This window comes from Mesorhizobium sp. M0998, assembly GCF_040318885.1.
Taxonomy (GTDB): Bacteria; Pseudomonadota; Alphaproteobacteria; order Rhizobiales; family Rhizobiaceae; genus Mesorhizobium.
This window is the reverse complement of the sequence record NZ_JAMYND010000004.1, coordinates 225182-275073: the sequence shown is the minus strand read 5'-3', so window position 1 is coordinate 275073 and position 49892 is coordinate 225182. Positions and strand designations below refer to the sequence as shown.

The following is a 49892-nucleotide window of genomic DNA, read 5'->3' as shown; positions in this document are numbered from 1 at the left end:
AGTTCCCATCAGCCATCGCATCAAGAAATGCGCCTGGAACGACGACTATCTCATCAATGCCATCACTCATATGCGATAGCCCTGCCCACGAGGGGGGAGATCGGCCGTCATCTTGGCTTTCGCCAATCTCCAATGTTGCAGGAAGAGCGCAGCGCCGAGGCTGCCAATCTCCCCCTTCGTGGGGGAGATGGCCGGCAGGCCAGAGGGGGCGCTGTCCCACCGGCGTCCTGCAAGGTTCCGTACCGCCGCAGCACTTGAGGCGTAGCGGCCAGCTAAACTCCCAGCTCAGGCCAGATCGATGTCGAGGATCGCCATCGAGAAATTATAGTCCCCATCGTCCTCGTCCTTGAAGACGATGCCGAGGAACTCGTCGCCGACATAGACCTCGGCCGAATCTTCCTTGCGCGGCCGCGCCTTCACTTCGAGTTTAGGGTTCTGGAAGGTGCGCTTGAAATAGGCGTCCAGCTTTCTGATTTCGTCCGGCTTCAACAGTCTTCTCCGATCGTCGGCTTCTTCGTTTGAGCGCGCTTCTGGCACGTCGACAATGGCCATGTAAAGGCAAGCCGGCGAGAGAACACGGGCAATCGCCTCAGGTTTGCGCTGCGGCGCCGACATCGACAGTTGGTCCGACGCGACAAGCCCCTGCCCGAGCACTCAGATGTCGAAGCTGACGACGTGGTCCATCGTCTGCGATGGCAACAGCTGGTCCATCTGCCGCGAAGGCTGGTCGCAGCCGGTCTCGCCGACGACGCGGGCCGGCACGCCGGCAACCGTCTTGTTGTGCGGTACCGGCGACAGCACCACCGAGCCGGCCGCGATCTTCGAGCAATGGCCGATCTCGATGTTGCCGAGGATCTTGGCGCCGGCGCCGATCAGCACGCCGTAGCGGATCTTGGGATGGCGGTCGCCGCCGGCTTTGCCGGTGCCGCCCAGCGTCACGCCGTGCAGGATTGACACGTCGTCCTCGATCACCGCCGTCTGGCCGACGACGAGGCCGGTGGCGTGGTCGAGGAAGATGCCCTTGCCGATGCGGGCAGCCGGATTGATGTCGGTCTGGAACACCGAGGACGACCGGCTCTGCAAATACAGCGCGAAGTCCTGACGGCCCTGGTTCCACAGCCAATGCGCCAGCCGGTGCGTCTGGATGGCGTGAAAACCCTTGAAGTAGAGCACCGGCATGATGAAGCGGTCGCATGCCGGATCACGGTCGTAATAGGCCTGGATATCGACGCGCACCGTCGTCGACCAGTCCTTGTCGTCGGCCGCCATCGCCTTGAACGTCTGGCGGATGAGGTCGGAGCCGATGTCCTGGTGGGCGAGGCGCTCGGCCAGCCGGTGAATGACCGCTTCTTCCAGGTTTTCCTGATTGAGGATGGTCGAATAGAGGAACGCCGCCAGCAGCGGATCGCGGTTGACCGCTTCCATCGCTTCGTCGCGGATCGAACGCCAGATCGGATCTACCGGCTGCACCCTGGTGGGACGGGAAATCGTAACGCTGTTCATCTGATGTCTCCGGCCATCCAATGTCTCGGCCATCCAATGTCTCGGTTGGCGGCTTGCCTATTCTCCGGCCGCACCTATAAGCCAGATCATAGCACGGGTGAACTCAATTTTCCTTAGTGCTTGGTGAAATGGATTTGGTTGGCGGAATTTCAAGCAGCCATGGAAAACGCAACCTTGATGGACGAGACCCTGAAGCGCGAGCTTTCCGCGCTCTATGAGGCCGAAGATCGCCACTACCACGACCTTGGCCACATCGAGGCGATGCTGGCGCTGGCCAATGATTACAAGGCGTTGCTGCATGATCCTGAAGCAGTCGAGGCAGCGATCTGGTTTCACGACGCGATCTACGACAGCCGCGCCAACGACAATGAGGCGAGGAGTGCCGCACTTGCCGAGGAAAAGCTCGCCGGTCGCGCCGATGCACAACGCCTCGGCCACATCGCCGCGATGATCACTGCCACCGCCGGCCACGAATTGCCGCCCCTTGGCGACCAGCATTCGGTTCGCGACGCGGCGCTGTTCCTCGACATGGACCTGGCGATCCTGGGTGCTGCGCCCGAGGCGTTCGACGCTTATGAACAGGCGGTCCGCCGCGAATATAAGTGGGTCGATGAGCCGATGTGGCGGGCCGGCCGTGCCGCAGTGCTAGAGGGCTTCCTCGCGCGTCCGCATATCTTCCACAGCGAGGAATTCCGCCGGCGCTTCGAAACCCAGGCACGGCATAACATGGCGCGGTCGCTCAGGGCGCTGGGGCACAGCCCGCGCCGATCGTAGCCCGACGCGTCGGCCACTTGCGTCCGGAAGATCTGCCCGAAATCACGTAAACGCGCCTATGGTCGATGCCATGGCCCACAGCATAAACACCCCGGCGGCAAGCGACGCGCCGTTGACCACGATGCCAGCCAGGCCGAGCAAACGATTGTCGTTTGGACGACCCAGCGCCATCAGCCCGAAGACCGCGCCGGTAAGATGCGCCAATGGCCCGACCAGGAAAAATACCGCCATGAAGAAGCCTGTCACACTGTGCTGGATAAGCACGGACGCGTCGCTCGGCATTGCCATCAACGCGGTGATCGCCATCGCGCCTGCCACCAATGCAGCCAGCGCTAGAACAACGGACCATTCGCCGAACCTGCTTTTCGCAACGACGCCCAGCAAAGCGGCGTCGCTTCTTCCCCATTGTGCCATCGTACCCCCTGCCCCTCGTTCAGCGCGTGGCGGGTTTGAACCGATCCACGCGTCACGCTTAGTTACTCCCGTATCGTTGCAAAACCGCTAAGAACCCCAGCTTTAGGCCCAATGGCCGCTTTTGGGCAGCCATCCATCAAAACCGATGCTCGGCATAAAACTCCAGCACGCGCTGCTTGAAGGTCTTGTCGCCGACCGCCAGCATATGGTCGCGGCTTTCGATGTGAAAAGCCCTGGCGTTCGGCATCAGGGCGGCGAGTTCATCCGGCGAGCCGCCGATGTCGTCCTTGGTTCCCACCGCAATCAAGGTCGGCTGGGCAATGCGGGCAATGTCGGCCTCGCTCAGCAATTCGCGCGAGGTGGCGATGCAGGCGGCGAGCGCGCGGCGATCGCTGCGGGTCTGATCGGCGAAGGCGCGGAACGAGCGGCCGCGCGGATCGCTGGTGCCTGCCGGATCGTCGGCCAGAAGGGCGTCGGCTATCGGATCCCAATCGCCGACGCCGTCGATCATGCCGATGCCGAGACCGCCGAAGACCAGCGTCGCCACCTTGTCCGGATCGGACAGCGCCAGGAAGGCCGATATGCGCGCGCCCATCGAATAACCCATGACATGAGCGCGTTCGATGCCGAGATGGTTCAAAAGCGCTGCCGCGTCCGACGCCATTTTTGCCGGCGTGTAGTCAGCTTCGTCATAGCTCTTCGACGACGAGCCATGGCCGCGATTATCGAAGGCGATCGCACGATAGCCGGCGTCGTTCAGCGTCTTGAACCAGCCGGGTGACACCCAGTTGACGTAATGGCTCGAGGCAAAGCCGTGGATCATCAGCACCGGATCGCCCTGCCCCGATGCCGGCTGGCGGTCAAGGAAAGCAAGGTCGAAACCGTCATGTGAGAAGAACTGCATCGGCTGAAGATCCTGCCCGCTCAGTCGGAATCGACACTCGGCGCATCGCCCTTGTCGGGCGGCGGCATGGCCGGCCCCGGCGCCGTGCCGATGGCCGGATGGCGCAGCAGGTCGCCGTCCTTAATGCCCTTTTTGGCGGCCGTGCCCGCCTTGAGCTCGAGCACGAAGCGCACCGGTTCGTCCGGCGAGATGATCGCCTCCGACTGCGGCTCGCCTTGCTCGATCGCCCGGATCCGGCCGTCCTGTCCGACGAAGATCAGGTCGAGCGGCATCGGCGTGTTCTTCATCCAGAAACTCACATCCTGCGGCGCGCCGAACACGAACAGCATGCCGTGATTGTCGGCCATGTGCCGGCGGAACATCAGCCCGGCTTCGCGCTCGGCGGGCGTGTCGGCGATTTCCACGGAAAAAGAACGCTCGCCGGCCTTCGTCACCGCGACCAGCGGCGCCGGGTCGACGGGAAGGATCATCGCCTTGCCGTCGGCGGAACTCGGTTGCTGAAAATAGAAGAACGCACTTGCGGCGACGATGAGGAAAATCCCGGCGCAGAGCGCGCCCGCCGTCAGCCGGTTGCTGTGAGCCATATGAAATCCTCGGCCGGAACTAGTGCGAGACCGGCAAGGTACCCATATCGGGGTGAATTTCGGCAGCCATAAGGCCTTTGTCGCCGCGTCCGAAGCGGACCAGCACCACCTGGCCCGGCCGGAGTTCGGTGATGCCGTAGCGGCGCAGCGTCTCCATGTGGACGAAAATGTCCTCGGTGCCCTCGCCCCGGGTCAGAAAGCCGAACCCCTTGGTGCGGTTGAACCATTTGACCAGCGCCCGTTCGAGGCCGCTTTCCGGCGTCACCGCGACATGGGTGCGCTGCTCCTGCAGCTCCGCCGGATGCACCGCCGTGGTGACATCCATCGAGAGCACGCGGAAGGCCTGCAGCCCGCGCTCGCCCTGCTTGACCAGGCAGACGACACGGGCGCCTTCCAGGGCGGTCTGAAAACCGTCCTTTCGAAGGCATGTCACATGGAGGAGGATGTCGCCCGAAGTACCATCATCGGGAAGGATGAAACCGTAGCCCTTGGCCACGTCGAACCATTTGATGGCGCCGGCGATTTCGACGAGATCGGCCGTATCGGCGCTCTCATCCCGCTTCAACGCATCGTTACCGGCCCCGTCCCGCCCCATGAAAGAGGCCTTTTCCCCCATAAGAACGCCCCCTTTTTTCAACAAACACCGCAACTGATTCTTGGTATCAGATTAACACCGCGGCTTCCGGTGTGTGCAAGACCTGACGTGCCTTTTTTCACGGTTCCGTACAGGAATAGCGGATTTGCCGTTTGCCGGCGCCGGCAAGCGTGGCCAATTGCCCTTTGGCCGGGCCGCCCCTATGTTGCGCCGCAACGCAACATAAGGAGGAAATCATGCGCTATCTGCACACCATGGTCCGCGTCGCCGACATCGATGCTTCGCTCGATTTCTACTGCAACAAGCTTGGCCTCAAGGAGGTGCGCCGCCATGAAAACGAGCAAGGCCGCTACACGCTGATCTTCCTCGCCGCCCCCGAAGACGAGCAGAGCGGCATCAGCGAGAAAGCGCCGCTGGTCGAGCTGACCTACAATTGGGACCCGGAAGACTACAAGGGCGGCCGCAATTTCGGCCATCTCGCCTATGAGGTCGACGATATCTACGCCACCTGTCAGCGGCTGATGGACAATGGCGTTACCATCAACCGGCCGCCGCGCGACGGCAACATGGCGTTCGTCAAATCGCCGGACGGCATCTCGATCGAGCTGTTGCAGAAAGGTCCGGCCAAGCCGAAGGCCGAGCCGTGGGCGTCGATGCCGAACACCGGCAGCTGGTAACCGATCACGCCATCTTGAACGGACGCAGGCGGGCCCTGGTTCGGTTTTCGCGTCCGCATTCCCAAGGAGAATTCATTCATGCCGGCCAGCCATGTCGACGTCGCCACCGAACATGCCAGCCGCTATCTGCAGCAGCTGTGCAAACATTGGGCGCACAAGTTTCCCGTCGAATTCGACCCGAACCACGGCACCATCGATCTGACGCTCGGCCGCACGGTTCTCGATGCCGACCCGGCTGCGCTGCACATTGCAGTGACGACCGATGAAGCCGGCTCGCTCGAGCGCCTGGAAACGGTCGTCGCCGAGCACATCAAGCGCTTCGCCTTCCGTGAAGAGCTGGCATTCGACTGGAAACGCGCTCCGACCGCGTAGACGACCTGTCAACCGCCGGCCTTCGCCATGTCCAGCAGCATCAGCACGGTGCGCCAATTGCGCGCCGTGCCCGGCACCTTCAGAACGCGCGGAATTTGATTGGCAAACACGGATTTGCCGAGCCCGTCAGGCGCATGCAGGTAGAGCACGTCGCCCTTGATCTCGAAGCGTTCTGGCCCGGTGCATTTTTCCGCCAGCCGGGCGACCTCCTCGGCGGTCGGCCGGCGCTCCAGCGCATAGGCATGCAGCTTGGTCGGCTCGCCGGCCACTTCCGGATAGGGATTGTCGGCCGCCAGCCGCTCGAGCCAGCCGATATCGCGCACCATGATGCGTGAATGGAACCCCCATTTCTTCTCGAATTCCGCTTCCAACCGCTTGGTCAGCGTCGCCGTATCGCCATCTGGCGACCGGAACACGGCGTTGCCGCTCTGCACATAGGTGGCGACATCGGAGAAGCCGAGCTGCTCCAAAAATGACCTGAGTTCCGCCATCTTGACGATGCGGTTGCCGCCGACATTGATGCCGGAAAACAGCGCGATAAAAACCTTCGCCGGAGCGTTCGGAAGATCGTTGCTGCTCATATGATGAACCCGGCGAGCGTCTCGTTGTCTGTGATGTCCTGGTAATGGACGCTCTCGGCGTCGAAATTCGCCTTGAGCAGGTCGAAATTGCGGCGGTCCTTGGTTTCGATGCCGATCAGCACCGAACCGAAATTGCGCGCCGATTTCTTCAGATATTCGAAGCGGGCGATGTCGTCGTCGGGACCCAGCAATTCGAGGAAATCGCGCAGCGCGCCGGGCCGTTGCGGAAAGCGGATGATGAAGTATTTCTTCAAGCCCTCGAAGCGCAGCGCCCGTTCCTTCACATCCGGCAGCCGCTCGAAATCGAAATTGCCGCCCGACACCACGGCGACGATGGTCTTGCCCCTGATTTCCTTCCTGGAAAAATCCTTGAGCGCATCGATCGCCAGCGCGCCGGCCGGCTCGAGCACGACGCCTTCGACATTGAGCATTTCGATCATGGTTGCGCAGAGCCGGTTTTCCGGGATCAGCCGCACGGTGTCGGCGGCAAACTCCTTCAGGTGGCGCAACGGCTCGCGGCCGATCTCGGCCACTGCTGCGCCGTCGACGAAATTGTCGACCTTGGCGAGCTTGATCCGCTTTCCGGCGGCGAGGCTCTCGCTCAAACTCGGGGCGCCGGCCGGCTCGCAAAAGACGAAGCGCGTTTCGCGGTGCTGGTCGGCGAAATAATGGGTGACGCCGGCGGCCAGGCCGCCGCCGCCGACCGGCAGCATGACGATATCAGCCATGCGCGCGCCGGGCATCTGGCCTGATATCTCATAGGCGACGGTCGCCTGCCCTTCGATGATGTCCTTGTGGTCGAACGGCGGCACCATGTGGGCGCCGGCAGTTTCGGTGAATTCAAGTGCCGCGCGGTAGCAGTCGTCGAAGAAATCGCCGACCAGCCTGATCTCGACGAACGCGCCGCCGAACAGCCGCGTCTTGTCGATCTTCTGCTGCGGCGTCGTCACCGGCATGAAGACGACGCCCTTCTTGCCGAAATGGCGGCAGACGAAGGCAAAGCCCTGCGCATGATTGCCGGCCGAGGCGCAGACAAACAGCTCGGCAGCGTTGCCGGCGGCGAGCGTCTTGCGGAAGAAGTTGAAGGCGCCCCGGATCTTGTAGGAGCGCACCGGCGTCAGGTCCTCGCGCTTCAGCAGCACCCGCGCGCCGGTCTTCTTCGACAGATAGTCGTTTTCCTGCAGCGGCGTCTCCGGAAAGATCTCGCGGATCGCGGCAGCGGCGGCAGCGACGCGAGAAGAGAAACTGGTCATGGCTGGAGCACCCCACAGGCTAGGCGAATTCGGTCCCGCTATTGCATATCCGGCCTCGCGAAGCCATTGTCCGGCCACCCGAAAGGGTGTTCCCAAAACCTCGTTGGCCGTTAGGAGCGTGTGTTCATGCCTGTCGCATCGGTGGCCCGGAAAACCGTGTCGCTGCCGAAGTTCGGCGAGCCGACGGCGATGCCGCTGGTTACGCGCGCCACCTACGAGGCCCGTATAGCGGCACTGGTCGCGCGCGGCGGGTTCGATGCCTTCGTCGTCTATGGCGACCGCGAACATGCGGCCAATGTCGCCTACCTCTGCGGCTACGATCCTCGCTTCGAGGAGACGCTGCTGGTCATCGTTCCCGGTAAGCCGCCGAAACTGCTGGTCGGCAATGAGGGCTGGGGCTATGCCGAGATCTGCGACGGGCCTTACGAGCGCGTGCTCTACCAGACGTTCTCGCTGCCGGCGCAGCCGCGCGACCGTTCGCAAGCGCTGGCCGACATCCTCGTCGGTTGCGGCCTGAAAGCCGGCCAGCGCATCGGCGCCATCGGCTGGAAGCCGTTCGGCCCCGGCGATGCGGGTTTTGGCGAAACGACGCTCGACCTGCCGTCCTTCATCGCCGACATGTTGCGCAGCCTTGCCGGCGATAGGGGCGTGATCGTCAACGCGGCGAACCTTTTGATGAATCCTGCCGACGGCCTGCGCGCCATCAACGAGGCCGACCAGCTGGCCGCGTTCGAATTCGCCGCGACCTATTCCTCGCAAGGCCTGCGCAATGTCCTGCAAGGCATCGAACCCGGCATGACCGAATTGCAGGCGGCGCGGCTGATGGGCATCAACGGCCTCCCGCAATGCTGCCACCCGATGCTGTCGGCCGGCAGGCGGGCGGCCTATGGCCTGCCAAGCCCGCGTCTTGACGTCATCAAGCGCGGCGACCCGATCACCATGGCCTATGGCATCCAGGGCTCGCTCAATGCCCGCGCCGGTTTTCTGGTCGAGGACGCGGCCGAGCTTCCGAGAGGCATCCAGGACTATGTCGAGAAGCTGGTCGCGCCCTATTTCTGCGCCGTCGTCGACTGGTACGAGACGGTCGGCATCGGCGTTCTCGGCGGCGCGTTGTGGCAAGCTGTGCATGAGCGCATCGGCGATCGGTTCTTCGGCGTAGCGCTCAACCCCGGCCATCTCATCCATATCGACGAATGGATGCATTCGCCGGTATTTTCCGGCTCCGACATCAGATTGAAATCGGGCATGGCCTTGCAGGTCGACATCATCCCGGCGACCGGCACCGATTATTTCACCACAAACATCGAGGACGGCATCGCGCTGGCCGACGAGGCGCTGCGCGAAGAGATCGCGGCGCGCCATCCCGAAGCCTGGCGCCGCATCGAGGCGCGCCGCGCCTTCATGACCGACGTGCTCGGCATAAGGCTGAAGCCGGAAGTGCTGCCCTTTTCCAACATTCCGGCGTTCCTGCCGCCGTTCTGGCTTTCGCGCAACAGTGCGATGGCAGTCGCGGGGCGCTGAGCGCATTTCGGGCGCCTGCGACTTACTTCTGCCGCACTTCGCCTGTCCGGGAGGTGCGGCGGAGGTGGATGGGCCTTTGGTCAGGCCGGAGTGGAATTGCTTAAGTGCCCTTGAAGACGATTTGCATCATTGTCCTTGCCGCGCTGCTCGCCGGCTGCGGCGGCCGCCAAACCGAGGAACTGCTCGGCAGCGCCATGATGGCGGTGCCGGTGACGGAAATCGCCGGCAATCACTCGATCTTCATCGCCACGACGCGCAAGCGCTCCGACGATCCCAACAAGGTCTTCGACGGCGAGCGTTCGGCGACGCTGAACTATGCCCGCGTCAACGTCACCGTCCCCGGCATCCACAAGACAGGCCAGATCGAGCGGCGCTCACGCGGCAAGTCGGACGATCCGGCCAAATACTTCATGGCTTCCGAGGTCGTCGGCTACGACACCCAGCCGAAATTCTCCAGCGCCCTCAGCGCCGACATCGCGGCGCGCGGCGGCCGTGTCATGGTCTTCGTCCACGGCTACAACACCGGCTTCGACGACGCCGTCTACCGCGTCACACAGATCACCCATGATTCCGGCTATCCGGGCACGCCGGTGCTGTTTTCCTGGGCGTCGGGCGCCAAGACCACCGACTACGTCTACGACAAAGAAAGCGCCAGCGTTGCCCGCGACCAGCTGGAAGTGACGCTGAGAATGCTGGCGCAGACCGGCGCGCGGCGCATCGACATCGTCGCCCATTCGCTGGGGACCTGGGTTACCATGGAGGCGTTGCGCCAGCTCGCCATCACCGGCGACCGTGATCTGGGCGGCAAGCTCGGCGACGTCGTGCTGGCCTCGCCCGACATCGACGTCGACGTGTTCAAGAGCCAGATGCGCCGCTACGGCAAGCCGGACAAGCCGTTCATCCTGCTGCTCTCCGACGACGACCGGGCGCTGCGGCTCTCCGGCCTGATCGCCGGTGCGCGGCCGCGCGTCGGCGACTACAAGAACGCCGCCGACCTCGCCAGCTATGGCGTGTCGGTCGTCGATCTCTCCAGCGTCAAGGGAACCGACCGCTTCAACCACACCAAATTCGCCGATAATCCGGAATTGGTGCAGTTGATCGGCCAGAAGCTGCGCGAGGATGACGGGTTTGCCAGCGACCGCGAGGTGACAGACCGCATCGCCTCGGTCGGACAATAGCTGCATTGCGCGGCAGCGACCGTTGACCATTGCCGCACCATCGGAACAGTTTGAACTGGACCGCGCCGGCCTCTGCCTCTATCGAATAGGCCAAGACGTCTCCGGCTCGACGTCGCCTTTGCGGGAGCCCGCGTGATCGTGCCTTCGAAGATCTTTCTCGTCGTTGCGTTCGCGCTCGCGGTTACCGGCTGCGCCGGCCAGAACACGCACGATCTGCTCAACAAGACGACGATCATCGTGCCTGCTTCGGACATTGCGGCGACGCACAAGATCTTCGTCGCCACAACCCGGCAAAAGGCAATGAAAGAGCCCCGGCAGGTGTTCGACGGCGACCGTTCGCCGACCACCAGCTTTGCCAGCGTCGAGGTGACGGTGCCCAAAATCCACCAGCTCGGCGCCATCGAGCGGGTCAAGGGCTCGGCCAACAGCAATCCGGCGAAGGATTTCACGGCGACCGGCGTCACCTTCTACGAAGGCGCGCCGCAATTCGCCAAGGCGGTCGGCGCCGACATCGCCATGCGCGGCGACCGCGCGCTGGTTTTCGTGCACGGCTTCAACAACGGCTTCGATGACGGTATCTACCGGCTGACGCAGATCGCGCACGACACGAAATACCCAGGCACGCCGGTGCTGTTTTCGTGGGCGTCGAGCGGCAAGACGACCGGCTACATCTACGACAAGGAAAGCGCCAATGCGGCGCGCGACGATCTCGAAGCGACGCTGCGCATGCTCGCCAAGAGCCGCGCCAAGAGCATCGACATCATTGCCCATTCGATGGGGACCTGGGTGACCATGGAAGCGTTGCGCCAGCTTGCCATCACCGGCGACCGCGACCTCGGCGGCAAGCTCGGCTACGTCATCCTGGCCTCACCCGATATCGACGTCGACGTGTTCAAGAAGCAGATGATCCGCTACGGCAAGCCCGACAAGCCGTTCGCCGTGCTGCTTTCGGGCGACGACCGGGCGCTCAGGCTGTCGACCCTGATCTCCGGCGACAAGCCACGCGTCGGCGACTATGGCGACGCGGCCGACCTCGCCAGCTATGGCGTCTCGGTGGTCGACCTGACCAAGACCAAGGGCGGCGACCGGCTGAACCACGCCAAATTCGCCGACAACCCGTTCCTGGTGCAGCTGCTCGGCGACCGCCTGCGCGCCCCGGCCGGCCTCGCCTCCGAAGAGACCGCGCCGGCCCAGCTCGACAATCTCGGCCAGGGCCTCGGCAAGGCCGTCGGCTCGGTCGCCGAAATCGTCATCACCACGCCGTTCAAAGTGCTGACCATCGCCACCGGCGGGTGAGCCGACCTCTGCTGCCAAACGCGCCGGTGATTGGCAGCTGTCAACAAAAACGCTCTGCAGCGATCCTTCGCGCCCCCCTCTGTCCTGCCGGACAGAGGGGGCGCTGTCCGGGCGCTGTCCCTCCAGGGTTCAATGATTCTTCAAACGAACAAATCAACCTTCTGAAAAGTTGTCACGTCGATCAGGCCGACGTCGGAAATTCTGAGCTCGGGGATGACGACCAGCGCCAGCAGCGAGTGCTGCATGTAGGCGTTGTTGAGCGAGCAGCCCATCTGCCGCATGGCGTCGCTGAGTTTGTCGGCCTTGGCGGCGACGATTTCGGCGCGCTCGTCCGACATCAGCCCGGCGATCCGCATTTCGACCAGCGCCAGCTCCTTGCCGTTGGAAAACAGCACGACGCCGCCGCCGACCTCGCCCAGCCGGTTCACGGCCAGAGCCATATCCTGCTTGTTGGTGCCGACGACGATGATGTGGTGGGCATCGTGGGCCACGCTCGACGCCATGGCGCAGTCGCCGATATAGCCGAAGCCGGAGACGAAGGCGTTGGTGACGCCGCCGGTGCCCTTGTGGCGTTCGACCAGCGCGATCTGGCAGACATCGTTGCGGCGGTCCATGGCGACCAGCCCGTCCTCGACGGCAAGATCGGCCTCCAGCGCCCGCGTCGGCGCCTGGTTTTCGATGACGCCGATGACCCGCACCCGCACCTCGTTGGCGCCCAGGGGTGCGGCGATATCGAAATCGCCGGGCTTGAGCTTCCTGCCGAGCTTGACGGTGTTCTTCGCCGTCTTCGGATAGTCGTAGGCTGGAATGTCGATTTCGAGCTTGCCGCCCTTGGCCAGCCTGACGCCGCGGCCATAGACCTCGTCGATGGTCATTTCGGCGAGGTCGGAGACGATCAGCAGATCGGCGAGCCGTCCCGGCGCGATCGAGCCGATCTCGCGCTCCAGCCGGAAATGCTGGGCGGTGTTGAGCGTCGCCATCTGGATCGCCGTCACCGGCTTCAAGCCCTGGCTGATGGCGTGGCGCACGACCCGGTCCATATGGCCTTCGTGCACCAGCGTGCCGGAATGGCTGTCGTCGGTGCACAGGATGAAGTTGCGCGGGTCGAGCCCGCTCTCCGTCACCGCCTTGATCTGCGAGGCCACGTCATACCAGGCCGAGCCCAGCCGCAGCATCGCCTTCATGCCCTGGCGGACGCGGGCGATGGCGTCCTCGGCGCGCGTGCCTTCATGATCGTCCTCGGGGCCGCCGGCGACATAGCCGTGGAACGGCAGGCCGAGATCGCGCGAGGCATAATGCCCGCCGACGGTCTTGCCGGCCCTCACCGTCGCGGCGATCTCGCCCGACATCACCGGATCGTTGGCGGCGACGCCCGGAAAATTCATCACCTCGCCGAGCCCGATGATGTTCTCCCAGCTCATCGCTTCGGCAACGTCGGCGACGGTCAGCTCGGCGCCGGCATGCTCCAGCCCCGGTGCCGAAGGCACGCAGGACGGCATCTGCACGAGTACGTTGACCGGCATGGCGACGGCCTCGTCATGCATCAGCCGCACGCCCGGCAGGCCGAGCACGTTGGCGATCTCATGCGGATCGATGAACATCGAGGTGGTGCCGTGCGGGATCACCGCGCGGCAGAATTCCGTCACCGTCACCATGCCGCTCTCGACATGCATATGCGCGTCGCAAAGCCCCGGCACCAGATAGCGGCCGCCGGCATCGACCACCTTGGTGCCCTGGCCGATGGCATGGCCGGCGTTCGGCCCGCAATAGGCAAAGCGGCCGCCGGCAATGGCGATGTCGGTGCCGGCGATGATCTCGCCCGAATGGACGTTGACCCAGCGCCCGTTGCGGATGACGAGATCGGCGGGCTTGCGGCCCATGGCGACATCGACCAGATGCGTCGCCATCTCGGCCCAGGGTTTTGGTTTCGTCGCATTGGCGGTCTTCGGCATCAACAGGCTCCTCTTTGCCCGACTGTGCCAAGCCGCGAGGATTTTGACCAGCGGGGAAGTAAGCGCGGACGGCGAAGTTGCGGATCTCCCCCCTCGAGGCCCCTCGAGGGGGAGATGTCGCCGAAGGCGACAGAGGGGTCGCCTATCCACGCGCGACGACCCCCTCTGGCCTCCCGGCCATCTCCCCTCAAGGAGGGAGATCGATGCGCCATGGCCTTCGCCAATCGCCAAGGGCATTTTTTGCCGGCCGCAGCAACTTTGTTCTTGCTTTGTGCCGGCAGCTATGCTACTAAATTTGGGTATGGTGCCAATTGGCTCCAACGACCCGCCTCCCGAGGCGGGTTTTTGTTATTGCGCCATTCATGGCAAATGGCCCAGGCGGAATACGATTCCGTTGCGGCCAATCAGCTTTCGTCTCGTTAGAGGATCCTTCTGAATCGACGGTCGCGGAGTTTGACGCACTCCATCGTTCGAGCCTTCGGCCGGTTCACTCAATTCGATCCCGAACTGTCACTTCTTGCTTGGATCGTCTGCCGGGTTGACGTAGGTGATCTTGAATGGCCCCTCGCCATGAACCTGGATGATCGTATCGCTTGTCGTCCAGGCAAAGTGATTCATTCCGGCCGGCGCGACGCCGAAGCCGCCAGCAGTCAGTTCGACACCTTTCGCCTCGTCGAGCTTATCGCCCATTCCAATATGGAAGTTGCCGGAAAGCACCGTTACGTATTCCGTGGTGGGATGATTATGTGCGGCAATTTTGTAGCCGGCGGGTGTCTTCAACCGCAGCACATAGGCGCCCTCCTTTGAGGGGTCTCCAGCGACAACAGCCATTTCCGCGCCAGCGGGAATGACAGCTGGAGCAGGACCCCATTTGATGTCTTTGGCGTTCATCGGCATCTCATCGGCAAACAGAGACGCCGTCCCAACAACCAGCAGTGCCAGGGCAGAGGCAAGCTTGAGCATGACAATCTCCCAATGTCTGTAGAGGACGGCGTCGAGTATCGGCGCGCCGATCCACTTGCCAATTGGAGTCTATCAGGGCAGAGCGCCCGAACGCATCCTGCGAACGGGGGACGCGCATTCGCGGTAGCCGCGGAAGCTGCCGCTAAAAACATTTCCAGGTGAAACGATTTTGTTTGTATCACTGTAGGTGATCGGCCTCGCTAGCTTCCAGTGCCAGATTTGTCGACGGCAGAAGACGGCTTGACGGCCCCTGCCCGGCATCTGAACAGGACTGGCCTCCGGACGTGGCGGAATTGGTAGACGCAAGGGACTTAAAATCCCGTTCTAGTCCGTTGCACCCTCGCAACTAACCCCTCAACGCTTGTAATTCCCCGGTTTGCGCCGGGGTTTTTCATTTCATTTTAATCTCTCCACTCGTGCAACGGATTTTGTGGGAAACACGCCGTTGTGGGAATCGTGTGACAAAAGGAGAACAGACGTTCATGGCCAAACCAATCCACATCAATCTGCAGGCCGGCACCGACGACGAGTTAGACAACTACGCCAAGGGTGGCTCCAGAAGAGGAAATCGAATTAAATCAGCACAATCTTAGAGGTGCGTGAGGCGGTTTCTCAAACACCAGCACATGACTGCCAAGAGGCGATGTGTGAGTGCTCTTAACCTGGAACCCCTCGTCAGAAAGCGTTTCGATGAATTCGCCATCCGTTCCAGGCGGAACGCGGGCAACGACGTTCGAGGTGCGCCTCACAATATTGGAAAGCACCCTTCGCGCCTTGCCTGGGCCGATGTTGCGCTGCATGTGCTGATAGACGGCCAGCAGCAGGACGATATCGTATTTCGGTAGAAGGATATTGCCGAGGCGCCGGCTGCCGAGGTTTAGGCGATCGAACCTGGCATGTACCGGGGAGCCACTCAACAACATCTTTGCGGTCTCGATGTGCGGCTTGGCAATGTCGATCCCGTGGATCGAACTGGGTTTCAGCTTGGAGATCTCATAGGCGACAACACCCATATTGCAGCCAACATCGAGAATGGATTTCCCAGCATAGTCGATCTCCAATGAGAATATCCCGTCCAGTCTATCCTCCCATGTTCCTGCAAAACCTCTTTTGAACCTTGACCACCACAAATCATATACTCCTAAATTAGAGATCGCCGAAATATAGCGCTCGTTACCTTCTACTATTCATAAGTCGTGGCCAAGAAAAGCCTGCCCCCCACAAAAACACAGAAAAACATCATGGACACCACGTTCAAGGGCGCTGCGAGGCGCCTTGCTGATCTCAACTTGCGGGAAACTAGGCGCTCGCATTGGAGTAGGAGAGGACGGTGTTTAGGACATCGCCTTCAAAGCTAGTCCAGCCAACCCCATTAACGCATCACGACCACGATCTCTCGGCAGTCGCCTGATGGCTCAGAACCGCAAGGGCATCCATCGTCCGATGCAGCACAGCGACCTCTGCGACATCGGCAAGTGGGAGGTCATAGAGGTGTGGCGCAGCATCCGCGAACACATCCCAGGACTGTCCGACACCGTGGTCTACACAACGCGGCATACGTGCTACTCGTGGCAGATCATCCGTGGCATCGACATCCGGCGCGTCCAAATCTGGATGGGCCACAAGTCGATCCAGACCACCCTGAACTACGCCCACCTCGCACCCAATCACTTGCTCGACAACCTGACCGCCCTCGAAGGTGGCGCGGCTCCGAGGCTCGTGGTAGTGAACGGCAAATCCTAAGCCGACCGTGTGGGAAACCATGTGGGAGACCGGTGGGATTTCCCCACAATGTGGGAAGTGGGCGTGGCGGAACTGGTATACGCAGCAGACTTAAAATCTGCCGGTGTTTCAAGCACTTACGGGTTCAAATCCCGTCGCCCACACCAAGCCTCGCAAGGGACTTAAAATCCCTCGATCTCTGATCGTACGGGTTCGATTCCCGTCGTCCGCACCAGCAACATCGGCGCCATTGCGGCCTAAGCAAGAGCGTGAACTCGCCGGATACAGGCTGCCACATGCCATTTCTCGACCAGGAGCCGGCGAGCCGATGCGGGATCTGCGATATGCGTATTCCGGCGTCCGCATGTTCGTTTGCCAGCTTCCAAAGCGCACTCAGGCAAGGGCGGCGGTATCGGTCACACGCATCATCGCCAGCAATTTCGATATGATCTTGTCACATCGGCTGCTATATGGTGGAAAAGGAGTCCGCCCATGCGAACCACCCAGCCGATAAGTATCACCCTCCCGCGCGACATGGCCGAGGCCGTCGCGCGCAAGGTCGAATCCGGCGCCTACGCCTCCGCCAGCGAAGTGCTGCGCGAGGGCGTGCGCGCGCTGCTCGACCGCGACGCCGCCGTTGAACGCTGGCTGCGCGAGGAAGTCGCCCAGAGCTACGACGAGTACAAGGCGAATCCGTCCAGCGCCATCCCTGCCGAGCAGGTCATGCTGCGTATCCGCGACCGCGCCGCCGCGCGACGCGACGATGCCACTAAGGAATGACGCGCACGGTTGTATTTTCCGCGCAAGCGGAGCGCCAGTTGGATGCGCTGTATCGCTACATAGAGGAATATTCCTCCACAGCCCGTGCGGAATCGTTCGTTGGCGGGATCGTGGCCTATTGCATGGCTCACCTCCCGATCGGGTTCAGCTTCAGGTGCTGGATCAAAATAATCGTCTTGGCGTCGATGATCCGACCATCGTTGATGCCAGCCAGTGCCTCGTCTAGCGGCATCTCCAAAACCTCGATGTCCTCGCCTTCGTCATGCGCGCCGCCGCCGTCGGAAATGCGGTCGGCGGGCGAATAGCGGGCGACGAAGAACCAGAGCCGCTCGGTCACGCTGCCGGGGCTCATATAGGGCGAAAACAGCCGCTGCACGTCCTTCAGGCGGTAGCCGAGTTCCTCCTCGGCCTCCTTGCGGATGCAGGTTTCGGGATCGTCTTCGTCGAGCAGGCCGGCGCAGGCCTCGATCAGCGGCTCCTTGTGGCCGGTGACGTAGGCCGGGTAGCGGAACTGCCGCACCAGAAGCACCGTCGAACGCTCCGGATCGAAAGGCAGGATCACCGCGCCGTCGCCGCGATCGTAGGTCTGGCGGGTGTGCGTTTCCCATTTGCCGTCGCGCCGGCGATAGTCGAAGACGGTCTTTTTCAAAACCGCCCACTCGTCGGAAAGGACTTCCTCGGAGCGGATGCGAATGCGATCTTCCATGGTGGACTCCCTGCTGCCGCGGCAAGGCGTAGCCGCGAACGGCGGTTCGTGCAATCGGGCCACCAATTGGTCCAGAGCACCGGTTCACCGTCTCGTGTCTGGCGCTGGCACAATCGGCTGCATAAATAGCGGCAACCCTTTCCGGAGTTTTTTATGACCTCATCGCTTTTCCAGCCGATCACCCTCGACGGCCTCACCTTCCCCAACCGCATCGCGGTCGCGCCGATGTGCCAGTATTCGGCTGAGGACGGCTCGGCCAGCGATTGGCACCTCTATCACTGGATGAACCTGGCGATGTCGGGCGCCGGCATGGTCACAGTCGAGATGACCGATGTCGAACGGCGCGGCCGCATCTCGCATGGCTGTCTCGGCCTTTATTCCGAGGACAACGAGGCGGCGGCGCGACGCACGCTGGATGCAGCCAAGCGTGTCGCCGCACCGGGCACGAAATTCGGCACGCAGCTTGCCCATGCCGGCCGCAAGGCGTCCAACCGGAAACCCTGGGAGGGCGGCGGCCCGCTGCATGCCGATCAGGATCCGTGGCCGATCGTGTCGGCCTCGGCGATCGCCTACGACACCGGCTGGCAGGTGCCGCGGGCGCTGGAGGATGACGAGATACTGCAAATCATCGAACGCTTCGCCGAAGCAGCCCGGCGGGCCGAGCGCGCCGGCTTCGACTTCATCGAGCTGCATGCCGCGCATGGCTATCTGATCTTCCAGTTCCTGTCGCCGCTCTCCAACCGGCGCACCGACCGCTGGGGCGGCTCGCTGGAAAACCGCATGCGTTTCGCCGTCGAGATCGCCAAGGCGGTGAAGAAGGCGGTGCCCAGGCTGATGCTGGGCGCGCGTCTGTCGATCAAGGAATGGGTCGATGGCGGCTTCGAGGTCGAGGATGCGATCGAAGTGGCAAAAGCGCTGAAGGAAGCCGGCGTCGCCTATCTCTGCTGCTCGAGCGGCGGCAATTCACCGTTGCAGAAGCTGCCCTCCGGGCCCGGCTACCAGGTGCATCTGGCCGAAGCGGTGCGCAAGGCCGTCGGCATCCCGACGCGGGCCGTCGGCCTGATCGACGATCCGAAACAGGCCGAGGCGATCGTCGCCGACGGCCGCGCCGACATGGTGGCGCTGGCGCGCGCCTTTCTTGCCGATCCGCGCTGGGGCTGGCGCGCCGCGGCCACCTTCGGTGAAAAAATCCACCCGGCGCCGCAGCTTGCCCGCTCGGTGACGACGATGCAGCACTGGATGAGGGCGGCGAACTGACGGCGGGTTCGTCTCGCTGGACGGGCCAGCACAGCTTCGCATTGATCCTCTGCCGGTGTAGAGTGGCCGGGGGCCGCGGCTGGGCGCGGCGGGTTGGGGGAGCAGAGACATGTCGTTCAGGGGGATTTCCATTTCGGCCGCCGCCGCGGTTGTGGCCGGGCTGTCGTTCGCCGCACCGACGCCGGCCGGGGCGCAATATTGCGAAGGCACAGTGCACGGCCTTTCCAGGCACTACAATCTGGCGACGGGAAGCGGCTTTCTCGCCGTTCGGGCCCGGCCGAACTCGTCGTCGCGCATGATCGGGCAATTGTTCAACGGCGACCAAACCGAGATCTTCGACCGCCGCGGAAGCTGGTACAAGGTCGATTTCGGCGGCCGCACCGGCTGGGCGAATGCACGCTGGCTGCGCAACGACTGCGGCTATTGAGCTATTTTCGCCTGAGCTAAAATAGCAGTTGCAACCAAATCGGCCGCTCCGCGTTGGCGGCGATGATGGACAGCAAGCCATTTGAAAAACCGGTCGTGGTCGAACTCGGCCATGTCGGCAAATATCGGCAGATCCGCAGCGCCCAGGAGGCGGCGGAGTGCCTGATGACGGTCTGGCCACTCAATCGCGGGCCGCGTCATCGTGATGCCCTCGACACTTGCCTAAAAGTGCTGGAAGGTTATCGTTCGACGGCGGATGCGCGCCGGGCACTGATCGAAGCCGCCAGGGAATCGGACGTGCTGGTCACAGACGACAGGCTGCCGGACGACAGACTGGCCGACGACAGGCTGCATTGAGGCAACGGGCTTTCAACCGGAGGGTTTCATGGCGAAACTGACCTACAAGATCGTCGAGCATGACGGAGGCTGGGCCTACAAGGTCGGCTCGACATTCTCCGAAACGTTCCCCACCCATCAGGACGCGTTGCGCGCCGCCGAGATCGCTTCGGCCGAACAGCAGGTCGCCGGCAACACCGACGGCATCCAGTACGAGGACGCGGACGGCAAATGGCACGACGAGCTCGCCGACGGCCGCGACCGGCCGCAGACCGAGGTTTCGGATTAGGGTGTGCCGATATCCAGGTGATGCCGGGCTGCTTTACAGGTCCGGTTTGGTAGCGCTACCGTCTCACATCGCGCGTGACCGGGGAGGAGCCTGGGCGCTGTCGCGGGCCAGGCAGGAAAGCGGTTTCCTTCGAAGTCGTTGCGGGAATCAATCGGGAGGAGATCGATGGCGTCTGTCGCGATCGGGGATGTCTACAAATCATTTGGGACCGTCGAGGTCCTGCACGGGGTCAGCGTCGATATAGACGACGGCGAGTTCGTCACGCTGGTCGGGCCTTCGGGTTGCGGAAAGTCTACCCTGCTCAGGATGATCGCCGGCCTGGAAAAGATCTCGCGCGGCCAGATCGCGATCGGCAAACGTGTCGTCAACAACGTTGCGCCAAAGGAGCGCGACGTCGCCATGGTCTTCCAGAACTATGCGCTCTACCCGCATATGACGGTCGCCGAGAACATGGCGTTCTCGCTGATGCTCAAGGGCGTTCCCAAGGCGGAGAGCGATGCCGGCGTGCGGCGCGCGGCCGAAATCCTGGGACTGGTGCCGCTGCTCGACCGCTATCCGCGCCAGCTTTCCGGCGGCCAGCGCCAGCGCGTTGCCATGGGCCGGGCGATCGTGCGCGATCCGCAGGTTTTCCTGTTCGACGAGCCGCTGTCCAATCTCGATGCCAAGCTCCGGGTGCAGATGCGCGCCGAGATCAAGGAACTGCACCAGCGCCTGAAGACGACGACGGTCTACGTCACCCACGACCAGATCGAGGCGATGACCATGGCCGACAAGATCGTCGTCATGCATGACGGCATCGTCGAGCAGATCGGGCCGCCGCTCGAGCTGTACGACCGGCCGAACAATCTGTTTGTCGCCAGCTTCATCGGCTCGCCCGCCATGAACATGCTCAGGGGCGAGATCGTAAGCGACGGCTCGCCGTCATTTCGCGGCGCCGGCGGGATTTCGGTCCCGTTGGCCTCCGCACTTTCCATCGGCAACGGTGAGCCGGTCGTGCTGGGGATACGGCCCGAGCATTTACGGCTGTCCGACAATCAGGGCATTCCGGTCACCGTCGTGGTGGTCGAGCCGACAGGGTCCGAAGTGCAGCTCATCGGCCGCACCGCCGGCGGCGATGAGATCGTCGCAAATTTCCGCGAACGCCATTCCTTCACGCCGGGCGAAACCATCCGGCTTACGGCCGAGCCTGGCCTCATCCACCTCTTTCACGGCGAAACCGGACAGCGGTTCGAAACGCCCATCGGGCAGTAGGACGGCAAGGACAATAAGCAGGAGGAAGCGAGCATGGAATTCACCAGACGTGACGTGATCCGCACCACCGCCGGCGTTGCGGCGGGAGCCTTGGGAAGCCGGCTCGTCGGCTCTCCCGCCTTTGCCCAGGAGGGGTTGAAATACAAGCCCGAGGACGGCGCCAAGCTCAGGCTGCTGCGCTGGTCGCCTTTCGTGCAGGGCGACGAGGATCAATGGCTGGCCAACACCAAGCGCTTTACCGAAGCGACCGGTGTCGAGGTCCGCGTCGACAAGGAAAGCTGGGAGGACATCCGTCCCAAGGCGGCGGTCGCCGCCAATGTCGGCTCCGGCCCGGACCTGATGTTCGTCTGGTTCGACGACCCGCACCAATATCCCGACAAGCTGCACGATGTGACGGAGCTGGGGGAATATCTCGGCTCGAAATATGGCGGCTGGCACGATGGACCGCACCAATATGCGACACGGCAAGGCAAGTTCCTCGGCCTGCCGCTGGCGACCATCGGCAATGCCATCGTCTATCGTGAAAGCTGGGTGAAAGAGGCTGGCTTCTCCGAATTTCCGAAGGACACGGCAGGCCTGCTCGAGCTTTGCAAGGCATTGCAGGCGAAGGGGCACCCGGCCGGCTTCACGCATGGCCACGGCGTCGGCGATGGCAACAACTACGCCCACTGGCTGCTGTGGAGCCATGGCGGCCAGATGGTCGACGAGAGCAGCAAGGTGACGATCAACAGCCCCGAGACGCTGAAGGCGATCGAATACGCGCAGCAACTCTACAAGACCTTCATTCCCGGTACCGAAAGCTGGCTCGACGTCAACAACAACCGCGCCTTCCTGGCCGGCGAATTGAGCGTCATCGCCAACGGCATTTCGGCCTACAACACCGCCAAGATCAACAAGGACAAGGATCCGAAACTGGCCGAGATGGCCAAGGACATCCGCACCACCAACCTGCCGATTGGCCCGGTCGGAAAATCCGTCGAGCTGTTCCAGGTGACCACGGCCGTGATCTTCGACTACACGCCCTACCCCAACGCCGCCAAGGCCTACCTGCAGTTCATGTTCGAGGATCCGCAAATGTCGCAGTGGATCACGTCGTCAGCAGGCTATTGCTGCCAGACGCTCAAAGCCTTCGACAACAACCCGGTGTGGACGGCCGATCCGAACAATGCCGCCTACTCCAAGGCCTCGGCGACGCTGCGGCCCAACGGCTATGCCGGCCCGCTTGGCTATGCCTCGGCAGCGACCATGGCCGACTATGTGCTGGTCGACATGTTCGCCAAGGCGGTGACAGGCCAGGCGACGCCGCAAGAAGCGATGGAAGAAGCCGAGAAGCGCGCAAACCGCTACTATCGCGTTTGAGCCGGGTTCAGCCGGGCAGCCATGCTGCCCGGCTTCGAATCGCGCATGGCCGCCCGGCCGTTCAATGAGACCTTAGAGGAGCCGACCCATGGCCGTGACCTCCACTGCCGCTCAGCCACGCCGGTCGGCGCTGTCGCGCATTCTGACGTTCGTGTCCGAAAGTCATAACGCGCTTGGCTTCGGCTTCATGCTGCCGGCGGCGGCGCTGCTGCTGGTCTTCCTGACCTATCCGCTCGGGCTCGGCGTCTGGCTCGGCTTCACCGATGCCCGCATCGGCCGCCCCGGCATCTTCATCGGTATCGAGAACTACGAATATCTGTGGGATGACGCCGTCTTCTGGCTCTCCGTCTTCAACACCTTGCTCTACACGATCAGCGCCTCGATCCTGAAGTTTGCGCTCGGCCTGTGGCTGGCGCTTATCCTCAACCAGAACCTGCCGTTCAAATCGTTCTTCCGCGCGATCGTCCTGCTGCCCTGGGTGGTGCCGACGGTGCTGTCGGCGATCGCCTTCTGGTGGATCTACGATTCGCAATTCTCGATCCTGTCCTGGGCGCTTATGGAAATGGGCCTGATCGACCATCGCATCAACTTCCTCGGCGATCCCGAGAATGCGCGGGCTTCGGTCATCGCCGCCAATGTCTGGCGCGGCATTCCTTTCGTGGCGATCACGCTGCTTGCCGGCCTGCAGACGATTCCGCAGTCGCTCTACGAGGCCGCCACGCTCGACGGTGCCAGCCGCTGGCAATTGTTCCGCTATGTGACGCTGCCGCTGCTGACGCCGATCATCGCCATCACCATGACGTTTTCGGTGCTGTTCACCTTCACCGACTTCCAGCTGATCTATGTGCTGACACGCGGCGGGCCGGTGAATGCCACGCACCTGATGGCGACGCTGTCGTTCCAGCGCGGCATTTCCGGGGGCCAGCTTGGCGAAGGCGCGGCGATCGCGGTCGCCATGATCCCGTTCCTGCTGGCGGCGATCCTGTTCAGCTATTTTGGCCTGCAACGCCGCAAATGGCAGCAGGGCAGCGGAGATTGACATGACTGCGATCGAAACGAGCAAACGCCCGGAACTCGACGAAGGCGGCATGGGCTACCTGCAGAGTTTGCCGCGCCGCGTGGTGACGGTCTACCTGCCGTTGCTGATCTTCGTCATCGTGCTGTTGTTTCCGTTCTACTGGATGACGATCACGGCGGTTAAGCCCAACCTCGAGATGACCGACTACGCCAATTTCAATCCGTTCTGGGTGGTGCATCCGACGCTCGAGCATATCCGCTACCTGCTCTTCGAGACATCCTATCCGGGCTGGCTGCTCAACACGATCATCATCTCGACCGCCGCTACGTTCCTGTCGCTGCTGGCTGCGGTGTTCGCTGCCTATGCGATCGAGCGCTTGCGGTTCTCCGGGGCGCGGCAGGTCGGCCTCGCGGTGTTCCTGGCCTATCTCGTGCCGCCCTCGATCCTGTTCATTCCGCTGTCGGTGATGGTGTTCAACCTTGGGCTTTACGACACGCCGTTCGCGCTCATCCTCACCTATCCGACCTTCCTGATCCCGTTCTGCACATGGCTGCTGATGGGCTATTTCCGCTCGATCCCGTTCGAGCTGGAAGAATGCGCGCTGATCGACGGGGCGAGCCGCTGGCAGATCCTCACCAAGATCGTGCTGCCGCTGTCGGTACCGGGGCTGATTTCCGCCGGCATCTTCGCATTCACGCTGTCATGGAACGAGTTCATCTACGCCTTGACCTTCATCCAGTCGTCCGAAAACAAGACTGTGCCGGTCGGCGTGCTCACCGAGCTGGTGCGCTCGGACGTCTATGAATGGGGGGCGCTGATGGCGGGAGCGCTGATCGGCTCGCTGCCGGTGGTGGTGCTCTATTCGTTCTTTGTCGAGCATTATGTTTCCTCGATGACCGGAGCCGTGAAGGAATAGCCGACGTGATTAAGTTCGGAGGTATTCCGGGCGGCCGGAAATGCCTGGGATAGGCACCCTGCCGGCCGAGGCTACGGCCGGTTACTTCCCGCAGTATTGATCGTTGACATTCGTGTTGGCGTTGGCGTCGGAGACAGGCTTGCACACCTTTGCGTGAGGAATGCGCGAGGTTGCGGAAGGGTGTCAGCTGCTGGTGTCGGACTTCGGCGCAAATGCGCGCTCGGCAATGCGTTTGATGAAAGCGACGACCCGTTCCGGCTCGACGAATTGCGGCATGTGGCCAAGCCCCTCGACAGGTTCGAAATCGAGCCCGCTGATCTTTTCCATCAGCGGCCAGCCGTGGATATCGATGCCCAGCACGCGATCGGAAGCACCAAACAGAATGCCGGCCGGCAAGGTGATCTCGCCATAGCGTTGCTCGATGCGGCCAAGGTCGTGCGCGATCGCCACGACATCGGTCGATGTCGCGTAGAAATGGCTTGGCCTCAGCCCGCACCAGCCGCCGCCCTCGACCATATAGTCGGCCGGCGCCGTCTGCGGCGCGAAAATGAAGGCAAGCGTCGCTTCGGCATATTTGAGAGCCGCCGGGATCGCCACCGTACAAGCCATGATCCGGCGCCGCAGCGGCGACTTAATGTACAGCGGGCCGAACTTCTCGCGCGCGTCCGGCTCCAGATGGGTCAGCGGTGCCAGCAAGGCGATGCCGGAAATCGCCTCTGGATGCTCGACCGCCAGCGTCAGCGCGATGGCGCCACCCAGCGAATGACCGACGACCAGCGGCTTTCCCAGCCCAAGCGCGTCGATAAAATGCCGCACGACCTCGGCCTGCTCGGACAGCCGTCCGCTGGCGGCCCTGGCCCGCACCGAATAGCCGGAGCCCGGGCGGTCGAGCGCGATCAGCCGATAGTCCGGGCCGAACCGTCCGAACAGCGTGTGGCCGAATTGATGAAGCTGCGCGCCGAGGCCGTGCAGGAAGACGATCGGCCGCCCCTCGCCCGTCTCGACATAATGGATGCGGTTGCCGTCGATCTCGATGAATCTGCCACTGGCCGGCACCAGCCTTTCGGCCTTCGCCGCGATCCGCAGCGTCGCCAGCAGCGGATAGGCTGCCACGACGAGCGCCAGCAGAAACAGCGCGCCGGGTAGCCATAGCAGAATTGATACCGGCATCTTTCCCTCAGCGCCCAAACCGGCGCAGCATCACCCGCCAACGGGTGTACTGCAAGGGAGGTGGCACAGGTGGATCCGTCGTTTGGCGGCATTGCCGCCGGCCGTTTGCCGCGCTATCTCAGGCGACCCGTTTGCCGGAGCCTGCCATGACCGAAATCGTCACCGCCGCCATGCTCGTCATCGGCGACGAGATTCTGTCCGGCCGCACCAAGGACAAGAACATCGGCCACCTCGCCGAGATCATGACGGCGATCGGCATCGACCTGAAGGAAGTGCGCATCGTTGCGGACGAGGAAGACGAGATCGTCGCTGCGGTGAATGCGCTGCGCACCCGCTATACTTATGTCTTCACCACCGGCGGCATCGGCCCGACGCATGACGACATCACCGCCGATTCGGTTGCCAAGGCCTTTGGCGTGCCATGCGAATACGACGCCAAGGCCTACGCCCTGCTGGAGGCAAGCTACGCCGCCCGCGGCATCGAATACACCGAAGCGCGCAAGCGCATGGCGCGGATGCCGCGCGGGGCAGACCACATCGATAATCCAGTGTCGGTTGCGCCGGGCTTTCGCATTGGCAACGTCCATGTCATGGCCGGCGTGCCGGCGATTTTCCAGGCGATGCTCGACAATGTCGTGCCGACATTGCGGGCCGGCACCAAAATGCTGTCGGCAACCGTGGAATGCCCGTTCGGCGAAGGCCTGATCGGCGGGCCGCTGGGCGACATCCAGAAGGCGCATCCGGACACGATCATCGGCTCCTACCCGAAATATGGCGACGGCAAGTTCTGGACGGAACTGGTGGTGCGCGCCCGCAGCCAGCAGGCGCTGGACTCCGCACGCGCCGACGTAGAGGCTATGGTGGCGGGCTTGATCAAGGAAAGCCGAGTGGGCTGATCGGCCGGCCTGACGGAACCAGCATCGCGCAGTGACGTTTGTCACGAGTGGGATCGCCGTATGAAGTGAGGGACTGCCATGCGCTTCAAGACCATCGTCGCCATATTGCAGAATGAACCGGATGCCGAGCGCGTCCTCGACTGCGCGATCCCGCTGGCCAGCCGATTCCAGAGCCATCTGATCGGCATCCATGCCGAGGCGCTGCCCGTGCCCTACACCTCTGCCACCGGCTTTCCGGACACCGAGTTCCTGCAGGTTTCCGCCGATATGAACCGGGAGCGCGCCGAGAAGTTGCAGGCCGCCTTTCACAAGCGCATCGAGAATTCCGGCCTGTCGTTCGAGTGGCGCAGCCTCGAGAGTTTTTCCGGCGACAGTGCGCTGACCGGCATCTCGACCGTTCGCACCGCGGACCTGATCATCGCCGCGCAGCGCGAATCGGGCAGCGACCCGAGCGCCGACGTCGACACCCTGGTCTACGATGCCGGCCGGCCGGTGCTGGTGGTACCGCATTCGGGTTCGCTGGTGACCAGCTTCAAGCATGTGCTGCTCGCCTGGAACGGCAGCAAGGAAGCCGCGCGCGCCGCCTTCGATGCCCTGCCCTTCATTATCGAGGCCGAAAAGACGGACATCGTCGTCATCGACCCGCCCGATACGCTCGACGAGGCGCCGGAAACAGCCGGCGCCGAGATCGCCGCCTCGCTGTCCAGGCATGGCGCGACCGTCGGTGTCTCGGTGCTGAGGTCCGGCGGCGCCTCGGTCGACGACATCATCCAGACCAGGGTCGCCGAGTCGGGTGCGGACCTGCTCGTGCTCGGCGCCTACAGCCATTCCTGGCTGCGCCAGCTGCTGTTCGGCGGCGTGACGCGAACGGTGCTGCGCACCGCACCCGTGGCGGCCTTTCTGTCGCGGTAGGTTCACAGGGATAGCTTTCCACGCCCCTTGCCAAGGCCAAGCCTTTCCAGTTAATTCCGCGCGCATTCCATAGTGTCTGCGCGCGATGCGCGCTTTGCGGAGTGCGCGAAAGATGTCCCTGCCCGAAAAAGCCTTCCCGGTCTCCTGGGACCAGTTCCACCGCGATGCGCGCGCGCTCGCCTGGCGGCTTGCCGGCGCCAACAAGGGGCAATGGAAGGCGATCGTCTGCATCACGCGCGGCGGCCTGGTTCCGGCGGCTATCATTTCGCGCGAGCTTGGCATCCGCATCATCGAGACGGTCTGCGTCGCCTCCTACCACGATTATACCAGCCAGGGGCAATTGCAGGTGCTGAAGGAGGTCACGCCGGCGCTGCTCGTCGATGACGGGGCCGGCGTGCTGATCATCGACGACCTCACCGACACCGGCAAGACGGCGGGCATCGTGCGCGCGATGATGCCCAAGGCGCATTTCGCCACCGTCTATGCCAAGCCGAAAGGCAGGCCGATGGTCGACACTTTCGTTACCGAGGTCAGCCAGGACACCTGGATCTATTTCCCCTGGGACATGGGCTTCACCTACCAGAAGCCGATCGCCGACGACCACGCCGGCTGATTCGCGGCAACGCCGCTTGATGCACCGAGTCCGCCCAGAGGACCTCCGCACACCGATAAAGGCGTGGCGCGACGCTGCTGCAGTCGCGCCATTAGGCTGAGATCGGCGCAGATTGACGGAATTTGGCCGATCCGTGAAACATTTTTTACTTTTATTGCTCACGATTAGCCGTAAGATTCGTGAGACGGCAAATGATTCTGGAAGCTGGGGCAAGCTTCTCCGATGTTGACGAGGCCAACGACGCACAACCACAAGGCCGAAAGGGTCCGGCGACTCTTCGGCGCGGTGCCGTACCGCCTGCAGGTTGCAGCGCTGCCCTGGCGCGATAGCGGCGACGGCGTCGAAATCATGCTGATCACCAGCCGCGATACCGGCCGCTGGGTGCTTCCCAAGGGCTGGCCGGAAGCAAAGGAGCCGCTTTGCGAAGCGGCGGCGCGCGAAGCCGGCGAGGAGGCCGGCCTGAGCGGCACGATCTCGCATCACGAGGCCGGCCGCTATTTCTATGCCAAGCTGCTGGCTACCGGCGAGGAAGTGCCGTGCGAGGTCCTGGTGTTCCCGCTGCAGGTCGACAAGGTCGCCGACCGGTGGAAGGAAAAGCGGGCACGCACCCGCAAGTGGGTCAGCGCCGCCGAGGCTGTGCGCATGGTCAACGAACCCGACCTCAGCCAGATCATCGCCCATTTCTGCGCGGATCCGCATCGGTTCTCCTGAGTCTCAGTCGCGCATAGCCTATCGCTCAGGTGCTGTGGAACGTCGTTGCCGAAGCGCCTCCACCCAGAGCCGACCCTTCCTTGCGCTCCGCTTCTATCCCCGTTATCCACATGTGTGACACACAAGATGTGGGGGTCATAAAAGCTACGCAAACGAATCCTTGACGGCGCAAAACGAGTCGCCTTTTATAGGCCATGCGCTCCTGTTGAGAGTGCGACCGGAAAAGTTTCGAGGCCGGTCTTTTTCCCGGAATATGTGCGTTTTGAGCCGCATTCCTGCCTGTTTACGAGGCCGGCAAAGGCGTGGGATTTTGAAGCCTTGGGGGGCGAAAGGGGAGGATTGTCGGACTTGAATAAATTGTCTGTTAATACTATATTTAGTGTTTGCAGGTAGGTTCGACGCTAGATAATGTGAATTTCCCTCGATCGAGGGCGTTACAAAAAGTTTTCAGTTTTGAGGGACCCACAGGGTCCGTGAGCGCGTTGGACAGCGGCCTCGCAAGAGGTTTGGCCGGCAGGGCGGCGGAGACTGTGACGATGAGAGCCGGCGGTTTTCGAACGCCGGCAGACGGCGGACATGCGCGTTTCGTCAAGAGGGCAGAAATCCTCTGGGAAAAGCGCTATATGTAGACAAAAGGGACCGGACCAATGCGCATCGAGCGTCGTTTCACCAAGCCAGGACAATCTGCCTATGCGGAGATCGAATTCCGCAAGGCGCTTTCCGAGATCAAGAATCCGGATGGGTCGGTGGTGTTCCGCTTGGACAACATCGACGTGCCGGCGCAGTTCTCCCAGGTTGCCGCCGATATCCTGGCGCAGAAATATTTCCGCAAGGCGGGCGTCCCGGCACGGCTGAAGAAGGTCGAAGAGACGCAAGTCCCCTCCTTCCTGTGGCGCTCCGTCGCCGACGAGGCTGAACTGGCCAAGCTGCCGGAAGCCGAGCGCTACGGTTCCGAGATCGACGCCCGCCAGGTCTTCGACCGGCTTGCCGGTACCTGGACCTATTGGGGCTGGAAGGGCGGCTACTTCAAGTCGGAGGAAGACGCGCGCGCCTTCCGCGACGAGCTCGCCTATATGCTGGCCACCCAGCGCGTCGCGCCGAACTCGCCGCAATGGTTCAACACCGGCCTGCACTGGGCCTATGGCATCGACGGCCCGAGCCAGGGCCACTTCTATGTCGACCCGTTCACCGGCAAGCTGACCAAGTCGAAGTCTTCCTACGAGCATCCGCAGCCGCATGCCTGCTTCATCCAGGGCGTGCAGGACGACCTCGTCAATGAAGGCGGCATCATGGATTTGTGGGTGCGTGAGGCGCGCCTGTTCAAATACGGCTCCGGCACCGGCTCCAATTTCTCGTTCCTGCGCGGTGAAGGCGAAAAGCTGTCGGGCGGCGGTCGTTCGTCGGGGCTGATGAGCTTCCTCAAGATCGGCGACCGCGCGGCGGGCGCCATCAAGTCGGGCGGCACGACGCGTCGCGCCGCGAAAATGGTCATCGTCGACGCCGATCATCCCGATATCGAGGAATTCATCGACTGGAAGGTCAATGAGGAGCAGAAGGTCGCCTCGCTGGTCACCGGCTCGAAGATCGTCAAGAAGCATCTCGAAGCGATCATGAAGGCCTGCATCAACTGCGAAGGCAATGGCGACGATTGCTTCGACCCGGCGGTCAACACCGCACTGAAGCGCGAGATCAAGGCGGCCAAGAAGGACGCGGTGCCGGAGAACTACATCTACCGCGTCATCCAGTTTGCAAAGCAGGGCTACACCTCGATGTCGTTCAAGACCTACGACACCGACTGGGATTCGGACGCCTATCTCACGGTTTCCGGTCAGAATTCCAACAATTCGGTGTCGCTGAAGGACGATTTCCTGCGCGCCGTCGAGCAGGACGGCGACTGGCATCTTACCGCCCGCAAGGACGGCAAGGTGCTGAAGACGCTGAAGGCGCGCGATCTCTGGGAAAAGATCGGCTATGCCGCCTGGGCATCGGCCGATCCGGGCCTGCATTTCAACACGACGATGAACGACTGGCACACCTGCGCCTCGGCCGGTGCGATCCGGGCGTCCAACCCGTGCTCGGAATACATGTTCCTCGACGACACCGCCTGCAACCTGGCCTCGATCAACCTTCTGCCCTACCGCAACGCCGACGGCACTATCGACATCGCCGCCTACGAGCACACGGTTCGGCTGTGGACCATGGTGCTGGAAATTTCGGTGATGATGGCGCAGTTCCCGTCGAAGGAGATCGCCAAGCTTTCCTACGAGTACCGCACGCTCGGCCTCGGCTATGCCAATATTGGCGGCCTGCTGATGACCTCCGGCATTCCCTATGATTCCGACGAGGGCCGCGCCATCTGCGCCGCCCTCACCGCGATCATGACCGGCACGGCCTATGCCACTTCGGCCGAAATGGCCGCCGAGCTCGGCGCCTTCCCCGACTACGACCGCAACGCGCAGAACATGCTGCGCGTCATGCGCAACCACCGCCGCGCGGCCTATGGCGAAAGGGACGGCTACGAGAAGCTAGCCGTCAACCCGGTGCCGCTGGTCGCCTCGGATCTCAGGCAGCAGGAGCTTGCCGACCATGCCAAGGCCGCCTGGGACCGCGCCATCGAGCTCGGCGAGGAGCATGGCTACCGCAACGCGCAGGCAACGGTGATCGCGCCGACCGGCACGATCGGCCTGGTGATGGATTGCGATACCACCGGCATCGAGCCCGACTTCGCGCTGGTAAAATTCAAGAAGCTGGCCGGCGGCGGCTATTTCAAGATCATCAACCGCGCCGTGCCGGAAGCGCTGCGCACGCTCGGCTATTCCGAGGCCCAGATCGCCGAGATCGAGGCCTATGCCGTCGGCCACGGCAATCTCAACCAGGCGCCGGGCATCAATCCCGGCTCGCTCAAGGCAAAAGGCTTTACCGACGACAAGATCGCAGCGCTCAATGCGGCATTGAAGTCGGCCTTCGACATCAAGTTCGTCTTCAACCAGTGGACGCTGGGCGCCGACTGGGTGAAGGAGACGTTCGGCTTCACCGACGAGCAGCTAAACGATTTCTCGTTCGAGATGCTGCCGGCGCTGGGCTTCTCGAAGAAGGACATCGAGGCCGCCAACATCCATGTCTGCGGGGCGATGACGCTGGAAGGCGCGCCGTTCCTGAAGGCCGAACACCTGCCGGTGTTCGACTGCGCCAGCCCGTGCGGCAAGATCGGCAAGCGCTCGCTGTCGATCAACAGCCACATCATGATGATGGCGGCGGCACAGCCCTTCATTTCCGGCGCCATTTCCAAGACCATCAACATGCCGAACGACGCAACGGTGGAAGATGCCAAGGGCGCCTACATGCTGTCGTGGAAGCTGGCGCTCAAGGCCAACGCGCTCTATCGCGACGGCTCAAAGCTGTCGCAGCCGCTCAACGCCTCGTTGCTTGCCGACGTCGAAGACGACGAGGACGAAGCCATCGAGCAGCTGATCGCGGCGCCGGCCGCGCAGCGCGCCGTGCAGGTGACCGAGAAGATCGTCGAGCGCGTCGTCGAGCGTCTCTACCGCGACCGCGAGAAACTGCCGAACCGCCGCAAGGGCTATACCCAGAAGGCGGTCGTCGGCGGCCACAAGGTCTATCTCAGGACCGGCGAATTCGATGACGGCCGCCTCGGCGAGATCTTCATCGATATGCACAAGGAAGGTGCCGCCTTCCGGGCGATGATGAACAACTTCGCCATCGCCATCTCGCTCGGCCTGCAATATGGCGTGCCGCTCGAGGAATTCGTCGAAGCCTTCACCTTCACCAAATTCGAGCCGGCCGGCATGGTGCAAGGCAATGACGCCATCAAGAACGCCACGTCGATCCTCGACTATGTCTTCCGCGAACTCGCCGTCTCCTATCTCGGCCGCAACGACCTCGCCCATGTCGACCAGTCGGACTTCGACAAGACTGCGCTCGGGCGCGGCATCAACGAAGGCAAGGCAACGCCCTTCTCCAAGGGCCTGACCCGCGGCGCCTCGCCGGTCAAGCTGGTGTCGGGCATGGGCGCCGAGCCGAAAGGCTTTGCGGGTTCCGGTTCCGGAACTCCGGCCCGTACCGCCCCGACCGCCTTCTCCGGCTCCAACGTGCTGACGCTGAAGCCCGCCAGCGACGAAGCCATCGCCTACAAGCGCGACTACGAGGAGCGCGCCAGGGAACTGGTCGAGGACATCGTCTACGCGGAAGCCTCCGACCCGACGGAGCTGTTCACCGACGAGGCCGCGAAAGAAGCAGCCGAAGCCAAAGCGCTCGCCGCCAACCGGCGCCAGCAATCATTGATGCAGGGCTACACCGGCAACGAATGCTCGGAATGCCATAACTTCACGATGGTGCGGAACGGGACTTGCGAGAAGTGCGATACTTGCGGGGCGACGAGCGGGTGTAGCTGAGGATCGATGCCGCGTGAGAACCAGCACTATGTTCCACAATTCCTTCTGCGCAATTTTTGCGCAGAAGGACAATGTCATGTCTTTGACAAATCGACCTGCAAAGAATTTCGAACTAACCCACGCAATATTATGGGCGAAGCGGATTATAATGTAGTCCGCTTAAAAGGTAATTTTTACCTGGATTTCGAAAGCAAGTTCACCCACGTAGAGAACCTAGCAAAACCTGTTCTTGAAAGCATAATAGCCAACGAGACCGTATCTGCCTTAAGCCCCATGGATTTGGCAACGCTGTGTTGTTTTGTGGTTGTGCAGCACCTTCGCTCGAAGTCGTCGCGTCAAAGCTACTCTGGCATATTTCAAGATGTCAAACTTCGGTTCCCCGATCTGAAAACGAACGACATTCCCGAGCATTTTTCGGATGAAGAATATGAAAAATTTTGTCTCCTTAAAATGAACCTCGATAAATTGGATGAGATTGCAGGACACTTGACAACCAAGAAATTGATCTTGCTAAAAAAGTGTTGCGCCGGAGAATTATACATCTCAGACAATCCACTCGTAATGCACAATTACAACGACTTTGGACCGTACGGAAATATTGGACTGGGTGTACCAGGGATCGAAATTTATTTACCGATATCTTCGGATCTCGTCCTAGGTTTTTTGTGTCCTACGATCATCGACGGCTTTCATAAAGAACGTGCCAAGGCAGAGCAAAAAATAAGTGAAATCCAACTGAAGGTTTTCGTGGATGGCGCTCTTCCGCTTCAAAGCGGTGTGTCAGTGATTTTAGATGCAAAGGAAAGACTAGAACAGGCAAAAATGAAAATCGCAATGCTTGTCGATTCTCAATACGCGCCGATATCCAAGGACATCCTTATTTTTCTGAATGCTCTTCAAATACAATGGGCTAACAGATTTATCGCAGCACGGAGGAAGGATTTTTCCTTTGCGCATAAAGTAATGAAGGAAAAACCTCACTGGCGTGAGCACCCACGAATTGAAGTAGCTTAAAATTAAGCCCCACCAGCGGCAAAATCATCCGTGCCGGCGACTAGCCGCGAGGGACGTGTTCGCCTCTCCCCTTCTCCCCTTGTGGGAGAAGGTGGCCTCGCGAAGCGAGGTCGGATGAGGGGTGCTCCAGCTTGGCACCGGCGGCGCTACGTCCAACACCCCTCAACCGTCTCGGCGCTCCGCGCCGAGCCACCTTCTCCCACAGGGACAGGGGGAGAAGGGAAGAGCGCGCTACCGCCAAGGCTGCAAACTCTCGTCCCGTACGTAGGCGATGATGGTATCGCAGACGGCGTTCAGATCCCGCAGCACGTCATCGTTCCAGAAGCGCAGCACGCGAAAGCCCCTCGCCTTCAATTCGGCATTCCGCTCCCGATCATAGCCCGAATCCGCGTGCTGGCTGCCGTCGATCTCGACAATCAGCCTGCCCTCGGCGCAAACAAAATCGGCGATGAACCGGCCGACCGGGACCTGACGCCGGAATTTGATGCTGTCGAGCTTGCGTCCGCGCAGCTCATGCCACAGGCGGTCTTCCGCCTCGGTCGGCTCGCGTCGCATAGAGCGGGCGAAACGACGCTTGGTCGGCGCGACGGGCTGGTGCGGCATGGGACGAGGGTATCCAATCTGGGCATGACGTCCAAGGAATTTGAGACCAAGTGTGGAAAACCGAGCGCTATCCCTTCTCCCCTTGTGGGAGAAGGTGGCCTCGCGAAGCGAGGTCGGATGAGGGGTGCTCCAGCTTGGCACCGACGCACTCCGTCCAACACCCCTCAACCGTCTTGGCGCTGCGCGCCAATCCACCTTCTCCCACATGGGGAGAAGGAAGAAGCTGCCGCGCTACTCCGCCTCGGCCACCATCTGCCTTCCACCAACCCAGTCGCGCCACGCCCTCTCATCACCATGGAACACGTTGAGGTCGATGCGGCCTCTTACGCCGTGCGACAGGCCGGACCCGGAATATTGCCAGAACAGCCATTTGCGGCCGGGATAAACCTTTGATGGGTGCGCCGCCACGGCGCGCAGCCAGAATGGATAATCTGGGAAGGCGCCCCTGAGATTGTCACGGTAGAAGTCAGGCGCGGTGTAGATGATTGGGCGCTGGCCGTAGTAGCGCTCAAGCTTGTCCATGAACACCTGCATCTTCTCCAGCACCTTTTGCCGCGACGGGCGGCGCTTGCAGCTGGATTCGCCGTTCCACTCGACGTCGATCACCGGCGGCAGCGCGCCCTCGACCCTCGGCACATTGCGGATGAACCAGTCGGCCTGCTCGCCGGCGGTGCGGCACCAATAGAAGAAGTGGTACGCGCCGCGCTTGAGGCCGGCGGCTTCGGCACTACGCCAGTTCCTGGTAAACATCGGGTCGAGATGATCGCCGCCGTCGGTCGCCTTGATGTAGGCGAAGTTTGCGCCCTGGGCGCGCAGCTTTTGCCAGTTCACATTGCCCTGCCAGCGCGAAACGTCGACGCCGTGGACGGCAAGGCGCCTCGGCGAGGAGGATTTACCGAAATTGATCGGCTTGGCGTCGCGAAAACCATAGCGCGTGACCGGCTCGGCAAGCATCGCCGGTGCTGCGCGTGTCAGCCGCTTCGGCGGCGCCATCAGCGCGATCACCTCGGCCGGCGGATCGATGCTTTGGTCGGGTACGTCCATCGCGACCTGTTGTTCGTCCTGCTCCTGTTCCGCGAAGGCTGGCGCAGCATCAGTTTTCGCCACGGATGCCACCGGCGCGGGTGGCCGCACAACCGAGCTGGTGGTCTCACTGGACGGCACTTGCAGCGCATCGACGCCGGAGGTCGACGTGCAGCCGGCAAGGCACAGCGCTGCGATCGAGAAGATGACGACGCCTGATAACCGCATCTGGACCTGTACGCAAAACACAACAGACCGAAGGCAGGACAACGCCGCCGGACAAACCAAGCTGGATTCCTAACAAGAAACTACCAACAAAGTTTGAATCGAATTGTTAGGGCTTTGCATCGGGACGTTCGCCCGGACGGAGGTGCGCTATGCCCCAACGTTCGGCCACGTGGCTGCCTCGCAATCCCGCTTGACAACTCACTGCATGAGATTAGTCTCCACTAATCTTACGGTGTAAGGCCATACTTGGGAGGAAGTCATGCAGCCCGCCGCCTTGTCAGAATTGCAGCCGGTAGTCCCGCCGGAGCCATGCTCGCCCGCCATCGGGATCGACGAGATATCTGGCGATCTCAGCCGCGTCATCGAACGCGCCGAGGTCGATGCCTGGCTCGACCTCTATCGCGCCGCCCCGGCAGACTTTGCCGCAAGGCAAGGCCTTGCCATCGCCGAAGATGGCGATCTCGTCTGGACCACCTGCACGACGATCCCGTTCATCCATTTCAACTGCGTCAAGAATTTCGGTGTCGATAGCGCTGCCACCGAGAGCCGGCTCGACGCGCTTCTGGCGCATTATCGCGACGCCGGTATTCTGCGGCCCTGGTTCTACACCAATCCACATACCGAGCCCGCGACGCTCAGCTGCTGGCTCGAGGCGCACGGCTTGCAACGTCAGGGCGGCTGGGAACGCATCTTTCGCGACGCCACGCCATTGCCACCGGAGCCGCTTTTCCCGACTGAGAACGTCTCGGTCGAGCGGGTGACACCGGCAACGGCAAGGGAATGGGCTGGGTTCATCGACAGCCGATATCGGTTACCGACCTCACCGTGGTTGCTGGCGCTGGCCGGCCGACGCGGCTGGCAGCATTACATGCTGCGGCGGGACGGCGCGGTGGCGGCGGTGCGCTCGATGTTCATCGGTGCCGACGGCATGGCCTGGAGCGGCATCGACGCGCCGGTTCCCGGCATCATGGCGCCGAGCTTCGACCTCGATGCAATGCTCGGCGAAGCGATGGTGCGCGACGGACTTGCGGCCGGTGCAAAACTGTTCGTGGCCGACATCGAGGCGCCGCGCGCCGAACGCGACGGGCCGGCCTATCGCAACTATGCGCGCCTCGGCTTCAGGCTCGCTTATTTCCGCAGCCATTACAGCTATTTGCCGGCAAATTCCGGCTGACCGCTTCAAGACCTAGCCGCACAGCCACAGCTTGTGGCAGGTCGTGGCCATCAGGTGGGCCGGCGGTACAAAACGATCGTTGACCGCCACATCATCGTCCGCCCGGCGGACTTTTTCCTCGAGCAGCGTACGAAGTTCTGCCGGCTGCACGCGGTCGCGCTCCATCACCAGCTTGATCATCGGATCACTCAAGAGCTCGTCCAGGGTGTTGATGCTGTCGTTCATTCCGTCGCCTCCTCGACTGCCGCCCGCACGCAATAGATAGGCAGCAATGATGGCCCGCCAATGACGCTTTGCCGGCTATCTCGTGTCGCTTCGGATTAAATTTTGTCCAGATTTCACCTCAAGCCGGAGGTGGCGCGCCTTGATATTGCGGCAGGCCGTCGTCGATCTGCACCCAGGGCTGCTTCGAGGCGGTCCAGATATGCATCTCAGGCCTGAACAACGAGGGATCATCGAGCGAGCCGGTGGTGATGCCGATGATACCGGCGGAATCGCGCCGGGAAAACATCGTCGTGCCGCAGCGCGGGCAAAAGCCGCGCTTGAGATCGGGCGAGGAATTCACCGTCGCCAGCGGTCCGTCGACCGTCACATCATCGATGCGGAACAGCACGCGCGCATTGAAGGCGGCACCCAGCGCCTTCTGGCACAACCGGCAATGGCAGACGCGCTCATTGATCGGTGCCGCCTCGGCGCGGTAGCGCACCGCGCCGCACAAACACCCGCCCTGATATCTTGCCATCACCCGCGTCCCTGCCCTGTGAGGATAGGCGGCATACCTATCGATAGGCGTGGCAGCGTCAATTGAAAAGCTTTGATGGCGCCATCTATAGCTGTGATGCGGCCAATACACGATTGGCCGATGCGCCGGGCCAAGGCCCCATGGGCGAAATGCCGGCCATCTCGCGGAAGACGGCCGGCAGACAATTGACTGGGCGTCAGTTCGTTTCGTTGACGACCTCGTCCCAGGTCTTGACCTTGGTCTGGCCATTGAGGAACGGCAGCGTGGCAGCTGTCAGTTCCGGCGCGAAGAACACGTCGTAGTGGGTGCGGTTCGGCAGGATCGCCAGGCGGTTTTGCGACAGGTTCTCGCGCATCCAGCCGGCGTCCTTCAACCCGCCGCCAAGCATCTGGTAGAACTTGATCTCGTGCTCGGGCCGGTACATGTCGCTGTCGCCGAACACCAGCATGACCGGCATTTTCAGCTTCGGCACGTCGGCTGAATAATCGTAGTCCTTGCGCATATAGGCGCCCAGCTGGTCGAGCAGTTTCGGAAAATCCTCCGGATGCGGCGCGACCGCGACATAGGATTTGTACATCGGCGTGTCCTTCATCATGTCGGCCATCGCCGCGCCGACTTGTGCCTGCTGGCCACGCATCTCGGCATAGAAGCCGTCCGCGGCATAGCCGGTCGAGACCAGCACCAGGCGGCGCACCGCTTCAGGCTGCTGGACGGCCATGCGGAAGGCGACGCCGCCACCCAGCGAATAACCCATCACGTCGACCTTGTCGTAGCCGAGCGCCTTGACGATCGCCGCCATGTCGTCGCCCATCGCCTCCAGGCTGAGCGGCCGGTCGCCGAGCGCGGTGCGGCCATGGCCCTGCAGGTCGACCCCGATCACGGTGCGGTTCTCGGTAAGCTTCGGCAGGATCGGCGCGAACATGTCGGTCGTGCCGAGACCGCCATGCAGCAGAAGCAGCGGCTCGCCCTTGCCATAGACGGCGTAATAATAGTTCAGGCCGTTGATCGGCAGCAGGCCGGATTTTTCCGGCGTCGGCAGTGTTGCGGTTGCGGTCGTCATGGCGGGCTTGGCCTCCTCTGCGTTGATGGTGCCCGGCGCGGCAAATAGCGCGGCGGCCGAGGCGAATATGGCGAAAAATACCGATCTGGACACGTCAGTCTCCCTCTCCCGTTTGCATCAAAGTCGCTTTGCGACCTCCTCAAGCTGTTCGGCGCACTGGCCCCAGCCCTCGTGAAAACCCATTTTCTCGTGCTGTTCGCGGTCGGCGACCGACCAATGCGCGACGCGGGCAATGTAGCGGGTCTTGCCCTCGCCCTCGTCCTCGAAGGTCAGCACGACCGTCATGAACGGCTTTTCGGACGGCTCCCACGCCTTCGTATAGGCATCGGTGAAGACGAGCTTTTTGCCCGGTACGACTTCGAGGAAGATGCCTGGATTCGGGAACTCCTTGCCGTCGGGATCGGCCATGACGACAAGGGTGGAGCCACCGGTCCGCACATCCATTTCGGCGCGCGGCGTCATCCACGGCTTCGGCGAGAACCATTGCGTCAACAGCTTTGGCTCGGTCCAGCAGCGATAGACGTTCTCGTGCGGCGCATCGATGATGCGGGCGAGAACCAGCTCGCGATCGGAGTTGGGGGCGATGTCGAGCTTGGTGGTCATGGTGTTTCCTCACACGTCGGTTTTGGCTTCCGTGTCTAGGACGAACCGACACGACGCAAGCCGACACGGCCCGCGAAAAAATCCGCGGGACAGGAGATTCGAACGACGGAAATAAGTGGCTTCAGTGGCGCTTGGCTTGCACCAGATAGGCGTCGATCTCGGTCTCGCCGAGCCACTTGGCCGCTTCCAGCCGATGCAACCCTTCGACCAGGATATGGCGCTTGCCGTCATGGCGCACTTGGATCGGCATCTTCATGCCGTTTTCCAGAATGTCCTCGGCCAGATGGCGGACGGTCTCGGGATGCAGCGTCTTTTTGCGCGCCGTCGGCACGTAGATATCGTTGACCCTGACCTTTTGCACTCTCAGCATGTCGGCTCCCGTGGCGGACAAGGCCGCGTTTTGTGAGATAGTCTGTTTGTCCGGCAACGCCAAGGGAGCGCCCGGCAATGGCTGGCCCGATCGTTTCCAATTGACGCTTGGCCGGCGGATGGCCGAAATGGCGGCCTTCGACCTTAGCGGTGTCCATGAACCACCTGCCGACCGAGTTTCCCGATTTCGGACTGACGCCGGAGCAGCGACGCCAGGCGGTGCGCAGCCATTACTGGGAATGGCCCGGTATGGATGGCAGGCGCGGCGAAATCTGGTGCTACAGCGACCGTTTTTCCTACCGTCCTGGCGACATGGTGGCACTGCATGTCAGTTCGACGGCCGCCAGTTTCGGCATCGCGATCGTCCGCGACGGCGGCGCGGAAACGACAATGTTCGAAGGGACCGGAATCGCGGCGCGCTGGCAAGATACGCCGGACCAATGTTCGGTCGAAGGCTGCGGCTGGCAAGCGTCGTTCGAGTTTCGCATCGGCGACGACTGGCCGTCCGGCGCCTATCGCGTGACGCTGACGGCAGATGGCCGGGACGGCAAGCCGATCCGCTGCCACCATCTTTTTATCGTCGCGCCGCAGCCCGGCAAAAAGCCTGGCCGTGTGCTGCAGGTGGCGGCCACCGGCACCTGGCTCGCCTACAATACATGGGGCGGTTCCAACCATTACGAAGGCATCACCGGGCCAGGCCGGGACCAATATGCACGAATGGTGTCGACCCAACGGCCGTGGTGCCGCGGCTTCGTCGTGCTGCCCAGGGACGCGCCGCGCGTGCCGCTCGAAGTCGCCGTGCCGCCGAAAACCGTGCCGCGCTATCCGCATATGGAATGGGCCTTTGCTACCGGCCATTCGAAGAAATACGCCTCGTCCGGCTGGGCAAGCTACGACAGCCATTTCTTCCGCTTCGCCGAGCGTGCCGGCTACGCCGTCGATCTCGCCAGCCAGCACGATCTGCATTTTTCGCCTGACATTCTCGACGGCTATGACTGCGTCGTCCTGGTCGGCCACGACGAATATTGGACCTGGGAAATGCGCGATGCGGTCGACACCTATGTCGAGCGCGGCGGTCATGCGGCGCGCTTTGCCGGCAATTTCATGTGGCAGACCAGGCTGGAGGACGAAGGCCGCCGGCAGGTCTGCTACAAATACCGCGCCCGTGCCGAGGACCCGGCCTATCGCGGCGGCGATATAAGGCGCGCCACCAATTCCTGGGAAGCGCCGGAAATCGGCCGGCCGGGTGCCGCGACCTTCGGTCTCAACGCGACAAGAGGCGTCTATGCCGGCTGGGGCGGCTGCGCGCCGCGCGGCGTACGCGGCTTTCCGGTCTACCGGCCGGAGCATTGGGCGTTTGCCGGCACCGGCATCTACTATGGCGATCTGCTTGGCGCCGACAGCCACGTCTATGGCTACGAGGTCGACGGGCTCGACTTCGAGATCCGCGGCGGCCTGCCCTACCCGACAGCCACAAGTGGCGCACCGGATGGGCTACAGGTGCTCGCGGTCGGCATGGCAAGCCAGGTCGAGGAAGGCGCCGACATTGCGTTCGAGGACCAGTTTCTCGGCGACGAGGACGGACGCTTCACCGCCGAGACGCTGTTCGGCGAGGCAAGCGATGCCAACCTCGACAAGGTCAAACGCGGCAACGGCATGATCGTCAATTTCCCGCGCGGCAAAGGCGAGGTGTTTCACGCCGGAAGCTGCGAATGGGTTGCCGGCCTGCTAAGGCAGGATGCGATTGTCGAGCGCGTCACCAGAAATGTCCTCGACCGCTATCTTGGAAAGCCATGACATGTTGAAGTCTCCTGCCCCGGAAACTCGCGAAGCCTCGCATCTGTTTTATCTATCCAGCGTGCGCCGGCCGCTGATCGACCGCGCCGAAGGCATCTACATGTGGACGCAGGATGGCCGCCGCTTCATCGACGGATCGAGCGGTCCGATGGTTGCCAATATCGGCCACTCCAATCGCAACGTGCTCGACGCGATGAAACGGCAGATGGACCGCGCCACCTTCGCTTACCGTCTGCATTTCGAGAACGAACCGGCAGAGGAGCTCGCGCGGCAGCTGGCGGCCAAACTCCCCGAGGGCATGGACCGCATCTTCTTTGTCTCCGGCGGCTCGGAAGCGACCGAATCCTGCATCAAGCTGGCGCGGCAATGGGCGGTCGCCACCGGCCAGCCCAGCCGTTGGAAGGTGATCTCGCGCTTTCCCTCCTATCATGGCGGCACGCTCGGCGCGCTCGCCGTTACCGGCGACGATGCGCTGTCCGAAACATTTGTGCCGATGATGCAGATGATGCCGACCGTGCCGGCGCCCATCGCCTGGCGCGACCGCGACAATCTTTCGATGGAACAGCGCGGCATCCGCTACGCCGACATGCTGGAGGAAAAGATCCTCGCCGAGGGACCGCAGAGCGTGCTCGCCTTCATCATGGAGCCAGTCGGCGGCGCTGCCACGGCAGCACTGGTGGCGCCCGACAGCTACTATCCGCGCATCCGCGAGATCTGCGATCGCTACGGCATCCTGCTCATCCATGACGAAGTGATGAGCGGTGCCGGCCGCACCGGAAAATTCCTCGGCGGCGACCACTGGAACTGCAAGCCCGACATCGTCGCGCTGTCGAAGGGGCTGGGCTCTGGCTACGCGCCGCTCGGCGCGCTGGCGGCACCGATGCGGCTGGTGCAGCCATTGCTCGCGTCGGGCGGCTTTCAGCACGGCCACACCTACGCCGGCAACCCGCTCGCCTGCGCCGCCGGGCTCGCCGTACTCGGCGAAATGGACCGTCTCGGCCTGATCGCCAATGCGGCTGACATGGGCGAGCTTTTGATGGACGAGTTGAAGCGATTGGCGAAGCGGTTTCCATTCATCGCCGACGTCCGTGGCAAGGGCCTGCTCACCGGTGCCGAGATGCTTGCGGATCCCGACACTCTGAGGCCGATCGAGCCTGCAAAGAAGGCCACCCAGCGGCTGCTCGACCTCGCCTATGAGCGCGGCCTGATCATCTACGGACGCAAGGTCAAGGGCGGCGTCGACGGCGACAATTTCATGGTCGCGCCGCCGATGATCGTCACCGCCGCGCAGATCGGCGAGATCATATCCATCATCGGCGACTCGCTCGAGGTGCTGGCCGGCGAGCTCGACCTGCCGGTCGAAGGCTGAGAGGCGAACCATGGCGTCGCGAAAAGTCATCATCACCTGCGCCATCACCGGGTCGGTACACACCCCGTCGATGTCGCCGCATCTGCCCGTGACGCCGGACCAGATCGCCGCAGACGCGATCGCCGCCGCCGAGGCCGGCGCTTCGATCCTGCATCTTCATGCCCGCGACCCTAGGGATGGGCGGCCGACCGCCGACCCCGAGGTGTTCATGCAGTTCCTGCCGCGCATCAAGCAGGCGACCGATGCGGTGATCAACATCACCACCGGCGGATCGTCGCTGATGACGCTCGACCAGCGGCTGGCCGCGCCGCTCAGGGCCGAGCCGGAAATGTGTTCGCTCAATATGGGTTCGATGAATTTCGCGCTGTTCCCGATGCTCGAGCGGCCGCGAGAATGGCAGCACGAATGGGAGCCGAAGCTGCTCGAGGCTACCCGTGACACGATCTTCAAGAACACCTTTGCCGACATGGAGACGGTGCTCGAGAAGCTCGGGCGTGGTTGCGGCACGCGCTTCGAATTCGAGTGCTACGATGTCGGCCATCTCTATTCGCTGGCGCATTTTCGCGATCGTGGACTGGTGTCCGGACCTTTATTCATCCAGTTTGTTTTGGGCATTCTTGGCGGCATCGGCGCCGATCCAGAAAACCTGATCCATATGAAGCGCATCGCCGACAAACTGTTCGGCGACAGCTACCGGTTTTCGGTGCTGGCCGCCGGACGCCACCAGATGCCGATGATCTCGATTGCGGCGGCGATGGGCGGCAATGTCCGCGTCGGGCTGGAGGATAGCCTCTACGAAGGGCGCCAGCTCGCCAAGTCCAATGCCGACCAGGTGCGCCGCATCCGCGGCGTGCTCGACGGATTGTCGCTGGACGTCGCGACGCCGGCCGAGGCGCGGCAGATGCTGGCGCTCAAGGGCGGCGACCGCGTGGCGTTCTGAGATGCGACCGTGACCAACCCACCGTCAAGAGACATTGTCATCCGGCCCGGGACCGTCGAGGACGTCGAAACCATCCACGCCGCGCTCCTGCGGCTCGGCGCGCATGTCGGCGCACATCAGGAGATCACCTCGACGGCTCAGGATCTCCGCACCTATGGCTTTGGCGAAAAGCCTGCCTTCTCAACCTTGATCGCCGAAGTCGGTGGCGAATTTGCCGGGCTGTGCCTGTATTTCCCGATCTTCTCGACATGGATGGGACGGCCCGGCGTCTATGTGCAGGACCTCTATGTCGAGGACCGTTTTCGTGGCCGCAGGATCGGCGAACGCCTGCTGCGCCGAGTCGCGGCGCAATGCCGGAAGAGCGGCGGCGCCTATCTCAGGCTGTCCGTCGATACCGACAACGAGACCGCCAAGGCTTTTTACGAACGATTGGGCATTGCCTGGTCCAGCTACGAGCAGGTGCAGAAGATCGTCGGCGACGCCTTTTTCGCCTTTGCCGATGCACCGGAGGAGCCAACATGAAAGCCTTCTATGCCGAAGAACAGAAGCGCCATGACCCGAAGGCGTTCCTCTCGAGCGGCGCGCCGCAGCCCAATCCGGAAAGGCCGGAACGGGTCGAGCGATTGTTGGCCGGCGCAAAGGCTGCCGGCTGCACGATCGAACGGCCGCGGGATCACGGACTCAGCCCGATTGCGGCGGTGCATACGCCGGAATATCTCGATTTTCTCCAGCACATCTTCGCGCGCTGGCAGCGCATCGAGGGCGCCTCGGCCGAGGTCATCCCCAATATCCATCCGATCGCGCGGAACGGCTCCTATCCGGCCTCGGCGGTCGGCCAAGCCGGCTATCACATGGCCGACACCGCCTGCCCGATCTCCGGCGAGACGTGGCAGAGCGCGCTTTGGAGCGCCTGGAGCGCGGTTGAAACCGCCGAGGCGGTGATGTCTGGAGCGCCGGCCGCCTATGCGCTGTGCCGGCCGCCCGGCCATCACGCCTTTGCCGATGTCGCCGGCGGCTTCTGCTTCGTCAACAATTCGGCCGTCGCTGCACAGGTTCTGCGCAAACAGGCGGCGCGGGTGGCGATCCTCGATGTCGACCTCCACCACGGCAACGGCACGCAAGGCATCTTCTATGCCCGGCCGGACGTGCTCACCGTGTCGCTGCATGCCGACCCGGTGCGCTTCTACCCGTTTTTCTGGGGCCATGGCGACGAGCGCGGCGAAGGGCGCGGCCTCGGCTACAATCTCAACCTGCCGCTGCCGCGCAAATCCGGCGATACAACGTTCCTCGAAGCGCTGGAGGCATCGTTCCAGCGCATCAAGGCCTTCTCGCCCGATGCGCTTGTGGTGGCGCTGGGGCTAGACGCCTTCGAAGGTGATCCGTTCGGCGGGCTGTCGGTGAGCACGCCTGGTTTTTCGCGCATTGGCGAGGTGATCGCCGGGCTCGGCCTGCCAACGGTCATCGTCCAGGAAGGCGGCTATCTCTGCGACGAGCTCGGCGACAATCTCACCGCCTTCCTCACCGGTTTTGGCGGCACCCACAAGCGATGATCCGCCCGCGAGGGCCGCTCAGGATCGTTCCTGCCGCAGCATGGCGACAACGCGGTGCACGCTCTCCAGCGTCTCGTCGATCTCGGCTGCAGTGTTGTAATGAGCGATGCCGATGCGCACCACGCCCTGCTCGGCCGGAATGCCGAGCTGGTGGACGATCTCCCAGGCGTAGTTGTGGCCGGACCACAGGAAGATGTTTTCCGCATTCATCTGCCGCACGATCGTCTCCGGCACGATGCCCTCGACGGTGAACGACACCGTCGGCACGCGCTCATTGATCCGCTTCGGATCGGTGATGCCGTGGATGGTCAGGCCGGCAATATCCGACAAGCCATCGATCAGCTGTTGCGCCAGCGGGTTCTCGTAAGCGATTGAAACTTCGAAGGCCTTGGCGATTTTCAGCCGACGCGATCCTTGCGCGCCGGCTGCCGCGCCCAACTCGGCAAAATAATCGACAGCTGCCGACAGGCCGGCCATCAATTCAATCTGCGGCGTGCCGAGCTCGAAGCGCTCCGGCAAGGCATTGGACGAGCAACGGCATTTATACGGCTTAAGCGCATCGATAACGTCCAGCCTGCCCCACAAAATCCCCATATGCGGCCCGAAGAACTTGTAAGCCGAGCAGATCAGGAAATCGCAGCCGAGGTTTTGGACGTCGATCAGGCCATGCGGCGCGAACTGGACGGCATCGACGTAGACCAACGCACCAGCCCGCCTGGCGATGCCGGTCAACGCCTTCACCCGGTTGATCGACCCGGTGAGATTGCTGGCGTAGTTGAGCGCGACGAGCCGCGTCCTCTCGGAAAGCAGCGCGGCGAGCGCCGCCTCTTCGATCTGCCAGCTCTGCTGGTCGAAGGGCAGCCAGCGCACGACAAGGCCAAGGTCTTCTGCCAGTTGCAGCCAAGGCGAGACGTTGCCCTCATGGTCCATGCGGGTGAGGATGATCTCGTCCCCGGGCTTCATCGTGCGGCCGAGCGTTCGCGACATGTGGTAGGTCAATGTCGTCATGTTGGCACCGATGATGAGTTCCTGCGGGCTCGCAGCGCCGAGAAAATCCGCCATCGCCAGATGGGCCTCGTCCCCGATGCCTGTGCTGCAACGGTGGTGTCGAAGAAGCCGCCGAGGTTGGCATTCGTGGTCAGCAAGCAACGCGATACTGCGTCCGCCACCGACTGCGGCACCTGCGTGCCGGCAGGATTGTCGAGATAGATGCGCCGGCGGCCGTTGTCGGTCAGCGACAAGGCCGGAAATTTCGCGCGCACCGCGTCGATCCGGAAGTCCATGGCTGTTCCCCTCTCCTTATGACGATCGGACAACCGCGTCCCGACGCATCAAGGGCACGGATTGCCGACGCGCTGGTGGATCGCATCAACGGCTTTCTGCATGTCCTCGGTCCAGACCACGTCGGCGGAAGAGAGCGCCATTTCGAGTTGCGAAATGGTGGTGGCGCCGATGATGTTCGAGGTGACCAAGGGCCGGTTCGAGACATAGGCATTGGCAAACAGCGCCGGCTCCATGCCGAAGGTGCGCGCCAACCGGTTGTATTCGAGCTGCACGTCGGCAGCATTCGGAGTCTCGTAGCGCTGGCCGCGGTTGAACAACTGCGAGCGCGAGCCCTGCGGCCGCGCGCCATGATCGTATTTGCCGGTCAAATAGCCTTGCGCCAGCGGCGAATAGGCAAGCAGCGACACCTGCTCGCGCTCGCAGACTTCGGCAAGGTTCACCTCGAAGGTGCGATTGACGAAATTATAGGCGTTCTGCAGCGAGGCGACGCGCGGGCCGAGGCCCTTGTCGGCTTCGGCGATGAAACGCATGACGCCCCAGGAATTCTCGTTCGACAGGCCGAAATGGCGGATCTTGCCGGCCTTCACCAGTTCATCAAATACGGCAAGCGTCTCGGCGATCGGCGTCTCGCCCTCCGGCACGCCGGCGGCATCGGAGCGTCGCGGCACGGCGCCGATCCGGTTCGGATTGGCGCCCCACGGCACGTCGCGTTCCGGCCAATGGATCTGATAGAGGTCGATGTAATCGGTGTTGAGCCTGGCCAGCGATTTCTCGACTGCGTCGAAGATATCGGCGCGCACCAGCTTCGACGGGCGGTCGCCGCGAAACCAGGTGTTGGCGGTGCGGCCGACCACTTTCGAGGCGATGATCACCTGGCCGCGATTGCGCTTCGCCTTCATCCAGTTGCCGATGATTGTCTCGGTACGGCCTTGTGTCTCCGCCTTGGGCGGGATCGGATAGAGCTCGGCGGTGTCGATGAAATTGACGCCGCGCGCAATCGCCAGATCCATCTGGGCGTAACCGTCCGCCTCGGTGTTCTGCTGGCCCCAGGTCATCGATCCGAGGCAGATTTGCGACACGAAAAGATCGGTCTGGCCGAGACGGCGTTTGTGCATGGAGTTTCTCCGGCGGGAATTTTTTTGCGCGGCTGCGCGAGGAGGACGCAATAGCATACAGGAAAGCGCCGCCTGCTTCCAAGCCCACGGATGGAAGGTCAGGCGACTTTCCCGGGACGCCGGCGGACAGGGTTTATCCCTGCGGCTAATAAAAAGCCGGACTGCATTTTCATGCAGTCCGGAAGTTCGCCAGGAATGGCGAGGAAAAAACCGGCCAAGTGCCGGCATAGACGCCTACGGTCAAAGCGCCGCAGAAGTTTCGCCGGACCAGCCGAATTATGTCAAAAAAGATCAGGGCAGCATGGCTGCCATGCGAATGCTGCACTGCACAATCGTCATGATCTGCTTATATTGACCGCCTTGGAGGTTCAATAAGGGGCTTGAATCATGGGATTCTTCACTGAAATGTTCGCTCGTCCGCGTCCGCGGGAACAGCTGCGCTATCGAGCGGCGCTGGCGCTGCTCCATTCGATGAGCAATGCCGATCGCGCCGATATCGGCGTCAAGCCGGCCGATTTCCCGCGCATCGCCCGGGAAATGTCCCTGCGCTAAACAACCGTGAGATATCCGCCGTGGCGGATATCTCCCGAGCGGATCTCAACGCGATCCGAGGAAGATCGACTTGCCCAATGGCACGCCGTTGTGGCGCAGGATGTCGTAGGCGGTGGTCAGGTGGAAATAGAAATTGGGCATGGCGGCATGCAGTAGATACTGCATCCCCGGCATCGAAACCTCGCGTCCCGCAAGCCGCAGTTCGACTATCCTGTCATCTGAACCATCGAATTCGGCCGCCGAAAATGTCGCGAGATAATCGAGCGTCTTGGTAAGGCGGGCCTGCAGATCAGCGAAGTTCGCCTCATTGTCCTCGTATTTTGGCACCTCGCGTCCCGCAAGCCGTGACGGGGCGCCTTTGGCGTGATCGGTGGCAATCTGTACCTGCCTGGTCAGGGCAAACATGTCCGGCGCCAGCCTCGCCGTCAGATACACCTGCGGATCAATCTTGCGATCAGCCGCATTTTGCTCGGCAATGTTCAGCACATTGGCTAGTGCCTTCAGCCTCGCCGAAAATACCGGCACGGATGCTTCATACATTGATATGGTCACAAGAAATCTCCACGCGGCCCGACTGCCGAGGGCGAGAGGTAGCGCCTTCGCAGGCGATTGTTCAAGCGTCACCACGTCGCCGCAATCGATATGATAGGATTTTTCATCGAGTGGAGGTTCCCGATGAGACGCGCCCTTTTTGCAGCGACCGCTTTTGTGTCTCTTGCCATTGCCGGCCAATCGGCGCTCGCCGCAGACGCGCCTTATATCGATGACAGGTCGAATGCCGAAGCGGTCATCCGGTCACTTTATAGTGCCATCAGCCGGCACGAATTCGCGCGCGCCTGGGATTATTTCGGCGACACCAAGCCGGCCAAGGATTTCAATTCCTTCGTCAAAGGCTATGACAGCACGGACACTGTCGAAGTCAAAACCGGTGGCGTATCCGAAGACGGGGCTGCCGGCAGCATCTACTATAGCGTTCCGGTCGCCATCCGGGCGACGGCCAAGGACGGCAGCGAAAATGTCTTTGCCGGCTGCTATACGCTGCGCCAGATCAACGCCTCGATCCAGGAACCGCCATTTCGCTCGATCTTCATCGATAAGGGTGCGCTGAAACCCTCAAAGGCCGATTTC

General features: G+C 62.4%; 52 protein-coding genes, 1 tRNA gene and 1 pseudogene (1 of these 54 cut by a window edge). 31 read left to right on the top strand and 23 right to left on the bottom strand.

Going from position 1 to position 49892, the window contains the following annotated elements; genetic code table 11:
* Positions 1-285: 285 nt before the first annotated feature.
* Both NKH59_RS06200 and cysE read right to left on the bottom strand, forming a co-directional pair.
* The gene (locus tag NKH59_RS06200) at positions 286-489 is read right to left on the bottom strand and encodes a DUF3126 family protein (protein WP_023674799.1); all 204 of its coding nucleotides are present in this window, start codon (positions 487-489) and stop codon (positions 286-288) included.
* A 165-nt stretch (positions 490-654) separates the two neighbouring features.
* On the bottom strand, positions 655-1503 hold the full coding sequence (cysE, locus tag NKH59_RS06195) for a serine O-acetyltransferase (RefSeq protein WP_023717455.1): 849 nt from the start codon (positions 1501-1503) through the stop codon (positions 655-657).
* Positions 1504-1662: 159 nt separating this feature from the next.
* On the opposite strand from cysE, the gene NKH59_RS06190 reads away from it, so the two are divergent.
* Positions 1663-2277 (top strand): HD domain-containing protein, encoded by a 615-nt coding sequence (locus NKH59_RS06190; protein ID WP_352501631.1) that lies wholly within the window; start codon positions 1663-1665, stop codon positions 2275-2277.
* Positions 2278-2319: 42 nt separating this feature from the next.
* On the opposite strand, the gene NKH59_RS06185 is transcribed toward NKH59_RS06190, so the two are convergent.
* The 4 genes from NKH59_RS06185 to NKH59_RS06170 all read right to left on the bottom strand — a co-directional run bounded on the left by NKH59_RS06185 (position 2320) and on the right by NKH59_RS06170 (position 4795).
* Positions 2320-2661: a hypothetical protein gene (locus NKH59_RS06185; RefSeq protein ID WP_352501630.1), complete on the bottom strand. Its 342-nt coding sequence runs from the start codon at positions 2659-2661 to the stop codon at positions 2320-2322.
* A 166-nt stretch (positions 2662-2827) separates the two neighbouring features.
* Positions 2828-3595 (bottom strand): alpha/beta fold hydrolase, encoded by a 768-nt coding sequence (locus NKH59_RS06180; RefSeq protein ID WP_353021304.1) that lies wholly within the window; start codon positions 3593-3595, stop codon positions 2828-2830.
* A 20-nt stretch (positions 3596-3615) separates the two neighbouring features.
* Entirely contained in the window at positions 3616-4179 is a 564-nt protein-coding gene (locus tag NKH59_RS06175; protein ID WP_352458459.1) for a DUF192 domain-containing protein, read from the bottom strand.
* Positions 4180-4198: 19 nt separating this feature from the next.
* Positions 4199-4795 (bottom strand): cold-shock protein, encoded by a 597-nt coding sequence (locus tag NKH59_RS06170; protein ID WP_502899021.1) that lies wholly within the window; start codon positions 4793-4795, stop codon positions 4199-4201.
* Between the two features lie 215 nt (positions 4796-5010).
* Between NKH59_RS06170 and gloA the strand changes: the two genes are divergently transcribed.
* Positions 5011-5451: a lactoylglutathione lyase gene (gene gloA / locus NKH59_RS06165; RefSeq protein ID WP_023674793.1), complete on the top strand. Its 441-nt coding sequence runs from the start codon at positions 5011-5013 to the stop codon at positions 5449-5451.
* 78 nt (positions 5452-5529) lie between these two features.
* The gene (locus NKH59_RS06160) at positions 5530-5823 is read left to right on the top strand and encodes a DUF2218 domain-containing protein (protein WP_352472739.1); all 294 of its coding nucleotides are present in this window, start codon (positions 5530-5532) and stop codon (positions 5821-5823) included.
* Positions 5824-5831: 8 nt separating this feature from the next.
* On the opposite strand, the gene NKH59_RS06155 is transcribed toward NKH59_RS06160, so the two are convergent.
* Both NKH59_RS06155 and ilvA read right to left on the bottom strand, forming a co-directional pair.
* Positions 5832-6404, bottom strand: coding sequence for a DUF1697 domain-containing protein (locus NKH59_RS06155; RefSeq protein WP_352684877.1), 573 nt, complete (start codon positions 6402-6404; stop codon positions 5832-5834).
* Positions 6401-7657 (bottom strand): threonine ammonia-lyase IlvA, encoded by a 1257-nt coding sequence (gene ilvA, locus NKH59_RS06150; RefSeq protein WP_352472737.1) that lies wholly within the window; start codon positions 7655-7657, stop codon positions 6401-6403. Before ilvA ends, NKH59_RS06155 begins: the two co-directional genes overlap by 4 nt.
* 126 nt (positions 7658-7783) lie before the next feature.
* Between ilvA and NKH59_RS06145 the strand changes: the two genes are divergently transcribed.
* The 3 genes from NKH59_RS06145 to NKH59_RS06135 all read left to right on the top strand — a co-directional run bounded on the left by NKH59_RS06145 (position 7784) and on the right by NKH59_RS06135 (position 11652).
* Positions 7784-9178 (top strand): hypothetical protein, encoded by a 1395-nt coding sequence (locus tag NKH59_RS06145; RefSeq protein WP_352996234.1) that lies wholly within the window; start codon positions 7784-7786, stop codon positions 9176-9178.
* Positions 9179-9282: 104 nt separating this feature from the next.
* The gene (locus NKH59_RS06140; RefSeq protein WP_352451120.1) at positions 9283-10356 is read left to right on the top strand and encodes an alpha/beta hydrolase; all 1074 of its coding nucleotides are present in this window, start codon (positions 9283-9285) and stop codon (positions 10354-10356) included.
* 132 nt (positions 10357-10488) lie between these two features.
* Positions 10489-11652: an alpha/beta hydrolase gene (locus tag NKH59_RS06135; RefSeq protein ID WP_352637012.1), complete on the top strand. Its 1164-nt coding sequence runs from the start codon at positions 10489-10491 to the stop codon at positions 11650-11652.
* Between the two features lie 140 nt (positions 11653-11792).
* Here the strand turns inward: NKH59_RS06135 and ade are convergent, their stop codons facing one another.
* The 3 genes from ade to NKH59_RS06120 all read right to left on the bottom strand — a co-directional run bounded on the left by ade (position 11793) and on the right by NKH59_RS06120 (position 15628).
* Positions 11793-13604, bottom strand: a complete 1812-nt coding sequence (gene ade / locus NKH59_RS06130) for an adenine deaminase (protein WP_352453476.1) — start codon at positions 13602-13604, stop codon at positions 11793-11795.
* Positions 13605-14114: 510 nt separating this feature from the next.
* A complete protein-coding gene (locus NKH59_RS06125; RefSeq protein WP_352453477.1) occupies positions 14115-14567 on the bottom strand; it encodes a cupin domain-containing protein in 453 nt (150 codons plus the stop codon).
* A 578-nt stretch (positions 14568-15145) separates the two neighbouring features.
* Positions 15146-15628 (bottom strand): class I SAM-dependent methyltransferase, encoded by a 483-nt coding sequence (locus NKH59_RS06120; RefSeq protein ID WP_352819708.1) that lies wholly within the window; start codon positions 15626-15628, stop codon positions 15146-15148.
* A 349-nt stretch (positions 15629-15977) separates the two neighbouring features.
* Here NKH59_RS06120 and NKH59_RS06115 point away from each other — a divergent pair, with 349 nt between their 5' ends.
* The 3 genes from NKH59_RS06115 to NKH59_RS06105 all read left to right on the top strand — a co-directional run bounded on the left by NKH59_RS06115 (position 15978) and on the right by NKH59_RS06105 (position 17069).
* Positions 15978-16310 (top strand): tyrosine-type recombinase/integrase, encoded by a 333-nt coding sequence (locus NKH59_RS06115; protein WP_352819706.1) that lies wholly within the window; start codon positions 15978-15980, stop codon positions 16308-16310.
* 57 nt (positions 16311-16367) lie between these two features.
* Positions 16368-16456, top strand: a tRNA-Leu gene (locus NKH59_RS06110).
* Between the two features lie 325 nt (positions 16457-16781).
* Complete coding sequence (locus tag NKH59_RS06105; RefSeq protein WP_352684891.1) at positions 16782-17069, top strand: ribbon-helix-helix domain-containing protein; 288 nt, start codon at positions 16782-16784, stop codon at positions 17067-17069.
* A 127-nt stretch (positions 17070-17196) separates the two neighbouring features.
* On the opposite strand, the gene NKH59_RS06100 is transcribed toward NKH59_RS06105, so the two are convergent.
* On the bottom strand, positions 17197-17775 hold the full coding sequence (locus tag NKH59_RS06100) for an NUDIX domain-containing protein (RefSeq protein ID WP_352996239.1): 579 nt from the start codon (positions 17773-17775) through the stop codon (positions 17197-17199).
* 153 nt (positions 17776-17928) lie between these two features.
* Here NKH59_RS06100 and NKH59_RS06095 point away from each other — a divergent pair, with 153 nt between their 5' ends.
* The 8 genes from NKH59_RS06095 to NKH59_RS06060 all read left to right on the top strand — a co-directional run bounded on the left by NKH59_RS06095 (position 17929) and on the right by NKH59_RS06060 (position 24627).
* A complete protein-coding gene (locus tag NKH59_RS06095) occupies positions 17929-19032 on the top strand; it encodes an NADH:flavin oxidoreductase/NADH oxidase (RefSeq protein WP_352996241.1) in 1104 nt (367 codons plus the stop codon).
* A gap of 109 nt (positions 19033-19141) precedes the next feature.
* Complete coding sequence (locus NKH59_RS06090) at positions 19142-19459, top strand: SH3 domain-containing protein (RefSeq protein ID WP_352996243.1); 318 nt, start codon at positions 19142-19144, stop codon at positions 19457-19459.
* Positions 19460-19521: 62 nt separating this feature from the next.
* A complete protein-coding gene (locus tag NKH59_RS06085; protein WP_031211240.1) occupies positions 19522-19815 on the top strand; it encodes a DUF982 domain-containing protein in 294 nt (97 codons plus the stop codon).
* 28 nt (positions 19816-19843) lie between these two features.
* On the top strand, positions 19844-20083 hold the full coding sequence (locus NKH59_RS06080; RefSeq protein WP_023674770.1) for a DUF2188 domain-containing protein: 240 nt from the start codon (positions 19844-19846) through the stop codon (positions 20081-20083).
* A 165-nt stretch (positions 20084-20248) separates the two neighbouring features.
* Positions 20249-21334 (top strand): ABC transporter ATP-binding protein, encoded by a 1086-nt coding sequence (locus NKH59_RS06075; protein ID WP_352837079.1) that lies wholly within the window; start codon positions 20249-20251, stop codon positions 21332-21334.
* 33 nt (positions 21335-21367) lie between these two features.
* Positions 21368-22693 (top strand): ABC transporter substrate-binding protein, encoded by a 1326-nt coding sequence (locus NKH59_RS06070; protein WP_352996245.1) that lies wholly within the window; start codon positions 21368-21370, stop codon positions 22691-22693.
* A 187-nt stretch (positions 22694-22880) separates the two neighbouring features.
* The gene (locus NKH59_RS06065; protein WP_502908678.1) at positions 22881-23732 is read left to right on the top strand and encodes a carbohydrate ABC transporter permease; all 852 of its coding nucleotides are present in this window, start codon (positions 22881-22883) and stop codon (positions 23730-23732) included.
* 1 nt (position 23733) lies between these two features.
* Positions 23734-24627 (top strand): carbohydrate ABC transporter permease, encoded by an 894-nt coding sequence (locus NKH59_RS06060; RefSeq protein ID WP_023674766.1) that lies wholly within the window; start codon positions 23734-23736, stop codon positions 24625-24627.
* A gap of 183 nt (positions 24628-24810) precedes the next feature.
* Here NKH59_RS06060 and NKH59_RS06055 read toward each other — a convergent pair whose 3' ends face one another.
* A complete protein-coding gene (locus NKH59_RS06055) occupies positions 24811-25797 on the bottom strand; it encodes an alpha/beta fold hydrolase (protein ID WP_352996249.1) in 987 nt (328 codons plus the stop codon).
* A 146-nt stretch (positions 25798-25943) separates the two neighbouring features.
* Here NKH59_RS06055 and NKH59_RS06050 point away from each other — a divergent pair, with 146 nt between their 5' ends.
* From NKH59_RS06050 to NKH59_RS06025, 6 genes are all read left to right on the top strand, one after another.
* Entirely contained in the window at positions 25944-26693 is a 750-nt protein-coding gene (locus NKH59_RS06050) for a competence/damage-inducible protein A (RefSeq protein WP_352766769.1), read from the top strand.
* Between the two features lie 78 nt (positions 26694-26771).
* A complete protein-coding gene (locus NKH59_RS06045; RefSeq protein WP_353021300.1) occupies positions 26772-27605 on the top strand; it encodes a universal stress protein in 834 nt (277 codons plus the stop codon).
* A 112-nt stretch (positions 27606-27717) separates the two neighbouring features.
* Positions 27718-28218, top strand: a complete 501-nt coding sequence (gene gpt, locus NKH59_RS06040; RefSeq protein WP_352474044.1) for a xanthine phosphoribosyltransferase — start codon at positions 27718-27720, stop codon at positions 28216-28218.
* A gap of 222 nt (positions 28219-28440) precedes the next feature.
* Positions 28441-28929, top strand: coding sequence for an NUDIX hydrolase (locus NKH59_RS06035; RefSeq protein WP_353021298.1), 489 nt, complete (start codon positions 28441-28443; stop codon positions 28927-28929).
* A gap of 647 nt (positions 28930-29576) precedes the next feature.
* Positions 29577-33341: a vitamin B12-dependent ribonucleotide reductase gene (locus NKH59_RS06030; RefSeq protein ID WP_353021295.1), complete on the top strand. Its 3765-nt coding sequence runs from the start codon at positions 29577-29579 to the stop codon at positions 33339-33341.
* A 6-nt stretch (positions 33342-33347) separates the two neighbouring features.
* Positions 33348-34355, top strand: a complete 1008-nt coding sequence (locus tag NKH59_RS06025; protein WP_352614080.1) for a DUF4238 domain-containing protein — start codon at positions 33348-33350, stop codon at positions 34353-34355.
* Positions 34356-34586: 231 nt separating this feature from the next.
* On the opposite strand, the gene NKH59_RS06020 is transcribed toward NKH59_RS06025, so the two are convergent.
* Positions 34587-34958 carry an endonuclease domain-containing protein gene (locus tag NKH59_RS06020; RefSeq protein ID WP_352926483.1) on the bottom strand — a complete coding sequence of 124 codons (372 nt, stop codon included), beginning with the start codon at positions 34956-34958 and terminating at the stop codon, positions 34587-34589.
* A gap of 231 nt (positions 34959-35189) precedes the next feature.
* Positions 35190-36209 carry a glycoside hydrolase family 25 protein gene (locus NKH59_RS06015; protein WP_352836841.1) on the bottom strand — a complete coding sequence of 340 codons (1020 nt, stop codon included), beginning with the start codon at positions 36207-36209 and terminating at the stop codon, positions 35190-35192.
* A gap of 259 nt (positions 36210-36468) precedes the next feature.
* Here NKH59_RS06015 and NKH59_RS06010 point away from each other — a divergent pair, with 259 nt between their 5' ends.
* Complete coding sequence (locus NKH59_RS06010) at positions 36469-37383, top strand: hypothetical protein (RefSeq protein WP_353021292.1); 915 nt, start codon at positions 36469-36471, stop codon at positions 37381-37383.
* A gap of 12 nt (positions 37384-37395) precedes the next feature.
* On the opposite strand, the gene NKH59_RS06005 is transcribed toward NKH59_RS06010, so the two are convergent.
* The 5 genes from NKH59_RS06005 to NKH59_RS05985 all read right to left on the bottom strand — a co-directional run bounded on the left by NKH59_RS06005 (position 37396) and on the right by NKH59_RS05985 (position 40158).
* Complete coding sequence (locus tag NKH59_RS06005; protein WP_023717422.1) at positions 37396-37608, bottom strand: hypothetical protein; 213 nt, start codon at positions 37606-37608, stop codon at positions 37396-37398.
* Between the two features lie 118 nt (positions 37609-37726).
* Positions 37727-38125: a GFA family protein gene (locus NKH59_RS06000; protein WP_352872454.1), complete on the bottom strand. Its 399-nt coding sequence runs from the start codon at positions 38123-38125 to the stop codon at positions 37727-37729.
* 196 nt (positions 38126-38321) lie between these two features.
* Positions 38322-39278, bottom strand: a complete 957-nt coding sequence (locus NKH59_RS05995; protein WP_353021289.1) for an alpha/beta fold hydrolase — start codon at positions 39276-39278, stop codon at positions 38322-38324.
* A gap of 24 nt (positions 39279-39302) precedes the next feature.
* Positions 39303-39788, bottom strand: a complete 486-nt coding sequence (locus tag NKH59_RS05990) for an SRPBCC family protein (RefSeq protein WP_352620675.1) — start codon at positions 39786-39788, stop codon at positions 39303-39305.
* A gap of 121 nt (positions 39789-39909) precedes the next feature.
* Entirely contained in the window at positions 39910-40158 is a 249-nt protein-coding gene (locus tag NKH59_RS05985) for a ParB N-terminal domain-containing protein (RefSeq protein WP_023674751.1), read from the bottom strand.
* Positions 40159-40313: 155 nt separating this feature from the next.
* Between NKH59_RS05985 and NKH59_RS05980 the strand changes: the two genes are divergently transcribed.
* Genes NKH59_RS05980 through NKH59_RS05960 form a run of 5 tightly spaced genes read left to right on the top strand, consistent with a single transcriptional unit; the run spans position 40314 to position 45813 of the window.
* Complete coding sequence (locus NKH59_RS05980; RefSeq protein WP_353021286.1) at positions 40314-41954, top strand: N,N-dimethylformamidase beta subunit family domain-containing protein; 1641 nt, start codon at positions 40314-40316, stop codon at positions 41952-41954.
* A 1-nt stretch (position 41955) separates the two neighbouring features.
* Entirely contained in the window at positions 41956-43323 is a 1368-nt protein-coding gene (locus NKH59_RS05975; RefSeq protein ID WP_352766783.1) for an aminotransferase family protein, read from the top strand.
* A gap of 10 nt (positions 43324-43333) precedes the next feature.
* The gene (gene kce, locus NKH59_RS05970; protein ID WP_352501605.1) at positions 43334-44263 is read left to right on the top strand and encodes a 3,5-dioxohexanoate:acetyl-CoA acetone transferase; all 930 of its coding nucleotides are present in this window, start codon (positions 43334-43336) and stop codon (positions 44261-44263) included.
* A gap of 9 nt (positions 44264-44272) precedes the next feature.
* A complete protein-coding gene (locus NKH59_RS05965; protein ID WP_353021283.1) occupies positions 44273-44785 on the top strand; it encodes a GNAT family N-acetyltransferase in 513 nt (170 codons plus the stop codon).
* The gene (locus NKH59_RS05960) at positions 44782-45813 is read left to right on the top strand and encodes a histone deacetylase family protein (protein WP_352474026.1); all 1032 of its coding nucleotides are present in this window, start codon (positions 44782-44784) and stop codon (positions 45811-45813) included. Before NKH59_RS05965 ends, NKH59_RS05960 begins: the two co-directional genes overlap by 4 nt.
* Positions 45814-45831: 18 nt before the next feature.
* On the opposite strand, the pseudogene NKH59_RS05955 reads toward NKH59_RS05960, so the two are convergent.
* Together NKH59_RS05955 and NKH59_RS05950 are read right to left on the bottom strand one after the other, a co-directional pair.
* Positions 45832-47096 (bottom strand): annotated as a pseudogene (locus NKH59_RS05955) (cysteine desulfurase-like protein).
* Positions 47097-47144: 48 nt separating this feature from the next.
* Entirely contained in the window at positions 47145-48212 is a 1068-nt protein-coding gene (locus NKH59_RS05950) for an aldo/keto reductase (protein WP_353021282.1), read from the bottom strand.
* Between the two features lie 387 nt (positions 48213-48599).
* Here NKH59_RS05950 and NKH59_RS05945 point away from each other — a divergent pair, with 387 nt between their 5' ends.
* Positions 48600-48764: a hypothetical protein gene (locus NKH59_RS05945; RefSeq protein ID WP_023674744.1), complete on the top strand. Its 165-nt coding sequence runs from the start codon at positions 48600-48602 to the stop codon at positions 48762-48764.
* Between the two features lie 45 nt (positions 48765-48809).
* Here NKH59_RS05945 and NKH59_RS05940 read toward each other — a convergent pair whose 3' ends face one another.
* Positions 48810-49316, bottom strand: coding sequence for a DUF1993 domain-containing protein (locus NKH59_RS05940; protein ID WP_352766959.1), 507 nt, complete (start codon positions 49314-49316; stop codon positions 48810-48812).
* 123 nt (positions 49317-49439) lie between these two features.
* Between NKH59_RS05940 and NKH59_RS05935 the strand changes: the two genes are divergently transcribed.
* On the top strand, positions 49440-49892 hold the 5' portion of the coding sequence (locus tag NKH59_RS05935; RefSeq protein WP_352818137.1) for a DUF1176 domain-containing protein. Its footprint extends 585 nt past the window's final position; the window shows 453 of its 1038 coding nt (coding positions 1-453); it begins with the start codon at positions 49440-49442; the stop codon falls past the right edge of the window.

Coding starts and splice junctions, on each gene's coding strand:
- NKH59_RS05980 (WP_353021286.1), top strand. CDS start 40,314: ATGAACCACCTGCCGACCGAGTTTCCCGATTTCGGACTGACGCCGGAG.
- gloA (WP_023674793.1), top strand. CDS start 5,011: ATGCGCTATCTGCACACCATGGTCCGCGTCGCCGACATCGATGCTTCG.
- NKH59_RS06065 (WP_502908678.1), top strand. CDS start 22,881: ATGCTGCCGGCGGCGGCGCTGCTGCTGGTCTTCCTGACCTATCCGCTC.
- NKH59_RS06105 (WP_352684891.1), top strand. CDS start 16,782: ATGCGAACCACCCAGCCGATAAGTATCACCCTCCCGCGCGACATGGCC.
- NKH59_RS06155 (WP_352684877.1), bottom strand. CDS start 6,404: ATGAGCAGCAACGATCTTCCGAACGCTCCGGCGAAGGTTTTTATCGCG.
- NKH59_RS05975 (WP_352766783.1), top strand. CDS start 41,956: ATGTTGAAGTCTCCTGCCCCGGAAACTCGCGAAGCCTCGCATCTGTTT.
- NKH59_RS06095 (WP_352996241.1), top strand. CDS start 17,929: ATGACCTCATCGCTTTTCCAGCCGATCACCCTCGACGGCCTCACCTTC.
- NKH59_RS06190 (WP_352501631.1), top strand. CDS start 1,663: ATGGAAAACGCAACCTTGATGGACGAGACCCTGAAGCGCGAGCTTTCC.
- NKH59_RS06175 (WP_352458459.1), bottom strand. CDS start 4,179: ATGGCTCACAGCAACCGGCTGACGGCGGGCGCGCTCTGCGCCGGGATT.
- kce (WP_352501605.1), top strand. CDS start 43,334: ATGGCGTCGCGAAAAGTCATCATCACCTGCGCCATCACCGGGTCGGTA.
- cysE (WP_023717455.1), bottom strand. CDS start 1,503: ATGAACAGCGTTACGATTTCCCGTCCCACCAGGGTGCAGCCGGTAGAT.
- NKH59_RS06170 (WP_502899021.1), bottom strand. CDS start 4,795: ATGGGGGAAAAGGCCTCTTTCATGGGGCGGGACGGGGCCGGTAACGAT.
- NKH59_RS06075 (WP_352837079.1), top strand. CDS start 20,249: ATGGCGTCTGTCGCGATCGGGGATGTCTACAAATCATTTGGGACCGTC.
- NKH59_RS06090 (WP_352996243.1), top strand. CDS start 19,142: ATGTCGTTCAGGGGGATTTCCATTTCGGCCGCCGCCGCGGTTGTGGCC.
- NKH59_RS06025 (WP_352614080.1), top strand. CDS start 33,348: ATGCCGCGTGAGAACCAGCACTATGTTCCACAATTCCTTCTGCGCAAT.
- NKH59_RS05945 (WP_023674744.1), top strand. CDS start 48,600: ATGGGATTCTTCACTGAAATGTTCGCTCGTCCGCGTCCGCGGGAACAG.
- ilvA (WP_352472737.1), bottom strand. CDS start 7,657: ATGACCAGTTTCTCTTCTCGCGTCGCTGCCGCCGCTGCCGCGATCCGC.
- NKH59_RS06015 (WP_352836841.1), bottom strand. CDS start 36,209: ATGCGGTTATCAGGCGTCGTCATCTTCTCGATCGCAGCGCTGTGCCTT.
- NKH59_RS06005 (WP_023717422.1), bottom strand. CDS start 37,608: ATGAACGACAGCATCAACACCCTGGACGAGCTCTTGAGTGATCCGATG.
- NKH59_RS06010 (WP_353021292.1), top strand. CDS start 36,469: ATGCAGCCCGCCGCCTTGTCAGAATTGCAGCCGGTAGTCCCGCCGGAG.
- NKH59_RS06045 (WP_353021300.1), top strand. CDS start 26,772: ATGCGCTTCAAGACCATCGTCGCCATATTGCAGAATGAACCGGATGCC.
- NKH59_RS06160 (WP_352472739.1), top strand. CDS start 5,530: ATGCCGGCCAGCCATGTCGACGTCGCCACCGAACATGCCAGCCGCTAT.
- NKH59_RS06100 (WP_352996239.1), bottom strand. CDS start 17,775: ATGGAAGATCGCATTCGCATCCGCTCCGAGGAAGTCCTTTCCGACGAG.
- NKH59_RS06125 (WP_352453477.1), bottom strand. CDS start 14,567: ATGCTCAAGCTTGCCTCTGCCCTGGCACTGCTGGTTGTTGGGACGGCG.
- NKH59_RS06080 (WP_023674770.1), top strand. CDS start 19,844: ATGGCGAAACTGACCTACAAGATCGTCGAGCATGACGGAGGCTGGGCC.
- ade (WP_352453476.1), bottom strand. CDS start 13,604: ATGCCGAAGACCGCCAATGCGACGAAACCAAAACCCTGGGCCGAGATG.
- NKH59_RS06020 (WP_352926483.1), bottom strand. CDS start 34,958: ATGCCGCACCAGCCCGTCGCGCCGACCAAGCGTCGTTTCGCCCGCTCT.
- NKH59_RS05985 (WP_023674751.1), bottom strand. CDS start 40,158: ATGCTGAGAGTGCAAAAGGTCAGGGTCAACGATATCTACGTGCCGACG.
- NKH59_RS06050 (WP_352766769.1), top strand. CDS start 25,944: ATGACCGAAATCGTCACCGCCGCCATGCTCGTCATCGGCGACGAGATT.
- NKH59_RS06035 (WP_353021298.1), top strand. CDS start 28,441: ATGTTGACGAGGCCAACGACGCACAACCACAAGGCCGAAAGGGTCCGG.
- NKH59_RS06030 (WP_353021295.1), top strand. CDS start 29,577: ATGCGCATCGAGCGTCGTTTCACCAAGCCAGGACAATCTGCCTATGCG.
- NKH59_RS06145 (WP_352996234.1), top strand. CDS start 7,784: ATGCCTGTCGCATCGGTGGCCCGGAAAACCGTGTCGCTGCCGAAGTTC.
- NKH59_RS06085 (WP_031211240.1), top strand. CDS start 19,522: ATGATGGACAGCAAGCCATTTGAAAAACCGGTCGTGGTCGAACTCGGC.
- NKH59_RS05950 (WP_353021282.1), bottom strand. CDS start 48,212: ATGCACAAACGCCGTCTCGGCCAGACCGATCTTTTCGTGTCGCAAATC.
- NKH59_RS06115 (WP_352819706.1), top strand. CDS start 15,978: ATGGCTCAGAACCGCAAGGGCATCCATCGTCCGATGCAGCACAGCGAC.
- gpt (WP_352474044.1), top strand. CDS start 27,718: ATGTCCCTGCCCGAAAAAGCCTTCCCGGTCTCCTGGGACCAGTTCCAC.
- NKH59_RS06055 (WP_352996249.1), bottom strand. CDS start 25,797: ATGCCGGTATCAATTCTGCTATGGCTACCCGGCGCGCTGTTTCTGCTG.
- NKH59_RS05990 (WP_352620675.1), bottom strand. CDS start 39,788: ATGACCACCAAGCTCGACATCGCCCCCAACTCCGATCGCGAGCTGGTT.
- NKH59_RS06000 (WP_352872454.1), bottom strand. CDS start 38,125: ATGGCAAGATATCAGGGCGGGTGTTTGTGCGGCGCGGTGCGCTACCGC.
- NKH59_RS06070 (WP_352996245.1), top strand. CDS start 21,368: ATGGAATTCACCAGACGTGACGTGATCCGCACCACCGCCGGCGTTGCG.
- NKH59_RS06060 (WP_023674766.1), top strand. CDS start 23,734: ATGACTGCGATCGAAACGAGCAAACGCCCGGAACTCGACGAAGGCGGC.
- NKH59_RS05960 (WP_352474026.1), top strand. CDS start 44,782: ATGAAAGCCTTCTATGCCGAAGAACAGAAGCGCCATGACCCGAAGGCG.
- NKH59_RS06180 (WP_353021304.1), bottom strand. CDS start 3,595: ATGCAGTTCTTCTCACATGACGGTTTCGACCTTGCTTTCCTTGACCGC.